The sequence below is a fragment of the Tropicimonas sp. IMCC6043 genome (assembly GCF_004146235.1).
Taxonomy (GTDB): domain Bacteria; phylum Pseudomonadota; class Alphaproteobacteria; order Rhodobacterales; family Rhodobacteraceae; genus Tropicimonas.
Map to the genome: position 1 here is coordinate 1 of NZ_SELO01000030.1, position 46532 is coordinate 46532.

Here is a 46532-nt window from a genome sequence, read left to right on the forward strand (position 1 = left end):
CGCTGTATTGCTGCTCGGATGGCGTGCGTGGTCGTGGCGCTGCCGTGACGTACCTGTCCCATAGGGCTTCCTTCCATTCCAGCGAATGGATCGCACCATCAAACCGTGGGATCAAACACCTAGGGCCGGTCCAAGGCAGCGACGCCAAGGCGGTGGTTCCGGGCGCCAACGTCTCCTGGGCCGTTCTTGCCGCGTGAACCTTTTCTGCAGCCGCGAAGGCCGATGTCCAGGTGAGCGTCTGCTAAACGCAGGAAGCCGCAACAGCCACATGACAGGACCAATACCCGACCGCCCAGCCATGTGTCCGGTGCGGCCGAACCCAGTCGAGCGGTGGCGCTGATAGCCTCACCGGGTGGCGATTGGCGGAGCGAGAGAGGGCGGACTGACGCAGCCGGATTTGACCGCGCACAAAACCAGCACTTTTGCACGCGCGAACTCGGCAGTGACTTAGGCGATGGCTAGACTGCGTCGGAATGTCAGCCTGCTCCGGTCCCGGTTATCACTCGCTGGCGCCCTGCACGAGGTCGAGCGTCGCGCTGAGGTCGCCGCGGTGGTCGGGATCGACGTTGGCGAGGCCGGCGCGCGGGTTCGGCTGCTGCGATGCATGCTGGCCCTGATTCCAGCTCGGGTCTTCGTTGGCGGCCTTGGTGAGTTCGCCGAGGCTGCCACCCTCTCGCTGTCCGGGCGGGGTCTTTCCGCTGCCACTTTGCGCGAAGGCCGGCGCAGCGATGAGCGGCAGCACAAGAGCGAGTGCGATAATGCGGTTCATGATGGGTCCTCCCTTTCCGTGCACTTTTCCTAACGTAAGTTTCCGTCGCATTGTTACGCTACGTCAAGCAATTCCCATCCCGCGACTGCAGGGCGTGCTGGAGCTATATAAGCCAAGGCACACTTTCCACGACCCTCCGCCCGGCACCAGCGGTCTCGTCACTGCCAATCGCCGCGCCGACCTTGAATGGCGGCTTCCGAAAAAGGAGCTTTATGCTGCAGGTGCAAAGGGCTCACACAGCACGAGCGGAGGTATTGCGCAATGAGCGACCGCGCTGGCGTGTCCGGTCCAAGAGCCAACGCTTCGTGCCACCGAAGGGGGAGTATGCCGACCTTGCGGACATCCGATGGGAAGACTCGGATGTCGCCTTTCGATCCTATCGCTTACAGGTGCTGTTCGCCGGAGCGATGTGAAGGAACTTTCGTGAGCGAACCGAGATTGAGCCATTTCGTGAACGCTCGGCGCGCCCAACCGTCGCCAATGACCTCCAACCTGTTCTTTGCCATTGCCCCAGATGGCGATATGTCCCCACGTACGATGTAGATAGCGTCCGGTAGCGTGCAGTTGATGTAGAGGTTCACGTCTCCACCTGGGTCGTCGACGCATAATTGGCACCGTCCCTGGCGGTTCAGGAACCACCAGAACCGTTTTGCGTCCACCTGGTCGGTCAGTTCCAGTCGGATCAGGCAGGGTCGTGGGCCGAAGGCGTTTGGATTGGCGGAGCTTTCCAGGCTCCAGACGAGCAATCCGAGGTCGATTTCATGGTCCTGCAATTCACGCCGAGTCCAGCGCTGCCCCCAGATGCCCAGAGCCTCGACCAGCGGCACGAATTCGCGCCCAGACTCCGTCAACGCGTAGCCGGAGCGGTCTCCGCTTACATCGGCACTTTCCACGATTCCTTCTTTGATGAGCCACTTCAACCGAGACGACAACAGCGATGGCGACATCAGGGGCACACCGCGTTTCAGCTCCGAAAATCGGCGCGGTCCGGTCGCGAGATCCCGAATGATCAGCGCATTCCATCGCTCGCAAAACAGCTCGGCTGCCTTGGCGACGGGGCAGAACTGACCGTAGGATTTCATCGGCTGCGCCTTTCTACCTGCTACAGATTTAGAACTATATCGCGCCGCCTTCGGTGTGTCGCTCTTGGCCCGGACACCCAGAAATCGCAGGTAGCATCATGAATACCCAAGCTGTAATCACAGGGCAGGTCTCCAATTCTGCCGCCGAAATCTATGACGAATTCTTCGTGCCGGCGCTCTTCGGAGCTTGGGCGGAGCCGCTGTGCGAGGCGGCCGGCCTCAAGCCGGGACAGGCGGTGCTCGATGTCGCCTGTGGAACTGGTGTGACAACCCGGGCAGCCGCCGAACGGATTGGGCCAAAGGGGCGCATCGTCGGCCTCGACAGAAACGCGGGAATGCTGGAGGTCGCGAGAAGGCGTGGGAGTGGAATCGAATGGAGCCAGGGCCTTGCCGAAGACCTCCCCTTTGCCGAAGGTAGCTTCGATTCCGTGCTCTGCCAGTTCGGGCTGATGTTTTTTGATGACAAGGTGCAGGCGATCAGGGAAATGCGACGCATGCTTCGCCCCGGCGGTCGCATTGCTCTCACCGCGTGGGACGATGAAGAAAATTCTCCCGGATATGCCAGGATGATCGAATTGATCGATGAGATGTTCGGATCTGACGCTGCAAATGCTCTCCGCGCTCCGTTCAATCTTGGGCAAACCGAACGATTCCGAAGCCTGTTGGTAGAGAGCGGGCTGTCGGACGCAACAACTGTCACGGTTTCTGGCAGCGCGCGGTTTGCCTCGATCCGGGAGTGGGTCCGGATGGATGTGCGCGGTTGGACCTTGGCCGAGTTTATCGACGACGCTGGCTTCGAGGCGCTCGTCGAAAAGGCCGAGAAGCGGCTGGTCCAGTTCGTTGGCACTGACGGCACTGTCGAGTTTCCAGCGCCTGCGCATATCGCGGTCTGGGAATGCCGCTAGACGGCGCGACAAGGCAAAGAGGAATTTCGTAGCTAAATCAGCAAAGCTGACATTGCGAATCTGTCCCCCAGGGTTCGAAATGCGCAGTGAGCCGACCTGATAGACAAGAAAGCGCCCGGTCTCGCCCGGCGTGGCTACCAATGGCAAGTTCACCGACCAACCGGACCTTAGCCGCAGGCGCGAAACCTCGACCGATGCGCGCGCAGGATTCGCAAGACGGGCGGTTTGCCGACCTTCGCGGCGCCTTGTTCCAATGTCTCCTGCGGGTCGGTTTTGTGTGGCGAGACCAGTTTGACTCAGGTGCATTTGCACCGGGCCAAAGGCCTGCAGGGTGACCCCGGACCGTGATATGATCACCCATGGTTCAGGACGACAAGATCCGAGCGGGGAGAGAGGCCTACTCCGCGATGCGATGGGCCGAGGCCTATTCCCTTTTCTCCGATGACGAGAGTTTTTCACGACTCGCGGCGTTGGATATCGAGAGGCTTGGCGACGCGGCTTATCTTTTGGCGAAGGATAACGAGGCCGTGCAGTACTGGACACGGGCCCACAATGTACATGTGGACAATGATGAGGTCGGGCGCGCTGCACGCGTGGGATTTGTTCTGAGCCTGACATCGCTTCTGAGTGGGGACCTGTCGCGCAGCAATGGCTGGCTTGCACGCATTCAGCGCCTGCTCGAGGAATATCCCGATTGCCGGCCAGAGCGCGAACTCTCGCGGCTTCTCATGGCGATCAGGCAAATGTTCGGGGGTGATCCGGCAGGGGCGCTTCCGAGCTTCGACACTGCGGTGGGCACCGGAACCGAGGAACGTGACGCTGACTTGCTCGCGCTTGCGCTTCTGGGCCGGGGACAGGCCTCGATTGCGCTCGGTCGGGTAGAGGCGGGTGCGGCTAGTCTCGATGAGGCGATGATCTCGGTCACCGGCGGTCAGGTGTCGCCGATCCTCAGCGGGATCATCTATTGCGCGGTCATCCTCACCTGCCAGAGCGTCTTCGATTGCGAACGTGCCCGCGAGTGGACCGCCGCCTTCGACGGCTGGTGCCGCACGCAGCCTGATCTGGTGCCCTACCGCGGGCAATGCCTGATCCACCGGTCCGAGATACTCCAAATGGGTGGAGATTGGCCTGGGGCCATGACAGCCGCCGACCGGGCCTGCGAATGGTTGGCCGGGAGGTCTGAAGCAACTGTGGGTCGGGCCCACTACCAGAGGGGCGAAATGCACCGGCTGCTCGGCCATGATGCCGCTGCCGACCAGTGTTACGACAGCGCCCTGAGGCAGGGCGTGGACCCCCAGCCTGGCCGCGCGCTTCTTTGGCTGGGCAAGGGCCGGGCCGAGCAGGCGGCAGCCGCCATCCGTGCGGCCTGCGGGTCGCAAAACGGTGCGCCCGTTAGATGGGCCGACCCGGAGCGGCTGAAGTTGCTCGGTCCCTCGGTCGAGATCTGCCTGACAGCAGGCGAAATCGACACGGCTGCGTCGGCAGCCGAGGAACTGTCAAGGTGGACGTCGGAATTCGATGTCCCTCTCCTTCAGGCAACGTACGCGCAGGCCAGAGGTACACTGCTTTCCGCTACGGGAGACCGCGAAGAGGCGCTGGCGTGGCTTTCGGACGCGCTCGCGCTCTGGCAACGTCTTTCGATGCCCTATGAAGCCGCCCGCGCCCGAGCACGGCTCGTGCGGGTCTACAGGGATCTTGGGGACGAAAGTTCCGCCGAAGTTCATCGGCTCGCCGCGGAGGCCACCTTCGACGATCTCGGCGCTGTTCGCGACCTGTCCCAGTTGGTCACTCCAGCCAGGGGCATGGCTTCCCCCGTGGCGGGACTGACAGGGCGGCAGATCGCCGTGTTGCGCTTGCTGGCCAGCGGCCAGACCAACCGCGAGATCGCCGCCGAACTCGGCGTCAGCAAACACACGGTCGCCCGCCACATAAGCAATATCTTCGACAAGACCGGCGTGTCTTCGCGCACCGCCGCCGTCGCCTTCGCGCACAGGAAGGGCCTCTTGTCCTGACCGGGACATGGTCAATATTGACCATGCTGCGATCCCGGCCATAGCAAGAACGGGCGAAGAATCCGCCCCCTCCGAGTCCTATCCTAATCCCGTCGCAAAATCGGGAGCACTGGACATGGCACAGACCTACGCATCGACCAATTACGGGGGCGACGCTCCCGGGAACTACCAGAAATTCTTTGTCCCAAGCATCGGAGGGCCGGTGGCTGAGGATCTCATTGCACTTGCCGGCCTGAAGGCGGGCGAACATGTCCTCGACGTCGCCTGCGGTACCGGCGTGGTCACCCGAATGGCTGCCCGGCAGGTCATGCCCGGTGGGAAGGTCACGGGACTGGACCTGAACCCCGGGATGCTGGCCACTGCGCGGGCCAATACCGATCCGGACCTCGGCACCGACTGGGTCGAGGCCGACGCAGCGGCGATCCCGCTCAACGATGGAAACTTCGACGTCGTCCTCTGCCAAATGAGCCTGCAGTTCATCCCCAACAAACTGGCCGCGCTGCGCGAGATGCATCGGGTACTGAAACCCTCGGGTCGCATTTTGCTCAGTGTCCCCGGGCCGAAACCGCCGCTCTTCGCCGCGATGCACGATGGCATCGCCCGCCACCTGTCGCATGAAGGCGCGTTGTTTCTCGATCTCGTCTTCGCAATGCACGACCCGAGAGAGCTGCGCGACCTGTTCGACAACGCGGGATTCCATAACGTGCAGGTGCATTCGGCACCAAAGGCCCTGACGGTCCCGCGACCGGAGGAGTTTCTGTGGCAATATGTTCACAGCACACCGCTGGCCTCGGAGGCGGTGAACGCCACACCATCGGCCCGTCAGGCGCTTGAGGAGACGGTCTGTCCGAAGTGGTCCGACTACGTCGTCGGAGGAAAAACCCGGTTCGAGGTTGGGATCACCACTGTTCAGGCTTGGGCCTGAGTTCAAGGGAGAAAGCACCATGACTATTCAGGCCCAAGAGATCGAGCGCGTAATCGCCGAAATCGACACCCCAGGGCAGGGCCGTGGCAATGCCATAAGTCTGATCAGGCATGCCCGAAAAGTAACATCCCCAGCGGCCGACCGTTACCGTGGTGGCGAAAGCAAAGACGAAAACAAGCCCGGTCGATCCGCGGATGCCACGATTGAGTTTGTAAAGCTCGACCGTCAAAATGGCTCCGGCCAATGCGCCGACGATGCTACGCCCGACTCCCGGCAGACCAGAAAGCAAGAGACTGAGCGTGCCAAAACCGTAGCCACCGAGCGCGGCACCGATCAACACCGCCGCGACATAGCCCGGACCTGCCTTGCCAACGGTCCTGTCCACGACCGGGCGAAGCCGCCAGGCGTAGACCAGAACAGTCAGCAGAGCCGCCGAAAGCGAGGCCGCGAGGTCGAAGACCAAGTGAATGCCGGTTTGTGTGAACAACGCAGGTTTTGCCCTCCCTTCACGGGGCGCGAAAAGCCCGGATCGGTGGCATGCCCCCGGCTTTGATGCTGCAACCGGCCCCCGCGGAACCGATGAGTCGTCAGAAATGACCCAAAGCGAGTTCTGGTCTTGGTTCGTGTTCCAATGTTCGGTCCCGGTGCCTAATCAAGAGCCGAGTTTGCCGCTGGACGCGCCAGAACGTACAATCCGGTCGATCTCTTCTCCATAGAGAATTTCAGAGTCGTCCTTGGGTTCATAGCCAAGCTGTCGGCGCGCCGAGTCCAGCGACCAGAAGGCGCGCGTGTTGTCGGAGATTCCGTAGACCACCAGCCAGGGCACGCCGTCGCGCCCCTCGATTTCGGGGGCTTCGGCGGCCGCGCGAAAGAGCTCGGCACAGTCGCCTGGGCTGAGATAGGTCGCGAGGGCACGCTTGAACCCTGCCACGCCACCCGGTTTCGGCAAGGACAACTCGGGCGATGCGCCACCGTCGAGAAACTTTCCGGCGTCGATCGGATAGGGCGCTCCGATGCGCAGGCTCACCACTTCCAGCCGGCGGCCGAAAGTGCCGCATGCATAAGGAAAGCCGAGCAGTTCGTAGGACGCCTTGGCCCAGCCATAGAAATTGTCCGACAACGGGTAGTCGTCCGGCGTGATCATTTCCCGCCGGCGGGCGTGGATCTGGCTGTGCTCGTACCAGTCGGCGGCATGGTTCGACGACACCATGACGACACGGCGGACACCGGCCTCGTAGGCGTGGCGGTAGACCCGTTGCGCGATGCGGATATTGTCCAGTTCCGTCTCGAAACGGTCGATCTGCGGCGGCTCCGCTCCATAGACATCGCCCTGCTTCGAGGAATGGAGATAGGCACTGTGAATGACCGTTTCGACGCCCTTGAAGAGGGCCGAAAAGGACGCGTCGTCGGCATTCAGCAGATCGCTGGCGGTAAAGGTGGCGCCCGCTGGCGGCGACGGTGGGGAGACGATGTCGGTGAGCCGGAGTTCGTGGCGTTTGGCAATTTCGCTCAGCCCCATCCGTGCGACGTGGCCGGAGGCGCCGGTGACGAGGATCTTCATGACGGGTCCTCCGTGGAGAGTGCGCCGGCGATCCAGTCGAGCCGGTCGAGTGGCATCATGGCGTAATGGTAGAAGGCGAGGCTGCTGGCGCCCGAGGCACGCGCGGCCTGCGCCTTGGCGCGCAGATTTCCCGGGTTCGGGCAATCGATCGCGAGCGGACGCAGTGCCACGCCCATCCTTGTCGCGGCGCCGAGTTTGTCGCGGTAGCGGCGCAACTGGGACATCAGCGCCTCGGCGGATCCGGTATACCCGAGAACTAGGTATTCGTCGGCGGCTTCCGCCACGGCTGCGGGATCGGTGCCGAGAAGGTCGCGGGCGACGTCGATCACGTCGTCCTCGGCCGTCACGCCCGGCAGGACATGCGCCATCGCACCCGCGTGGTCGATGAAGCAGAGAGCGACGCCGGCCGGTTCGAGCACGGATTTCACCTCTGCTACCAACGACGTCACGATCTTGCAGCGCTGCTGGCGAAACGTCTCGAGCTCGTGCAGCCACTCGTCGCTCAGCGTGGAGCGGTCCGGTACCGGCTGGCCTTGCCAGACTGGGTCCAGGGCACCCTGTATCGCGTCCGCCAACGCCTCCATGTCGACGCCGGCAGCCGTGCCCGCGGCGCGGCAATGCGGACAGAAGCAGAGCGACATCAATCCGCGCGCCCAGCCCGGCAGGGCGATCAGGTAGCGCTCGTGGTGCTCGCCATGTTCCAGGGTGCGATAGTGCAATGCCTCGGCCAGCAGCCGTTTCACCGGGTAGCGCGCGATGTCACTGGCAAGTCCGCGGCAATAGGCGCGCACCTCGGGGTTGGCGGGGCAGAGATCCGACAGGTAGGCGTCGCCATAGACGTTCCGTGTTGCGCAATCCGGGCGGGCGGTTGCGAGGCGGGAATTGTGCAGGAAGATGGTCCAGGCGCTGACGCTCATTCCGCGGTTCTCCGCTGACGCGCAGAGGTCCGCCAGCATGTCCTCGCCATCCGCCGCTTCGGCGAGCTTGGGCACGAAGCCGTCCGGATAGAGCGTGCCTCGGGAGCGGAACCAGGCGATGTCACCCTCGTGGCGGTAGACATGGTATCGCGGGTTGTGGGGGAAGACGTCCCGGGCGTCGTGGTAGGTGGCTGAGAACGCCACGTCGGTCGCCCCGGCCCGGGTCCGAAGAGCGTCGAGCACCGCTTCCGTCCCTTCGTGTTTCAGGTCGGTTCCAAACACAAAGACCGAGTTCTGCATCACCGGAATCCTCTTTCCACGGACGTGCCGGTCGTCAATACCAAAGCGACTTGTCCACGAGGTTGGTCAGGGCCTCGCCAGCGGCGAAACGGCGGGCATTCTCGCACAGGACGGCCAGCCTGCGTTCGGGGATATAGGGACCGACGACGGCAACATGTGGCGTGAGAATCGTTTTCGGCTCGCGCCAGAGCGGATGGGTCGATGGCAGCGGTTCCTCTTCGAAGACGTCGAGCGCTGCGCCCCCTAGCCGCCCCTGTTGCAGCGCCTCGGTCAGCGGTCCGAGCTGCACCGTCGCGCCGCGGCCGATATTCACGAGAAGGGCGGAAGGCTTCATCAACGCCAGACGCTCCGCACCGAACATCCCCTCGCTTTCGGGCGTGTGGGGCAGCGTCAGGACGACCACGTCGGCCTGCGGCAGCAGGCGGTCGAGTTGCGCTGGCGGATGTATCTCCGTTATTCCCTCGGGACAGTCGCTGCGGCGCGGATCGATGCCGATCACACGCGCGCCGAAAGCGGCGACCATCCGGCCGATTTCGGTGCCGATGCCGCCGACTCCGATCACCAGGACCGTGCTTTCCGGAAGGTGCAGGATGTCCGCGTCGGCCAGATGGCGGTCCCAGGTGCCGGTCGGTTGCTGGCGCATGTAGACAGGCAGGTTTCGTGCGAGGCCGAGCAGCATGGCGACGGCATGCGTGGCAACATGGTCGTTGTAGACGCCTCGGAAATTCGTGACTTCGACCGGGTGTGCCACCAGTTCGGGGAAGAAGAAGCCGGCCGGTGGCGCTGCCATTGGCGCCTGCAGCCATCGCAGATTGCCGGACTGGGACAGCAGTTCGGGATCGAGGCTCCCGTAGGCGGCGACCGCCTCCGGCAGAAGCCGCAGCGCCGTCTCGCGGTCCGTCGCGACCTCCACGTCCAGGGATGGCGCGGCTTCGGCCACGGCGCTCGCCCAGGTTTCCGTGAGCTGGTCTGACGGCGGAAGCATGACGAAACGGTTCACTTTTGTCCCCTTGGAATGTCTCTGCCCAGCCTGTTTACCCAATTGTTCCCACCGGCAATGTAGGCCGCAAGGTTGCGCTCGAAGAGCACTCCCCATCGGCGTCCGAAGGCCGGGCTGGCGCCAGCGTTATGCGCCGTTACGACGACCTTCGGATCGCGCCACAGTGGCGAGTCCGCGGGCAAGGGTTCGGTGGCAGTGACGTCGAGACCGGCTCCGCGCAATGCGCCGCTCTTGAGTGCCGTGATCAGTGCAGGTTCGTCGATCAGGCTGCCGCGGCCGATGTTCACGATCCAGCCATCGGCCAACGCCGCTAGCTCCGCGGCGCCGATCACCGGCCTCCCATCGGCGCGCGCCGGCTGGGCCAGAACGACGATATCCGCCCAGGCGCATAGAGAAACCAGCGCGTCGGTTCCACGGACATCCGCAACCGGTCCGTCATAGGTCGCCGGGTTGCGCTTGATCCCGGCGACCTCCATGCCCCAACTCTGCGCGCGTCGGGCGATGGCGTCTCCGATCCGACCGAGGCCGACGACGAGCATCCTGCGTCCGACAATTTCGTCGCCGATCAGCGGCTGCCACCGCGCCTGTTCCATGTTGCGCGCGGCCTCGCCGATCCGGCGGGTGAGAGAGAGCAGCAGCGCAAAGGCGTGTTCTGCCACACTGTCGGTATGCACGCCGGCGGCGGTGGTCAGGACGATGCCTTGCGCCTCGAATTCGTCGAGCGGGTATTGCTCGAATCCTGCGCCGGTGCCGGCAATCCAGCGGAGCGACGGCGTCAGGAAAGGCGCGCGCCATGTGTGGGTGACGAGGACCTCCGCGCCTCCCGCGAGCGCCGCTGCGACGCCCGCGTCATCCCTAGGGCAGCGCGTTTCGATGTCCGGACAGGCCGTGAGAAACGCATGCACGCCGGGCGGAAGGTCGTGATGCAGGACGACGATTGGCTTGGTCATGGAAGGAACGGTTCCTGCGGCTATCTGATGGTGTCGGGGCTCTTGCCGGTGCTCGTATGGCTCGGGTCCAGAACGTCCCGTATCGCGTCTCCGAGCACGTTGAAGGCCAGCATCAACAGCACCAGCGCGACGGTTGGCCAGATCACCAGCCAGGGAGCGATGGTAATGAAGTCCCGCCCCTTGGACAGCATGCTGCCCCAGTCGGCCTGTGGTGGGCTGACGCCGAGTCCGAGGAAGCTGAGCGATGCGTAGGCCAGCTGCGCTGTCGACATGCTGAGCGCGGCCAGAACGATCACCGGCGGCAGCGCGTTCGGCAGGACGTGGCGAACCAGGATGACCGGCGTGCTGACCCCGGCTAGCCGCGCCGCATCGAGATATTCGCTGGTCTTGATGCTCAGCGTGCTCGCCCGCGCCATCCGGGCGAACCGCGGGGAATAGACAATGGCGATGGCCAGCGAGGCGTTGAAGAGCCCCGGCCCGAGAACTGCCACCAGGATGATGGCCAGGAGCAGCGTGGGAAAAGCGAAGAGCACGTCCTGGCTGCGGTTCAGCACCGCATCGACAAGTCCGCCGAAAAAGCCCGCTACGACACCGATCACCACCCCGACGGCCATCGCGATCGACACCGAGAGAAAAGCGACCGCCACCGCGATGCGCGAGCCGTCGATCACCCGGCTTAACGTGTCGCGCCCGAGTTCATCCGTTCCGAACCAGTGCGTGGCCGAGGGCGGAGCGAGAAGGCTCATGTAGTCATTGGCGTTGGGATCATAGGGTGAAAGCAGGCGCCCGAAGACGGCGAGGATGACGAAGAACACCATGATCGCGAGGCCAAATGCGCCGCCGCCATGGCCCAGGAGTTTGGCCAGCGGAAGCGGCAGACGGAGGCCAGTGGGCGCGGGGCCTGAAGACGCGGTCATGGTCATCTGCCTCTCTGGCGGGGATCGAGCAGCGGATAGAGCATGTCGACCAGCGCGTTGATGAAGACGAAGGCGGCGGCAAAGACCAGCGTCGTGGCCGTCACCATCGGGTAGTCCCGGGTATTGATCGCCTCGAGCATTCCGCGTCCGAGCCCGGGCAGGCTGAAGATCTGTTCAATCACGATCAGGCCACCGAGCAGGATGCCAAGCTGAAAGCCAATGAAAGTCACGATCGGCGGCAGGGCATTCCGAAGCGCGTGCAGATACTGGATGCGTTTCTCGCGCACGCCGACCGCCCGGGCGGTGACGATGTAGGGGTTGTGCAGCACCTCGAGTACCGAACTGCGCGTCATCTGCATTGTCATCGCGGTGATCGGGAACGCGATGGTCAGGAGCGGCATCGCCATCGAGCGGATGTGCATTACCGGATCGTCGACCCAGCGGGTGTAGGAGACGCGGAAGAGATCAGGCGCCCAGCGGGACCCAACCAGCAGGAGCAGGATTCCGATGACAAAGATCGGGACCGAGAAAGTGAAAAGGAGGGACATACGGATCAGGACGTCGAGCCGCTTGTTGGCATGCACCGCCGCCACCACGCCGGCCGGCAACCCGATGAGCGTAGAGACGACGAGCGTCAGCAGCGCAAGTTCCAGCGAAACCGGGATCTGCTGGAGCAGGTCTGCGGTCACCGTCCGCCCGGTGATGGGAGAGGTTCCGAAATCGCCTTGGAGCACATTCAGAAGCCAATAGAAATATTGCAGGAACAGTGGCTTGTCGAGTCCGAGCTTGCGGCGGACTTCTGCAAACTGCTCTTCTGTCGCTCCTTCCTGACCGACGATCACACTGGTAAGGTCGCCGGGTATCAGGGCCCCGAGCGCAAAGACAAGCGCCGACACGGCCAGCAGAACGAGGATCATGCCCAGAAGGCGCATTCCGATCATTCTCAGCATCAAACGACCTCTTCCGACATTTCCAGCGGACGGGTGGTGTCCCCGGCGTAGTGGCAAGCGACGAGATGACCGGAGCCGGCGTCGCGCAGCGCGGGTTTCTGTTGCAGGCACAGGTCCTTGGCGAGCGGGCAGCGGGTGTGGAACCGGCATCCGCTGGGCGGATTGATCGGGCTGGGAACGTCACCCCGCAGCAGCGTGTCGCCGCGACCGCGTTCATGCACCGGGTCGGGCAGCAGCGTGGCGCTGCGCAGGGCCAGGGAATAGGGGTGTAGGGGGCGTTGGGCGAAAGTGGTGGAGTCGGAGGCTTCGACGACCTCGCCCAGATACATGACGACGACCCGATGGCTGATCGCCTGCACCGCCGCGAGATCGTGGCTGATGAAGATGTAGGATGTTCCGAGATCCTTCTGCAGATCGAGCAGAAGGTTCAGGATCTGCGCCTGCAGCGAGATGTCGAGCGACGCGATGGACTCGTCATGAACCACGATCGCGGGATCCGCGATCAGCGCCCGTGCGATCGAGGCCCGCTGCTGCTGGCCGCCCGAGAGCTGGTGCGGTTTGCGCGAGGCCATCGACGGGTCGAGGCCGACCAGTTCCAGCATCCGTTCCACAGCTTCGGAGGCGTTGGGCACGCCTTTTGCCGTCAGCGGCTCGGCCACGCTGGCGCCGACGGTGCGGCGCGGGTTCATCGAGCCTGCGGGATTCTGGAACACCATCTGAAACTTTCGCCGACGGTCGCGTCCGGCGGCACCCGGCGTCCAGATGTCCTGTCCGTCGATCAGAATGCGCCCCTCCGTCGGCTTGAGAAGCCCAACGATCAGCCGGGCGAGAGTGGACTTGCCACAGCCGGACTCGCCGACGACGCCGAGCGATTCGCCGGCCTCGAGGTGCAACGACACGCCATCCACCGCGCGCAGCAGCTGGCTTTCGCGGCTGCCGCGCTGGCGCACCTGAAACTGGCGCTTCAGGTTCTCGACCTGCAACAGCGGAGCGGTGCGGTCATCCGGCATCGAGCGTTTCCGTCATTCTGTCCGTTTCGGTCAACGGCTCACCGGCCTGCGTCTTCCAGCAGCGTGCCTTGTGACGCGCACCTACCGTCAGGAGATCGGGGCGCGCGCCGCAGCGCGCGTCGGCGAAGACGCAGCGGGGGCGGAAGCGGCAGCCCGCAGGGAGCTGCGCCATGTTCGGCGGTGCACCGGGCAGGGTGGGGGTTTTCTCGCGCGGCCGGTCCGGGTTGGGGATCGAGCGCAGGAGGCCACGGGTATAAGGGTGGCGCGAATTGGCGAAGAGTTCGTCGACCGGCGCTTCCTCGACGATCTCGCCAGCATACATCACCGCCACCCGGTCGCACATATTGGCCACCACGCCCATGTTGTGCGTGATCAGCAGCAGCGCGGTGCCGTGATCGCGGGTGAGCCGCTTCATCAGGTTGAGCACCTGGGCCTGGATGGTGACGTCGAGCGCGGTTGTCGGCTCGTCAGCAATCAGCAATTGCGGGTCATTGATCATGCCCATGGCGATCACCACGCGCTGCCGCATTCCGCCCGACATCTGGTGGGGGAAGGAGGCCGCCTGTCGGTCGGGGTCCGGCATCCCGACATCGGCCAGGGCGCGGTGGATACGGGCATCGACATCGCCGCTGGCGCCGTGGGCGGTGATCGCCTCGCGCATCTGCCAGCCGACCGAAAAGGACGGGTTCAGCGCGGTCATGGGGTTCTGGAACACCATGCCGCATTCGGTGCCGCGGCGACGCCGCAACTCCTCGGGCGATAGCTTGAGGAGCGAGGTCCCGTTCAGTTCGATGGTCCCGTCGACGATCCTGCCGGGTTTGGGAACGAGGCCGAGCACCGACATGGCCGTCACGCTCTTGCCGGAGCCGGATTCCCCGACCAGCCCGAGGGTCTCGCCCGGAGCGACCTCGAAGGACACGCTATCCACCGCGGTCACGGCGCCGTGGTCCGTCTCGAAACGGGTGGTCAGGTTCTCGACCCTGAGGACAGGACGGTCGGTCACGTATCGGTTCCGGTCTTTTCTTGTTTGTTGAGGGTTCCGGGCCCGCCAGCCACTCGCGGACGGGCCCGGACCGTGGTCACTTCAGGGCGACGTCGGCAAGGAAGGTACGCGAGATCGTCGCGTCGGGATCGGCCGAGACCACGTTGCCGGTATAGGCGACCCAGGCGTTGCGCGAGGCAACGGTGATGTCGGGGAAGACGAGGTCATCCTGCATCACAGCGATCTCGGCCAGGGCGGCGGGATAGTCGGCCGCCGGGCCGCTCTTGGCGGCGTCGATCAGGTCGACCATTTCCGGCGGTGTCGGGCCCTGGCGGCCGGGGCGCGGCATCAGATAGAACAGCGGATCCGCCTGGAAGGCGTATTCATTGGTCATGATCTCGTAGTTCGCCGTGTTCTGCTTATCCAGCCAGACGGCGGTCTGGTTGGCCTCGATGGTCACGCGGATGCCCGCTTCGGCCATCTGGCCTTTCAGGATTTCCGCGAAACGGTCGAGATAGCTGGCGTAGCCCGCGAGGTGGTTCAGGGTGATGTCGATCCCATCCGGATAGCCGGCCTTCGCGAGCAACTCCTTCGCCTGCTCGATGTCCTGTTTCTGATATTTCAGGTCGGCGAGGTTGGGCCCCCAGGCATAGGCCGGCGGGATCTGCGCACTGGGACTGGCTTCGCCGAGGAACGCCCCGGCGACGATCTCGTCGCGGTTGAGCGAGAGCGACATCGCGCGCCGGAAATCCGGGTCGCTGAAGGGTTCCAGATTGGTGTTGATGTTCAGCCGCACCGTGTTGGTCGAAGCCACGGCGACGGTGGTCACCTCCGGCACCCGCTGAAGCTGAAGCATGCTTTCGGCGGAAGGGAACATGAGGTCGATCTGGCCCGAGAGCATCGCGGCGATCTGGGCCGACTGCTCCGGCATGTAGCGAATTTTCAGCGCCTCGACTTTCGCCGCGCCCTCGGGATCCCAGTAGTTCTCGTTTCGCTCCAGCACCAGTTCGCTGTTGGGAGCATAGGAGACGAGCGCAAAGGGGCCGGTGCCGAGCATTTCCTGCTTCGGGTCGTGGCTGGCCACCCAGTCGGCCTTCATGATGGCCGATCCCACCACGAAGGGGCTGCCAAGGTTCAGCATGAAGCCCGCATCCGGACCGCTGAGAGTGAACCGGACGGTGCTGTCATCGACCTTCTCGACCGACGCCAGAGACTTGAACCGGTCCTGCGCATAAGGCAGGCCGTCGGCCTTGAGCCGCTCGAAGGAGAAGACCACGTCCTCGGGCGTGACGGGGCTGCCGTCGGAGAACGAGACGCCTTCCCGAAGGGTGAAGTCATAGACGGTGCCGCTCTCGTCGATCGTCCAGCTGCTGGCGAGGACCGGCGTCAGGCTGCCGTCCAGTTCCGCGCGTACCAGCCCTTCATAGACCAGTTGCCACACATACCAGGTGCGGATCTGGGAGGACTGGATCGGGTCGAAAGTCTGCGGAACGACGTCTTCGGCCACGATCAGCGTCGCGGCGCGGTCCTGTGCCGACACCTGGGTGCCGGCTGCGATGGCCAGAGCGCTGGCCGTTGCCAGGCTGGCCAACATCCGAAATGAAAGTGCCATGTGTTTTCCTCTCCCGTTGTTGCGGCGGCGCTTTGAACGAACCGGTCACCGCAGACTCCGTCATGCAGTTTCAGGTTTGTTTCGTATTGGCGGCTCGCATCGGGCCGGCGCCTGCCGTAGTGTTGTTGGCTCAATGGCAAGCAGGCCAATGCCGTTTTCGAATTTGTCTATTCTCGGAGGGCATCGGCAAATCGGGTTTCGGGTATGCCGCCCCCCGGTCGGCGGGTCATGACAAATTGACATCGCTTGATCCGGATACGGCATTTGCGGCGGGCCGGAGAATGGGCTTCGTTGAGCCAAAGCGGCACGCAGCCGGCCGGTGGAAGGCTGGCAAGTCCGGAGTCGCGGATCGGACCCAGGACAACAGGATGAACCAGCATGTATGATCTGCTCCTCAAAGGCGGCCGGGTGGTTGATCCGTCGCAGGACATGGACGGGACGTTCGACGTCGCCTTTGCCGGCGGCAAGGTCGCGGCAGTCGAGGCCGGGATCGACGCCGCCCGGGCGACGGATGTGCGTGACGTCACGGGAAAGATCGTGAGCCCCGGCCTTATCGACCTGCACACCCATGTCTACTGGGGCGGAACTTCTCTGGGGGTTGACGCGGAGACGGTTGCGCGCCGCAGCGGCACCACCACATTCGTCGATGCGGGAAGCGCCGGACCCGGAAACCTCGCCGGCTTCCGGAAGCACGTGATCGAGCCCTCCGCGCCCCGCATCCTGGCCTATCTCAACATTTCCTTCGCCGGGATCTTCGGGTTTTCCAAAACCGTGATGGTCGGCGAATGTGAAAACCTGCGGCTGCTCGACGCGCGCGAATGCCTGCGCGTTGCGCGCGAGAACCTCGATATCCTCGTGGGAATGAAGGCCCGCGTCGGCGCCCGGGCCGGGGGAAACTCCGGCATGGCGCCCCTGTCGCTTGCCATCGAGGTCGCCGACGCGCTCGGCCTGCCGGTGATGGCCCATATCGACAACCCGCCGCCGACCCGCGAAGAGGTCCTGGCGGCGTTGCGCCCCGGCGACATCCTCACCCATTGCTTCCGACCGTTCCCCAACGCACCGATCCACGGTGACCGCACGATCCGGCAGGAGATCCTGGACGCGCGCGAACGCGGCATCATCTTCGACATCGGCCATGGTTATGGCGGGTTCAGCTTCGAATCCGGGGTGGTGATGCTGGAAGAGGGGATCAAGCCCGACGTGCTCAGCAGCGACATCCACGTGCTCTGCGTCGATGGACCCGCCTACGATGTGCTGGCAGTGATGTCCAAGTTCATGGCGCTCGGGATGAGCCTGACCGAGGTGATTGCGGCGACCACGGTCAATCCGGCAAAAGCGGTGCGGCGCGACGATATCGGGACGCTCAAGGTCGGGTCGGCCGGCGACGCGACCATCATCGAGGAGGTCGGCGGCCGCTTCACCCATACCGATGCCGTCGGCGAGACCGTCACCACGGACAGGCAGCTGGAACATCGCGGGATCGTCATCGGCGGCGCCTGGTGGCAGGACGCCGTTTCAGCCTGAACGCCACAAGCTGACCCAATCCAATCCGGTCCATGCATTTCTTTGGAGCCTTCTTATGACGCAATGCCCCGCTGCCCGCATCGGTGACACGCTGGACGACATCGACACGCCGGCGCTGGTTGTCGATCTCGACGCGCTCGAATCCAATATCGAGCACATGGCCGCCTTTACGGCCGCGAACGGCATCCGTCTGCGGCCACATGCCAAGACTCACAAGTGTTCGGCGGTTGCTCGGCTCCAGATCGCGGCCGGCGCAGTGGGAATCTGCTGCCAGAAGGTAAGCGAGGCCGAGGCCATGGCAAATGCCGGGATTACTGACATTCTGGTCAGCAACGAGGTGGTCGGTTCGCGGAAGCTGGAGAGGCTGGCGGCCCTGTCAAAGCGCGTCACCGTCGCGGTTTGCGCCGACAATGCAGAGAACGTCGATGCGATCGACGCGGCGGCCGCCGAATACGACACGACGCTGACCGTTCTGGTCGAGGTCGATGTCGGCGGCGGGCGCTGCGGCGTACGGCCCGGCGAGGAAGCCCGCGACCTCGCCCTGCACATTGCCGCCGCACCGAACCTGCGCTTCGGCGGGATCCAAGCCTATCACGGGCCGGCCCAGCATGTTCGAGACCATGCCGAGCGCGGGCAGAAGATCGCCGCCGCGACCGAAGCGTTGCGCGCCTCGCTGGACCTGCTGACGGCCGAGGGACTGGAATGCGACATCATCGGCGGGGCGGGCACGGGAAGCTACGTCTTCGAAACTTCGAGCGGGTTGTGGAACGAGCTTCAGGTCGGGTCCTATGTCTTCATGGACCATGACTACGCGCTCAATTTCGGGGAGACCGGCGGCCCGGTCGACACCTTTCGCCACAGCCTGACGATCCGCACAACGGTGATGAGCGCGCCCACGCCGACCATGGTCGCGACGGATGCGGGACTGAAGGCCTACACAACCGATTGTGGGCTTCCGGCCCTGGTAAATTTGCCGGAAGGCAAGGTCTTCAAGGCCGCGGACGAGCACACGATGATCTCGTTCGAAACGCCCGAGGCCCGGCCGGCCATGGGCGCGGTGCTCTCGCTGATACCGGGGCATTGCGATCCGACCGTCAACCTTCACGACTGGATCGTCGGCGTGCGGAACGGGCGGGTGGAGTGCTTATGGCCGGTGGATGCGCGCGGCGCGGTGTTCTGAGCCGAAACGGCGTTGCCGGCGGAAACTCCTGCGGGTGCGGTGGAGCGCTCTCTGCCGACGAGAGATGCGCGAGTTGCGGACCGCTCTGGTTCGGAAGTTAATGGATTTGGGGAGGGAACCAGCATGATCTTTGACGAAATCGACACGCCTGGCGTCCTGGTCGACCTGGACAAGGCGGAAGCCAATATCCGGGCGTTTCAATCCTATGCCGACAGTCACGGGCTGAAAGTCCGCCCGCATATCAAGACCCACAAGCTGCCGATGATCGCGGCCTATCAGGTGGCCGAGGGAGCGGTGGGGATCACCTGCCAGAAGGTCTCAGAGGCAGAGGCGATGATTGCGGGTGGCGGCGTGTCTGACGTGATGCTCACCTACAACATCATCGGTGAGCGGAAACTCCGCCGGCTTCGAACTCTTTCGGAGACTGTCCGGCTCTCGGTGGTTGCCGACAATGCAGACGTGGCGCGCGGCCTGAGCGCGGCTTTCGAAGACGCCGCTCGACCGCTCGACGTTCTCGTGGAGTGCAATACCGGGGCGGATCGCTGCGGCGTCGGCACGCCGGAGGCCGCGACGGAACTGGCGAGGGAGATCGAGACCCTTCCGGGCATCCGCTTTGCCGGCCTCATGACTTACCCGCCCTCCGGCAAGCCGCAGGCGGTCGCGGCATGGCTCGGTCGCGCGAAGGAGTTGATCGAAGCGGCGGGCATCGCCGTTCCGGTCATCTCGTCCGGTGGTTCGCCCGACATGTGGAACGCACACGAGATGCCTCTGGCGACCGAATACCGGATCGGGACCTATGCCTATAACGACGGCTTCCTGGTCGGGCAGGGAACCTGCACCTGGGACGACTGCGCCCTGACGGTGCTCGCCACCGTTGTCTCCGTTCCCGCCGGGAACCGCGCCGTGATCGACGCCGGCTCCAAGGTCCTGACTTCCGACCTGCTTGGTCTCACCGGGCACGGCCATGTGCTCGGGCGCCCCGACCTCATGATCGACCGGCTCAGCGAGGAACATGGCCGGATCGTTTCGGAGGGGCCGATCGGATTGTCGGTCGGCGAGCGGGTGCGGATCGTGCCAAACCACGCCTGCGTGGTCTCGAACATGCTCGACCAGGTCGAACTCGTCCGCGGCGAGGAATATCTGGGGCCCACGCCAGTGGTCGCTCGCGGAAAGGTCTGGTGAGACGTCGCGCGCCCGGCGCGCCGCCGCCGCTCAGTCGCCGGTCGCTCCCGGCTTCGCGAACCACTTTCCGCCGATGACACAGCCCTCTGCGAAGATCCTCTGATCGCTCGTCGTCACTTCGCCCAGAACGTCTTCGAGATCGAAACTCCCGCTTCGCAGCGACAGCACGGAGGCGTCGCCTTCGGACCCGGGCCGCAGCGACCCGAGTTGCGGCCGGCGAAGGGCTTGGGCCGGCGCCTCGGTCGCGGCGCGGACGATTTCGGGGAGATCCATTCCGAGCGGCAGGAATTTCGACATGGTCGTCACTAGGTCATAGGCGGGACCGTCGATGCAGAGGGCGTGGACGTCCGACGAGATGACGTCGGGCGGGAACCCTGCCGCCATCATCCCGCGTGCGGTCTTCCAGCCGAAGGAGCCCATCCCATGGCCGATATCGAAGATCACGCCGCGCTCGCGCGCAGCGATGACCGCCGACTTGACCATCCCGTCGCGTGAGAGCGGCGCGTTGGGGAAGGGCCGGAAACAGTGAGTCAGGATGTCCCCCGGTCGGAGCATGTCCACCACCGCCTCATAGCTCGGCGGCGGCTCGTCGATGTGGCACATGAGCGGCAGGCCGGTCTCGTCGGCAACCTGCAGCGCGATGATCAGCGGGTCGATGCCCGAGGGACCGGAGGCATGGTGGCCGACGCGGACCTTGATGCCGATGATGTTCTCGGGGTCCGAGGCCGCGACCTCGACAGCCTCTCGTGCCGCCATAAGCCGCATGTCGTGGCTTTCACCGACCATGACACTGCGCGAGAAGCCGAAGATGCCCGCGAAGGACACATGCAGATAGGCGAGGATGCGCGATCCGGCCTGCTCAATGACATGCCTCCGGAAGCCCGGGTAGTTGCCCGGCCCGGCACTGCCGGTGTCGACCGCCGTGGTGACGGCCGACGTCCGGGCGAATGCCTCGGCGTCGATCCCGAGCGAGGTGCCGCCCCAGTAGACATGGGTGTGCAGGTCGATCAGGCCCGGCGTGACGATCCGCCCGCTGAGATCGGAGATCTCTCGTGCGTCGTTCCCCAGCCCCTCGCCGACCGCGGCGACCTTGCCGTCCTGGAAGGCGACGTCCTGGACCCCGTCGATACCCTGCGACGGGTCGATCACGCGAGCGTTGCGGAGAAGGAGGTCGAACGTCATTGGCGGAGTCCTTGCAAGGGTTTCTCAGGTGCGGTTCGGTCGGTCGCGCGAGGCCGCTCAGGCAGGCTTGTAGGCGACGGCCTCGATCTCGACCGCAATGTCGATCATCAGCCGCGATTCCGCGGTAGACCGCGCCGGCGGCTCGGACGGGAAAGACTCGGCATAAGCCTCGTTGAACGCGGCAAAGTCATCGCGGTCGCGCAGCCAGACCGTCGTCTTGACCACATCGGCAAGCGTGCAACCGGCGAGCGCAAGACAGGCTTCGATATTCTTCAGGACCTGCCGCGTTTCGGCCTGAACGCCGCCCGGGACGACTTTGCCGTCCGCACCGACAGGCACCTGTCCCGAAACGAAAACGAAATCGCCGCAGCGAACCGCCGGCGAAAGCGGCACATGCGAGCTGCCGAAACATTCCTTGGTCATGGGTATCTCCTTGTTGAGTCAGATTGGTTGAGGCGGTTGCTCGGGCGCGCGGTGAAGAATCGGCCCGATGCCGCCGTCATACGAATGGACAATCCCGCGTCGTTCTGGCGCGCCGGACGCCGGGGAGCAATCGCTATCGGCATCTCGTCAGGCATGGTGGCAAGCGACCTTGCGTCCGTCGCCGGCATCGGTGAGTTCCGGCCGGGTGCTTCGGCAGAGATCGCTCGCCATCGGACAGCGGTCGTGGAAGGCGCAGCCCGTGACATCGGAGAACCGGCTCGGCGGCTCGCCCTTTTCGATCCCGCCGGCAATCCGCTTGACCGGATCGATGCGGGGAACCGAGGCGATGAGGAGCTGAGTGTAGGGATGTCGCGGCGCGGCGAAGAGCTCGGGGCCATCGGCCAGTTCGACGAGGTTGCCCATATACATCACGGCGACCCGGTCGCTGATCTGGGCCACCACGCCGAGGTCGTGAGAGATGAACATGAGCGTCAGGCCCATCTCCTCCTTCAGATCGGCCAGCAGGTTGAGCACCTGCGCCTGGATCGAGACGTCGAGGGCCGATACCGGCTCGTCCGCAATGATGAGTTCCGGCGTCGGCAACAGCGCGCGGGCGATGCCGACCCGCTGCCGCTGGCCTCCGCTGAGTTGGTGCGGGAAGCGGGCGGCAAAACTCGGATCGAGTCCGACCTGGGTCAGCGTTTTCGCGATGCGATCGTCCCGGTCCTGGCGGTTTTTGAAGACGCCGTGGATGTCACCGGTCTCGGCGACGGAATCGCCGATGGACCGCCGCGGGTTGAGCGATGCGTAGGGATCCTGGAAAACCATGCGGACCTTGAGACGCAGCTCCCGCATCCGCCTGGAATCGGTCGTGAAGATATCCTTGCCGTCGAGTTCCGCGCTTCCGCCGTCGGCCTGGGTCAGCCGGATGATCGTCCGCCCGATCGTCGTCTTGCCACATCCGGTTTCGCCGACGATGCCAAGGGTCTCGCCACGGCGGATGTCGAGAGACACGTCGTTGACCGCACGCACAGCATAGGTCTTTCCCTTGCGTCGCGCCGTGAAGGTCTTCTGCAGCCGTTTCAGTGAGAGAATGGTGTCCTGCTGAGTCATTATGCCCCCCGCGAGATTGGGAAGTGGCACTCCGCGAAATGTCGTGCGCCCTCTGTCACGCGCGTCGGCGCGTCGTCCGAGCAGATCGCCTGCGCATGGCTGCATCGCGGGGCGAACCGGCAGCCGTGGGTGATCTCGCCCGGCTTCGGCGCCTGGCCGGGGATGGTCTGGAAACGCCGGTGACCGGCGGACGGGTCCGGCACGCAGCCCATTAGCCCGGCCGTGTAGGGATGAAGCGGGGTGTTAAAGAGGCGTTCGACGGGGCCGGTCTCGACGATCTTTCCGCCATACATCACCGCGACGCTGTCGGCGAGTTCGGAGACCACACCGAGATCGTGGGTGATGAAGAGGACGCCCATGTCGAACGTATCGCAGAGCTCGCGGATCAGGCTGAGCACCTGAAGCTGCACGGTCACGTCCAGCGCCGTCGTCGGCTCGTCCGCGATCAGCGCCTGCGGGCGGCAGGCAAGGGCGATCGCGATCATCACCCGCTGCCGCATGCCACCCGACAACTCGTGCGGATAGGCGTTGAGTTGCAGCCGCGCGTCAGGGATGCGGACCATGTCGAGCAGTTCCTGCGCGCGGTTGCGCGCAGTGACGCCGGTGGAGCCGTCATGCACCCGCACCGCCTCGACGATCTGTTCGCCGATCGGCAGGACCGGGTTGAGCGACGTCATCGGCTCCTGGAAGATCATCGCCACGCCGCCATGGCCACGCTCGACCCGGAGATAAGGTGGCTCCTCGGTGATGTCGGCGCCGTCGAGTTCGATCGAGCCGCCGCGCACCCAGAGCTGCGGGTGCGGCAGCAGCCCCATCACGGCAAGCGAGGTTATGCTCTTGCCACTGCCGGATTCCCCGACAAGGCCCAGCACCTTGCCGCGTTCGATCTCGAAGGAGACATCGGAGACGATGTCGATCTGGGCGGAGCCCTTGCCACCCGACACCACCAGATTGCGCACGCTCAGCATCTCTATCGTCCCTTGTTGCCGAGCATCTCGCGGAAGCGCGGGTCCATCCGGTCGCGCAGGGCGTCGCCGACGAGGTTGAGGGAAAAGGCGGTCAGCACGATCATCAGGCCGGGATAGAACAGCAGCCATGGTGCGCGCGTGATGTAGATACGCGATTCCGCGAGCATGTTGCCCCAGCTCGGGATCTCCGGCGGTGCGCCGAGCCCGAGGAAATCCAGCGAGGCGGCGCCGAGCTGGGCGAAGGCGAAGACGAAGCTCGCCTGCACCAGCAAGGGCGAGATCATGTTGGGCAGCATGTGCTTGCGGATCACCCAGAGGGTGCTGGCGCCCATAGAACTCGCTGCCTCGACATAGGTCTCCTCCCGGAGCCGCAGCGACACCCCGTAAGTGATACGGGCGGTGGTGGTCAGGTAGACCATGCCGATCGCCAGGATCGCGTTGACCACGCTCTGGCCGAGGATGACGATCAGCCCGAGCGCCATCAGCAGCGAGGGGAAGGCCATCATCACGTCGACCATTCGCATGAGCACCCGCCCGAGGCGCGGGAAGAGCGCCGAGAGGATGCCGATGGGCACGCCGGTCGCGAGCGCGAAGCTGACCACGCCGACGCCGATCAGCAGCGCGAGGCGGGAGCCATAGATCACCCGGCTGAAAGTGTCGCGCCCGAAATGGTCGGTGCCGAACCAGTGCTCCCAACTCGGCGGGCTGAGCCGGTTGACCGGTTCGATCTGTTCCGGCGGATAGGGCACGAGGGCGTTCGCACCGAGCGCCGCGACGATGATGACGACGAGGTAGACGAGGCCGATCAGGGCGACAGGCCGCGACGCGAAAAAATCGAAGAAGGGGCGGAGCGAGCGGGTCATTCGAGCTCCACCCTCGGGTCGAGGAACCTGTAGGAGATGTCCACCAGCAGGTTGATGACGAGATAGAGGCAGACGATGACGAGGATTACGCCCTGGATCACCGGGTAGTCGCGGCGCAGGATGGACTGCACCACCATCCGGCCGATCCCCGGGAGGGCGAAGACCGTTTCCGTTACGACCGCTTCGGAGATCAGCGCGGCGAAGGTGAAGCCGAAGGCCGAGACCACCGCGAGCAGGGCGTTGCGGAGGATGTGGCGGGTCACGACGCGCCGCGGGCGGATGCCCTTGGAGCGCGCGGTGCGCACGTAGTCTTCCTTGGCGACGTCGAGCATGCTGGCGCGGGTCAGCCGTAGGATCAGCGCCGCGTTCGGCGCGGCGAGCGTCAGGCTCGGCAGCAGCAGGTAACGCAGGTTGGAGATCCCGCCTTCCTCGAAGACCGAGGGATAGCCGGAACTCGGCAGCCAGCCGAGGGTCGCGGCGAAGATCAGGATGAGATAGAGGCCAACCCAGAAGGTCGGGATCGAGGCGAGCAGCATCGCGACGCCCGACAGCCCCTGGTCGATCCAGGTGCCGTGGCGCGTGGCGGCAAGAACGCCCACAGGAACGCCAAGGAGGACGATCCAGACCATGGTCACGGTAGCGAGCAGCAGGCTCGTCTCGGCGCCGTCGAGGATGATCCGTGTGACCGGCTCCTGGAAGAAGATCGAGGTGCCGAGGTCGCCCTGAAGGACGTTGCCCACCCAGTAGAAATACTGGACCGGCAGGGACCGGTCGAGCCCGAGACGGGTTCGCAGGGCCTCGACCTGTTCCGGTGTCGCCTCGTCCCCGAGCATTACGTAGATTGGATCGCCGGGAATGAGGTGAATGAAGATGAAGATGACGACCGACGCGGCGGCAAGCGTGGCCAGCGCCGCGCCGGTGCGTCTCAGGATGTAGATCAGCATCGGTGCCGGGATCTGCTCATGGGAGTCACTTCGAGACGCCCCAGAAATGCGGCCAGATCAGCGTCGTCTCGCCCATGCCTTCGAGCTTCGGCGAAGCGATGTCGTAGGAATAGACGTCTCCGACCTTCATCGTCGGAACCTGCTCGTAGATCAGTGCCTGCAAACCGGCCCATGCCTCGCGCCGCACATCGAGATCCGAGGTACCGGTGAATTTCTTGTCGAGAACCGCCTTTTCCTCGGTCGCCCACCATCCGGGATAGTTGTTGTTGAGCGCGGTCAGAAGCACCGGGTCGGGGATGTTGCCGTGATGGGTGACGAACATGTCCCACTGGTCCGGCTGCGCCCGCTTCTTGAGCAGCGTCGCCCAGTCGACCACCACCATCTCGATGTTGATGCCGGCATCGGCGAGCTGGCGGGTGAAGACGGTCGCCTGGTCGAAATGGGTCTTGTAGTTGGTCGAGACCAGGAGCTTGATCGGCGTGCCGTCATAGCCCGCGGCCTCCGCCATCTCCTTGGCCTTGGCCGGGTCGCCCTGCGAATAGGCTTCGGTTCCGGCATCGGTGTACCAGATGTTGCCCTCCGGGAAGAACGAGCCGTTGGCGCTCCAGAGTGCTTCCTCGCCGACCGAGACGCGCAGCGCCTCCTCCATGTTGAGCGCGGCCAGGACCGCCCGCCGCAGCGGGAAATTGTCGGCAAGCGGACCGTTCTTCGAGTTCATGAACACCAGACCGAAAATCGGCGCGCCGCTGAGGTGGATCTTCAGCGCGGGATCGTCTTTCAGGATGCCGTAGAGGTCGCCGGAGATGAACTCGGCATAATCGTAGTCGCCGGCCTGAACGCCGCTCACGCGTGTGCCGACATCCGGCACCGGGATGAAGCGGATCGCGTCGAGCTCGGCCACGCGGGCGCCGGAATATCCGTTGGCCGGCGTGTCGAGGCCGGTGTAGTCGTCGAACTTCACCAACTCGACATGGCGGTTGTTGCGCCACTCGTTGAACTTGAACGGCCCCGTGCCGATGTAGTTCTCCGGCGCGATGGGCTCGCCGCCGGCGGCGGTCACGATGTCGGCGGGGTAGATGACCGGCCCGCCATTCGGGAAGGCCAGCATGGATTTCCACGCGCCGTTGGGCTGGTTGAGCTTTATGGTGACCTCGTAGGGACCGGTTGCCTCGATCGAGGCCACGTCATCGACGAGAAGCTTGCCGCGGGCGCCGTACTCGCCCCAACGCTTGAGAGAAGCGACCACGTCGTCGGCGGTCATTTCCTGGCCGTTGTGGAACTTCACGCCTTCGCGCAGCCCGATGGTGATCGTCAACCCGTCATCGGAGATCGTCTCGCCAGTGGCGAGAAACGGCTGCGGCTCGAAAGTCGAGTCGAAGGCGTAGAGCATCTCGAACATGTGCTGGCCGATGGTCGTGGCCAGCGTCGCCGTGCCCATCTGGAGATCGAGGCTCGGGGGCTCGCCAATGGTCGCATACCGAAGGGTCTCAGCGGATGCGGCGTTTACCGTCATCGTCGCGGTCAGCGCCAGCACGCTGCCGCGTATCAGGTTACCCAATTTCCGTCGCATTTGTCGTCACCTCTCTCCTGTTGGGTCTTGTCTTTTTCGTAGGTCGTCTTTCGTGCCTTGCCGTGTTTCCGCGGCTCACCAGCAGGTGTAGCCGCCGTCGATGACCAGCGCGGCGCCGGTCATGTATTTTGCGCTGTCGCTCGCGAGATAGACCGCCAGCGGTCCGATATCCTCGGGGTCTCCCAGCGTTCCCGCGGGGATGTTCTCCAGAAGGCCCTCGATCACCTCCGGGTGGCTTTTCGACCAGGCGCGGTTGGGCTCGGTCAGGAAAATGCCGGGGCAAATGGCGTTGACGGTGATCCTGTGCGCCGCCCAGTCCACCGCAAGGCTGCGCGTGAGTTGCAGCACGCCCGCCTTGGCGGTTTCATAGTGGCGCCCGGCAATCCCGCGCCCCGGGACCATCGCGTTGATCGAGGCGATGTTGATGATGCGCCCGCCGGCGCCGCGTTCGATCATCGCCCCGCCGATCACCTTAGCGCAGAGGAAGGTGCTGGTGAGGTTGAGATCGATCAGCGAGAGCCACTGGTCAAGCTCCATCTGCTCGGTCGGGACATTGACCCTTCGGCCGCCGACATTGCTGATCAGGATGTCGAACGGCCCGCAGGTCTCCAACGCCCGGTGGCAAGCCGCCTCGCAGGCCTCCGGATCGCCGATATCGGCCTCGATGGTCCAGGCCTCGCGCCCCAAGGCGCGGATGTCCTCCGCGGTTGCCTCTAGGCTCTCGGAGGGGCGGGCCACGAGGGCGACGTCGGCGCCGGCATCGGCAATCGCGAGGGCCATCTCACGCCCGAGCCCGCGACTCCCGCCGGTGATGAAAAGGCGTTTGCCATCCAGCCGAAAGCAGTCGGGAAATCTCATGGTGTGGGTTCTCGTAGTGGGGTGTGTCTGTAAGGCAGCGGACGACCCCCACGGTGCCGCCCTGCCGTATCGAAAGCCTAGGCGAAGGCTTCGATCGCCGTGAAATGCCTATGTCCGATTGTGTGATGCAAAACTTGCATGGTTTGCCGGCTCAGACATCGGCAGGTGGCAAGGGCTCCCGCCCGAGGGAGAAATCCGCAGCCCGTTCGCCGATCATCAACGCGGGAACGTTGGTGTTCGCGGCAGGCATCTCGGGAATGATCGAGGTATCGGCGACGCGCAGCCCGGTGAGGCCGTGAACCTGAAGGCGATGGTCCACCACGCTGGCGTGATCGTCGGCCGGCCCCATGCGACAGGTTCCCATTACGTGATAGGTCGTGTTGCCGTTCTGCCGGGCATGGTCGAGCAGGTCGCCATCGCTGGCCGCCGCCGCTCCGGGCCAGTCCTCCTTGGCAACGTATTGCGCGAACGGCGCGCTCGCGGCGATGGACCGCGCAAGGCGCATGGCCGCGACGATCGCGCGCTGGTCGGCCTCCGCGACGAGGTAGTTCGGCTGGACCTCGGGGCTGGCGAACGGGTCGGACGACAGCGCCCGCACATGCCCCCGGCTCTCGGGGCGTTGCTGCCAGCAGGCCATCGTCGCCCCCGGAAAGCGGTCGAGCCCCGACCAGACGCCGCCGGGATAGCTGGCCGGCGTGAACGAGACCTGGATGTCGCCGCGCGGCAGGGCAGGATCGGATTTCGCGAAGCAATAGAGGAGGGTGGGCGTCAGGGTCAGCGCCCCTTTCCGTCTGAAGACATAGTCAGCAACCTCCCGCAGGAGTGGCAGGCCGCGGACGCGTTCGTTGACTGTCCGCGCGCCTTTGATCCGGAGAACGATCCGGGCTGCAAAGTGGTCCTGGAGGTTGCCGCCAACACCCGGCAGCGGATGTTTCACGTCGATGCCCGCCTGTTTAAGGCCGTCGGGTGCGCCAATGCCGGAGAGCTGCAGGATGTGCGGCGACCCGATGGCTCCGGCCGAGAGGATCACCTCGCGCCGTGCATGGACGGTGTGTTCCCGCCCGTCCCGGAGATAGGTCACACCGGTCACCCGTTTGCCATCGAGGTGGAGTCTCGTGACACGGGCATTGAGGCGCAGGTCCACCGCGCCGCGCCGAACGGCGGGCAGCACGAACGCCCGCGCCGGGCTTACCCTGCGGCCGTTGCGAATCGAGCGCTGGACATAGGCGATGCCCTCCTGAACGGCGCCGTTGTAGTCCTGCGCGCGGGAGATCCCGTTCCCGGCGGCTGCGTCCATGAAGGCTTCGCAGAGCGGGTCCGGGGCGTCGATATCGGTGATCGTGAAGGGGCCGCTCCGGCCGCGATAGGTGTCCTCACCCGACCCGATGCGAGACTCGCTTCGCTTGAAGTAGGGAAGCACCTCGGCATAGCTCCACCCGGGGTTGCCGAGGGCAGCCCATCCATCGAAATCGGTCCGGTGACCACGAGTGCAGATATGCCCGTTGATCGCGCCGGAGCCGCCGAAGACCTTGCCGCGGCTTTGCAGGATCGACCGCCCGGCAATGCCCGGTCCGGGGGCGGTCCGAAACATCCAGTCCAGCCGCGGATTGCCGAGCGCGTAGACGACCGCCGCCGGCACGTGGATCGCCGGGTGCCAGTCGCGCCCGCCGGCCTCGATCACACAGACCGTGCCGTTTCCCGCCTCGGCAAGCCGTCCGGCGACCACCGATCCGGCGCTGCCTGCACCGACCACGACATAGTCGAAGCTGTCCCCTGTCATCAGAGCCGGATGCCGACATTCTTGGTCTGAACGTATCCCAGCAGCGCTTCCTGGCCCTTCTCCCGGCCGTAGCCGGAGCGCTTCATTCCGCCGAAGGGTGTCTCAACGCCGCCTGCCCACCACTGGTTCACATAGACCTGCCCGGCAACGAGCCGGTCGGCAACCCGGTGGGCGAGGCCGAGATCGCGCGTGTAGAGCCCCGCAGCAAGGCCGTAATCCGTGCCATTCGCGATCTCGATCGCCTCTTCCGTGTCGTCGAAGGGAATCACCACGACGACCGGGCCGAAGAACTCCTCCTGGGCAATGCGCATGTCGGGCCGGACATCGGTGAAGACGGTCGGAGACATGAAGAATCCCTCGAGGCCCGCGACGCGGTCGCCGCCGGTGGCCAGCGTGGCGCCTTCTTCCACTCCAGTCCGGCAGAGCGCGACGATCCGCTCGAGCTGGTGTGCGGAGATCACCGGGCCCATTTCATGATCCTCGATCCCAGGACCGACGCCGAGGCTTTCGGCTCGGGCGACGAGGCGGGCCACCACCTCGTCATAGACCGACCGGTGCACAATCAGGCGCGAGCCGGCCGAGCAGATCTGGCCGGCATGCTTGAATATCCCGGCGGCGGCGCTTTCGGCGACCTGGTCGAGATCGGCATCGGGAAAGACGATGCCACCGGACTTTCCGCCGAGTTCCATGATGCAGGGGATCACCCGCTCGGCGGCGGCGCGCAGAACGCTCTTGCCGGTCTCGACCGAGCCGGTGAAGACGATGTGATCGATGTCGGGATGCGCAACCAACGCCGCGCCGGCCTCGGCCCCGATGCCACAGACGATGTTCACGGCGCCTGCGGGCACCCCCGCCCGCTCGCAGGCTTCGGCGAAGAGGTAAAGGCTGAGCGGCGAGTCCTCTGGCGACTTGAGCACCACGGTATTGCCGGTGACCAGTGCGCAGGCGATGGAGCGCGCGCCGACCGGAAGCGGGCCGTTCCAGGGAACGATCTGCGCCGAGACACCGAAGGGCGCGTGGATGGTATAGTCGAGCATCCCGCTGCCTAGCGGGATCTGGCGTCCCTCGAGCTTGTCCGCCATGCCGCCGTAGTAGCGCAGATATCTCTGGGTCAGCGGGATCTCGGCCCTGCCCTTCTCTAGTGTCTTGCCGTTGTCGTGGCATTCCACGAGAGCGATCTCGTCCGCCGCCTCTTCGAGTTCATCGGCGATTCGGAACATCAAGGCACCGCGCTCGTGCGGCGGCATATCCAGCAGGACGCGGGAATTGAAACAGGTGCGGGCAGCGGCCACCGCCGCATCGATGTCCTCGCCCGTGCCGCGCGCGACTTCGCAGATCTGTTCTCCCGTGGCCGGGTCGATGACCGGCAGGCGGCCGCCGTCGGACGCATCGACCCAGGAGCCGCCAATAAAGTTCTTCCAGTATGGCCGGATCGCTGCACTCATTCTTCCCTCCGAATGACATTTCGTCCTGTCCCGTGCGGCAGGGACGCAGAGACTAAATACCTGCGTCCGAGCAAACGCGAATGCTGAATTCGGATGCGGCAATGCCGAGGGCGCATATCGCGTGCATACCCTTTTAACCGCGGCTGCGTCTGATAGGGTGAACTCGCGCCGGAGTACCCGGGGCATGGCGATCCTGAGGCATTGCTATGGAAGTCAAATGGCTCCTGGACTTTCTGTCCCTCGTCGACACTCGAAACTTCTCGCGATCCGCCGATGAGCGAGCGACGACGCAGCCCGCGTTCAGCCGCCGGATCAAGGCGCTGGAAGAGTGGCTCGGCGCGTCGATGTTTGATCGGAGCAAGCAACCGATCGAGCTGACCTATGCCGGCCGGCAGTTCAAGCCAGTCGCCGAGGAAGTGCTGCGTCGGCTGCTGCAAAGCCGGGAGGAGATCAAGCAGATCGGTCAGCGGACCGAAAGCACGGTAACCTTCGCGGCGACTCACAGCCTGTCACTGGTCTTTTTCCCCAACTGGATTCGCGGAATAGAAAAGGAAGTCGGCGTGCTCCGGACGCGCCTTGATTCCAATCAGATCGCGAACTGCATTCAGTCGCTCTCTCGCGGCGAATGCAATTTCATGCTGCTGCCAACGCACTCCAGCGTCGACATCGAACTACCCGAGGAGGGTTTCACTTCGATCGCAGTCGGCGTCGACAGGTTGGTGCCGGTCTCCGCGCCCGACGAGACCAACGCACCGCGCTACGTCCTTCCGGGCAGCAAGAAGCAACCGCTCGATTACCTCGCCTATGTCGGATCAGCCGCGAGCGGCCGCGCAGTGGACGTCCTGTTGCGGGAACGCGGTCGCGAGGTGCATCTGCGGCGCGTGTTCGATTCCCACCTCGCGGGGGTACTTAAGTCGATGGCGGTCGAAGGCAGGGGGCTCGCCTGGTTGCCGCAGAGCGAGATCGTGAGCGAGCTGGAGGCCGGAAGCCTGGTGTTTGCGGGAGAAGATTCCTGGAACATCCTGTCCGAGATTCGTCTCTTCCGGAGTCGTGATCCGCTGCCGAAAAAGGCAGAAGAGTTCTGGGCGCACGTGAATGATGCAGGTTCGGCATCGGCATAGGCCAAGCTTGCATTGGAGGTCGCCCGAGGCCCCGCCTAAGTTCGGACAAAACGTTTCAGGGGTCCGAACATGTCCGAATCTCAGCCGCGCAAGGTTGCCCTTCTTGGCTTGATGCTTGAAAGCAACAGCTTCGCTCCGGTGATTACGGAAGAGGACTACGTCAATCGCGTCTACCTCGCGGGGCACGAGATCCTGCGGGACCTCGCCAGTATCGATCCGATGCTGCCGACGGAAATGCGCGGGTTCTGCAACGAGATGGACGGCCTGAGCGCCTGGCAAGCGGCACCCATTCTGGTTGGGCTGGTCGAGGCCGGCGGGCCCCTGGATCACGGGTTCTTCGAGACGACGGTCGCGGAAATGCGCCGTCGCCTTGAGGCCGCGATGCCTCTGGATGCGGTTTACATCTGCAATCACGGTGCGATGATTACGACCGAGATTCTCGATCCGGATGGCGAGATCTTCGCCATGGTGCGTGAGGTGGTGGGGCCCGACACGCCGATCGTCGCCACGTTGGACCTGCATGGAAACGTCTCTTCGCGCATGGTGCAGAGCGTGGATGTGATCGTGTCTTACCAGACCAATCCGCATGTCGACATGTTCGAGCGCGGAAAGGAAGCCGCCTTGATCCTGCAGGAACTCTTTGCCGGAATGAAACCGGAGGTGGCTTTCCTACGACTGCCGATCGTGCCGCCGACGGTGACGCTCCTGACCGAGGAAGGCCCCTATGCCGAGTTGATCGACTATGGCCAGACCCTGGAGGGCAAGGAGATTGTCAACGTGTCCATCCTGGGCGGCTTCGCCTATTCCGACACGCCCAAGAACGGGCTGGCGATCATCGTGACAGCACGTGTGAGGGGCGGCGTGGCGGAGCGCGCGGCGAAAGACATCGCCGAGCGCGCCTGGAAGGAGCACAAGCGCTTCACGCCCATCCTGACACCTCTGGAAACCGCCGTCGAACGGGTTCTGGAAGCCTCGCGAAACCCGGAGTTGTCCCCGGTCATCCTCGCGGATGTCGCGGACAATCCCGGCGGCGGCGGCAATGGCAACACGATGTGGATCGTCGAAGCGTTGCACGAGGCCGGGGCCGAGGGCGTGATCGCCGGTGTGATCAACGATCCCGCCCTGGCGGCCGAGGCGACCGGACTTGGCGAAGGTGCGACCTTCACTGCCGTTTTCAACCGCGACGAACCAGACCAATTCTCCCGCCGTTTCGAAGTGGAGGCGCGGGTGGTAGCCCTGCGCGACGGAGACTGCGTGGGCCGAAAGGGCTTCTACGCCGGACGACGGATGAATCTCGGCCGCACCGCGCTCCTCGACATTGGCGGAATCCAGGTCGTCGTGATCTCGATCCGCACGCAATGTGCGGACCCGGTCTTCCTCGAAATGATGGGGCTCGACATCGGTGCCGCGCGGGCGGTGGTGGTGAAGTCGCGGGGCCATTTCCGTGCCGGCTTCAGCGAATTCTTCGGCCCGGATCAGGTGATCGAAGTGGACGCGCCCGGTCTGACCTCGCCGATCCTGTCGCGGTTCGATTTCAGGAACATGCGGCGTCCGGTCTTTCCGGTCGACCGCAAGGTGGAGTGGTCCGTGCCCGCCTGAAAAGGCGGAACACGTCGGTTTCCGAGGGAGGAGAGCCGCGCCTTGTGAGGAGGCAGCGGACGAATATGTGCGCCTCCATCAGATGCAAGAAAATCCCGCATAACATAATAGAATATTGGCATTTTATGGATGCATTCGGGTTCATTACCCTGCGTCTGAGATCAATGGATGGATCAGGGAAAAGGGGATAGCCAGCCATGTTCAGTGACGTCAGGTTCAAGGTAGCGGCAGCAATGACTGCGGTCGTGATCGCCGCACAGCCGGTGTCGGCGGAAGTGATAAAGTTCGGGATGAACGCGCCGCAGGGCGACAACCCGGAATGGAACGCGCTCGAGGCGTTCAAGAATCATGTCGAATACAAGACCGAAGGCGCGATCGAGGTGAAGCTCTTCCCGAGCGCGCAGCTCGGGGCGGAGCGGGCCTGCGCCGAACAGGTCCAGCAGGGAACGGTCGAGGTCTGCCTCGTCGACACCGGGGCGCTGGCCGGCTTTTACAATAATATCCAGGTCCTGTCGGTGCCGTATCTCTTCAAGTCTTCGGCCCATGCCTGGAAGGTCTTCGACAGCCCGTTCTTCGCCAAGCTGGCCGAAGACATGCGCGCGACCACCGGAATCCGGGTGATGGCCTGGGGCGAAAACGGCTTCCGCGATTTCACCAACAACGTGCGGCCGATCCGGTCGCCCGAGGATCTCGATGGTCTCAAGATGCGGGTGATGGAAAGCCCGGTCTTCATCCGCTTCGTCGAGTCCTTCGGGGCGGCCGCGACCCCCATGCCGGGGTCCGAGATCATCATGGCCGCCAAGCAGGGCGTGATCGACGGGCAGGAGAACCCGGCGCAGGTGAACTATGACTACAACCTTATGGATGTGCAGAAATACATGTCGACCGACGAGCACATCCTCGGCGTCCACGCCTACATCATCTCCGACAGCTTCTTCGAGAAGCTGAGCGACGAGAACAAGGCGGTTGTGCTGGAGGCGGCGCTGCTCGCCTCGCGGATCGAAAACACCCAGAAACTGGCCGGGGCGAAGAAATACATCGACCTGATCAAGGAAAAGGGTGTCGAGGTCCACATGACGACGATGGCCGAGAAGGAAGCCTTCGCGGAAGTGTCCCAGGAACCGGTGCTCGAATATCTACGCGAGCAGGTCGGTGCGGACCTCGTGGAAGAACTCCTGACCACGGCCAAGGACGCAGAGCCCGCGCTTTACGGTAACTAAGCCGCGGCGCGCATGAAAAACTTAGGCAGGGAGCGCCATGTCAGGCGTTCCCTGCCGCTGTCCGGAACGACCGGATGATGGCGGAGTGAGAAGAGTGATGTCTGCAACCGTGCCGCGATACCTGAGCCGCCTCACCGGCTGGACCGAAGCGTTGACCGCGCTCCTCCTCGTCGCAGTCGTCCTGCTCAACCTCGCACAGGTCTTTTTCCGCTACGTGCTGATCGACCCGATCTCCTGGTCCGAAGAGGCGATGCGCTACACCACGACCTGGATGGTTATGCTCGCGGCGGCCCCGGCCCTCCTGCGGCAGGAGCACATGGCCGTCGACATCCTCCAATACGAGACCCCGCCGCGGCTCCGGCGCGTCGTCCGTCTCATCTCGCAGGCCTGCGTGGCCGCCTTCTGCATCCTGCTCATCTGGAAGGGCCTTCCGGCGGCAATCGACAACATGCGTCAGGTCTCGCCGGCCATCCGGGTGCCGATGACGCTGCCCTATCTCGCGGTGCCGGTCGGCGCCATGCTCATCCTGATCAACACGATCGCGCTGATGCTCCTTCCCGACGGCACCTTCGACGAGACGCCATCCACAATGCCGGAGCAGGCGCGATGATTGCAATGGCGATCGTCTTCGTGGTGACGCTGCTTCTGGGCGTGCCCATCGTCTTTTCGCTCGGTCTTGCGGGGGCAGTCGGGCTCTGGGCGCTCGACCTGGACCTGATCACGGTGCCGACGCGCCTCTTCACGGGAATGGACAATTTCGTGCTGCTCGCGGCGCCGTTCTACATACTGGCCGGCGAAATCATGAATCGCGGCGGGATCACCGACCGTCTGATTCGCCTCGCAGGTCTGATAACGCGCGGCGCGCCGGGCGGTACCGCCTATGCCAACGTCTCGTCATCGGTGCTATTCGCGGGGATATCCGGCGCGGCGGTGGCCGATACCGCCGCACTCGGCCAGGTCTTCATCAACGGCATGCCGAAGGAAGGCTACGACAAGAACTATGCCGCCGCGGTGACCATCGCTTCCTCGATCATCGGTCCGATCATCCCGCCATCGGTCATCATGATCATCTACGCCTCGGTGACGCGCCTGTCGGTGATCGACCTGTTCCTCGCCGGAATCATTCCCGGCTTCCTGCTCGCTGCCGCGATGTGGGCGGTGATCTTCGTTCAGGCGCGGGGCGGCCGGCTTCCGCGGTCTCAGACCCGCGTCGAGCGCCATGAAGTGCTCGGGATGGTGCGGGACGGCGCGCTTGTTCTCGGTCTGCCGGCGATCATCGTCGGCGGGACGATGTTCGGCGTGTTCACTGCAACCGAGGCCGGGGGCGTCGCGGTGCTCTATGCGCTCCTCGTTTCCGCCTTCGTATTCCGGACCATCGACCTGCGGGAATTCTGGGATGCGTTGAAGCGGGCGGCCCGGATGACCGCGACGATCTACCTGATCATCGCTGCCGCGACCATCGTCTCCTACGTTCTGACCATCGGCGGCATCGGCATGGCCGTGCAGCAATTCGCGTCCCAGTTCGCCGGAAGCCCGGTCCTGTTCCTGATCGTGCTTGCGGCGGTCCTGCTGGTCGTCGGGACCTTCCTCGAGCCCGGTGCGGCGATTGTCCTGATCGTGCCGGTGCTGATGCCGGTCACCAACGGCATGGGCATCGACCCGATGCAGCTTGGCATGGTCATCATCCTGACACTGACCCTGGGCCTCATCACCCCGCCGGTCGGCGTCTGCCTCTTCGTCGCCTGCCGGATCGCCAACAGCCCCGTGCTGCGGATCTTCCGTGCCGTGCTGCCGTTCCTGATCGTCGAGTTGCTGGTGGTCCTGATGCTGATCCTCGTTCCGCAATTCTCGACCGCCCTGCCGGCGATGCTGCGCTAACCACTCACTCTCATAGCCGAAGGAAGCCCAAATGATTGTCATCCCGGAAGCCCTCGCCCGCGAGCTCGTGACTCTGGCCGACGCGATCGAGGCCGTCGAGCGCTGCTTCGTCGGTATGGCACGCGGCACGGCGCGGAACTACCCGGTGGTCCGCGAGAGCCTCGGCCTTCACGACGCGGTCTTCGGGGTGAAGACCGGTTGCGACATCGGGCAGGAGGTGCTCGGGCTCAAGGCCGGCGGCTACTGGCCGCACAATGCCGCGCGCGGAGAGGGCAACCACCAGTCCTCGACCCTCCTCTTCGACGCCGGCACCGGCCGCGCCTCGGCGCTGGTCTCCGCCAACTACCTCACCGGCGTCCGGACCGGCGCCTCCAGCGCGATCGCGACGAAGTATCTTTCCCGACCGGACGCGCGGGTGCTCGGGATGATCGGCACAGGGGGGCAGTCGGAATACCAGTTGCGCGCCACGATGGAGGTTCGCGGGATCGAGGCGGTTCACGCCTGGGACCCCAACCCGTCGAACCTGGAGCGGTTCGGCGAGACGGTCCGCGGGCTCGGGCTGGAATATTCCGGCCACTCGGAGCCACGCGGGGCGGTCTCGGCTGCCGACATCATCGTTACGGTCACCCCGTCGCAGGCCGCCATCGTCGAGAAAGGCTGGGTGCGACCCGGCACGCATGTTTCGGCGATGGGAGCCGACACCAAAGGCAAGCAAGAGCTCGATCCGCATCTCGTGGCGAGCGCGTCGCTGTTCTACGACGAACTGGAGCAGGTTCAGGCCATCGGCGAGTTCCAGCACGCCTTTGCGCTCGGCCTGATCGGCGTCGACGACCTGAAGGCGAGCATCGGCGAAGTCGCGGGGGGGGGCCGTCCCGGGCGGAGCGCTGAGGACGAGATCACCATCTATGACGGAACCGGCGTCGCGCTTCAGGACCTCGTTGTCGCGGACCTTGCGGTCCGGAAGGCGCGGGACGCCGGGCGTGGTCAGCAGGTCGAGTATTGACTTGCCCCGGATCGCCGGGCCGGCGGCTACCAGCCGCTGATCCGGCTCCATTCCTCCACCACCTCGACGCCGTCGCTCTCCTCGCTGTCGACGACGAAATACCCTGGATACATCGACGCCGTCATGCAGACATGGTTGGGATAAACCCGCAGTCGACGGCCGATGGGAAAATCCTCCAGCCGGTGCGGCTCTGTGACGGGGACCAGCCCGTGTTCCTGATAAACCCGCGCGATCGTCAGCTGGGGGGCGAATACCTCGCCGGAGAGATCGGCCATGAGGCCGAAGCCGACGTCGTTCTCGACGTTTTCCGTGCTGCGGTCTTTTGACATCGCCAGGCCGCCGGCGTCGATCGTCATGTGACCCAGGTCCGCGCGATGGCCGGTGACTTCCGTGAGGACGGAGACGGCGAGATCGTCGAGGGTGCAGGTCAGGATCTGCGCCTGAAAGACATCCCCGAACATGAACACACCGGCGCGGGTCTCGGTGACGCCCGTCAGGTGGCGGGCGTGCAGGGCCGTCGGCGAGGAGCCGACGCTGACAGTCGGGCAGGCCATGCCGGCGGCCCGGATCCGCTCCGCCGCGGTGACAACGGCCAGTCGTTCCGCCTCGGCCACCGCCTCGATCTCGGCAAGCGAGCGGCAGGTGTAGGAATGCCCCGCGTGGGTCATCACGCCATCCAGAACGACGTTGTTGGCGTCAGCGAGGGTGCGTGCAAGGTCGAGCAACTCGGGCGCGCTCGGATCGAGCCCGGAGCGCCGTTCACCACAGTCGATCTCGATCAGGACGTGAAAGACGGTGCCGGTCTCGTCCGTGTATCGGCAGATCTCGCGAGCCGTCCCCAGGTTGTCGGTGACAAGTGTGACGCGGGCACCGATCTGTTGGATCCGTGCTGCCCGGTCGAGCTTATCTGGCGTGATGCCGACGGCATACTGAATGTCCTGGAACCCGTTCTGGGCGAAATACTCCGCTTCCAGCAGGGTGGAGACGGCGATGCCCGAGACGTTCGGCCCGGTGAGAAGGTTCGCCACCGGGATCGACTTTGCCGTCTTGAGATGCGGCCTGAGCGTGACGCCGTTCCGGGCGCAGGCAACGGTCATCCGGGCGATGTTGCGACGCAGCTTCGCCCGGTCCAGCACAAGGCAGGGGGTCGGCAGGGTGTGGAGGGTTTTCGCTTTGGACACGATCAACTCTTTCATCGGTCTAGACGGTGTGCGGGTCAGTCCTTCGATTCGAGGATGAACTCGTCGATCATCACGTTCATGCCGGCAAGGAGCCCGCCGTCGACCGGCAGCATCGCTCCGGTGACGTAGCTCGCGTTGTCGGAGACAAGGAACGACACCGCCTTGGCGATGTCTTCCGGCTCGGCCACCCGGCCGAGCGGGTACCAGCGTGCGAGCTTATTGAAGACCTCGGGGTCCTTCTGGATGCGGATCTCCCAGGACGGGTTGTTCGTGCGCACCGAACCGGGAAGGATCGCGTTGCAGCGAATGCCGTATTTGCCGAACTCGGAGGCAGTCGACTGGGTGAGATTGATGATCCCCGCCTTGGCGGCGCTATAAGCGGGGTTCCCGAAATACCGCACGCCGTTGACCGAGGCGATGTTGACGATCACTCCGCTCCGCCGGTCGATCATACCGGGAAGGACCGCCCGGATGCAGTGATACGGACCGTGGAGATTGACGTCGATCTCCCGGTGCCAGTCGTCGAGGGCGATCTTCTCGATATCCCCCGCGTCCGTGAAACCGGCGTTGTTCACCAGCAGCCCGACCGGACCAAGCGTCGCCTCGGCATCGGCCACGGCAGCTTCCACCGCTGTGAAATCGGTGATGTCGGCATGGCGGAAGATCGCCGTTCCGCCCCGTTCGACGATCCGCGCCGCGGTTTCCTCGGCGCGCTCGGTGTCGATGTCCAGAATGCAGACCGCGTTGCCGTCGCGTATCAGGCGTTCGGTGATCGCTTCGCCGATGCCCTGGCTGCCGCCGGTAACAATGGCCACGCGTTTCCTGGAATCTGCCATTGGGGGCCCTTTCCTGTCAGGATGCGGTCAGCGCAGCCGCGATCCACTCCAGGGATTCCAGGCGCATGTGACCGTAGTTGTAGAAGGAGATGGAGGTCGGCCGGAGCGCCCGGAGGCGCTCGACAGCCTCGGCGACATCTGCGGCGCCGGTGAGGTTGGGATAGGTCGGGCGCAGGATGAACCCGATGGCGGCATCGTCCCCGACCCTGTCGCGCACCCGGGATGCGTCGGCGACGAGGTCTGCAACGCCGTTCTGGTAGGCAGGGACTTCGAGCCGATCCGCCGCACGTGCGAGGCCCGCCGGATCGCTGCCCTCGATCCAGCAGAGATCGTTCGGGGATTGGGTGGTGGGGATGATCGCCAGCGAAACGTCTGCCGGCATCTCCTCCCGGATCTCTGCGGCAAGCCCGGTCACCGTGTCGGCACGGAGCCGGTGGTACGCCTGCCAGTCCGGATCCGCCGGATCCGCGACCTGCGCCGCTCCCGACCCAAAGAACCCGTCGAGATCCGACCGCGCTGCTTGCCTGAGTCCGACGCCATCGATTCCCGCTGTTTTGGCGCGTGCGAGGCAGGCGTCGCAGAAACAGGTTCCGAGCATGAAATGAACGGACTCGGGAAGGTCGACGAGCTCGAATTCATGATGGTGGCCGTGCCGGAACGCCTGCCAGCCCGGTGCTTCCAGAGCGACTTCCCTCACGCCCGGCTGTGCGGCGGCGTCGGCGCAGAGCGCCTTCGCGAAATGGCGCACCTCGGGCTGCGACGGGCAGAGCGAGTTGATCAACCGGTCGCCGAACGCCGTCTCGACCGCGAACTCGGGATGCGCCGCGCCAAGGCGGGAATTGTGCAGGCCGACAGTCCAGGCGACGACGCCGAGATCGGGCGCGTGCCGGGCAAGTTCGCCAAATTCGTCGAACTCCTCGGCCATCCTTGCCTGCCGAGGCTTCAGGACACCGTAGCGCTCGGCCTGTGGCCTGAAATACACGGTGCCGTCCTCGGGAAAATAGACCTTCCCAGTCGGGCCGTGCGGGCGCAGGAACTTGCCGGCGTGATAGCTCGACGCCACCGAGACCGCGCCGATCCCCGCGGCACGCAACCGCGCCGCGATCTCCGCCACGCCTTCGTCCCGCAAATCCCACGGATAAACATACATCGAATGAGTCGGCATCAGGCGGTCTCCGTCACCGGTCGGGGCACATCGGAGAACCTATGGGAAGCGCCACAGGTGCACCAATGCCGAGAGGACATCGAGCAATTCGCAATTGGCATTCGGAGTCCCCGCCGGTCAGTCGTAGATTGACGGCGACCAGTCCGGCCCCTGCGCCCATGAGCGGGCCGGGCGAATGACAGGAGGGTTCCCATGAAAAACGTGGTTGTCACAGGCGGAAGCGGAAAGGCCGGGCGGGCGGTATGCCGGCACCTTGTCGATGAAGGCTACAACGTCCTGAATATCGACATCGTGCCGTCGCCGGATCCAGTCTGCCCCTTCTACCGGGTCGACCTCACCGACCGCGGCCAGGTCATCGACGCCCTGCAATGGACCGGCGGCAAGGATCACCCCTTCCGCAGCTTCCAGACGCCAGACGCCATCGTGCACCTGGCGGCGATCCCGGCGCCGGACCTCCAGCCCGAAGAGGTGACCTTCCGCAACAACATCGTCTCGACCTATGTCGTGTTCGACGCGGCGCTCCGGGTCGGGATCAAGCGAATCGTCTGGGCGTCGAGCGAGACAACGCTCGGCCTGCCGTTCAGCCCGGACAACCCGCCTGCCTATGCGCCGGTCGACGAGGACCATCCGATGCGGCCCGAAAGCGCCTACTCGCTCTCCAAGGATCTGGGAGAGGAGATGGCGCGCCAGATGCAGCGCTGGAACCCCGACACGACCTTCATCGGGCTGCGGCTCTCGAACGTCATGGAGCCGCAGGATTACGAGCGCTTCCCGGGTTGGCAGGAGACGCCGCGATTCCGGGAATGGAACCTCTGGGGCTATATCGACGCCCGCGACTGCGCGCAGGCAGTGCGCAAATCCCTGCATGTCGATTTCGTCGGTGCCGATCATTTCATCATCGCCAATGCCGACACGGTGATGGAGCGGAGCAGCGCGGAGCTGATGGCCGAGGTCTTCCCGGATGTTCCCGTGCGCGGAGAACTTGGGCAGCACGAAACGCTCCTGTCGATCGAGAAGGCCCGAAAGGTCCTCGGATACGAGCCAGAGTTCTCCTGGCGGTCCCTCTAGACGGCGTCCGGACGCTTCGTGGAGACCTGCACCTGCCGGCGATTTCGTCGGCGGGCGCTGTTGCGTTCGCAGATCGCGGGCGGCGATGCCGGAGCAACATGGAAGAATGCCATAATTCTATTTTTACCAAAGCCGAAAAGGCCGCAGACTTCTCTTCGTCAAACCGCACATCGCGGGACTTGCCCGGCGACGACACGCCGACAGAAAAACGTTCGACAGAGGAGAAGAAACATGATCCGCGCAAAGAGACCCGCTCTCGCGGTATCGCTGCTGGCGCTCGCCGCGCTGGCCGGACCGGCAATGGCAGAGACGACGGTGGACTTCACCGTCGCCGAATACAGCTCCAAGACGGGGCCGTTCTTCGAGGAGGTGGCCGCCGCCTTTGAAGCCGAGAACCCCGACATCAAGATCAACATCGAAGTCGTGCCGTGGGACACGCTGCTCCAGCGCCTCACCACCGACATCGCCGGCGGCACAGCCCCCGACATCTCGATCATCGGCACCCGCTGGCTGCTCGACTTTGCCGAGCAGGGCATCGCCGAACCGGTCGATGACTATCTGACGCCGGAATTCAAGGATACCTTCATCGACACGTTCATGGCGCCTTCGGTGATCGACGGCAAGATCATGGGCCTGCCGGTTGCGGCCTCCGCCCGCGCAATGATCGTGAACCAGGACCTGTTCGAGAAGGCCGGCGCCACGCCGCCCGAGAACTGGGACCAGCTCTACGAGGCCGCGCAGAAGATCTCTGCCCTTCCGGACACCTACGCCTTCGGTCTTCAGGGCAAGGAAATCGAGACTGACGCTTATTTCTACTATGCTCTCTGGACCTTCGGCGGCGACATCCTCACCGCCGACGGGATGTCCGGTCTGGATTCGCCCGAGGCGATCGAGGCTGCGACCTTCTACAAGAAGATGCTCGACGAGGGCCTGACCCAGCCGTCGCCGACCAACTATAGCCGCGAGGACGTGTTCAACCTGTTCAAGCAGGGCACGCTCGGGATGATCTTCACCTTCCCGATGCTGATCCCTCAGCTTCAGGCCGAAGCGCCCGACATGAACTACAAGGTCTTGCCCTTCCCGGAGAAGGCGGCAAAGGCGACCTATGGCGTGACTGACACGCTGATGCTCTTCGCCGATTCCGACGTGAAGGACGAGGCGTGGAAATTCATCGAGTTCGCCTATGGCGACGAGTGGCGCTCCAAGTTCGACCACGGCGAAGGTTTTCTTCCGGTGACCAAAAATGTGGCTGCCGAGGAATACTACACCACGGACAAGGACATTGCCGGCTTCGCCGCTGGTCTTCCCTATGCGAAATTCGCGCCCACAATTGCCAACTGGGAAGAGATTGCCGACACCACGGTTCGGGCCCTTCAGCAGATCTATCTCGGGCAGGCGACGCCAGAAGCGGCACTGACCGAAGCGGCTGGAACGATCAACCAGATCCGCGGCAAGTAAGGTTTTTCACAAGATGCGGAGGGGCGGCGCGCTGCCCCTTCGCCCGTGCCGGACTTGCGGCGCATAACGACCACGGCGGGTAATACATGACTTCCTTCAGCGGCCTGAGACCCCTTGCGATGATCCTGCCGGGACTGTTCCTCGCCATGTTCATCATCGGTTACCCGGTCGTCGATCTCGCCTACACGTCGCTTCAGGAGGTGAGCCGCTTCGGAAAGCTTCAGGGCTACGCTGGGTTCGCCAATTTCGCCGAGGTCTTCGCCGACCCGCTTTTCTGGTCGTCGCTCACCCGGACGGCGATCTGGACCGTCTGCGTCGTCGGCGGAACGATGCTGATCTCGCTGCCGATCGCGATCATCCTCAACGACGACTTCTATGGTCGCGGGCTCGCGCGCGTCATCATCATGCTTCCATGGGCGATCTCGCTCACGATGACCGCCGTGGTCTGGCGCTGGACTCTGAACGGGCGCTCCGGCCTGCTGAACGCCACGCTGATGGATATCGGCGTCCTGGCCGAGCCGATCGAGTGGCTGGCCGAAGCGCAGCTGGCCTTCACGGTCGAGATCCTGGTCGGGATCCTGGTCTCGATCCCCTTCACTACGACGATCTTCCTCGGTGGCCTGTCGTCGCTGCCACAGGAATCATACGAAGCGTCCATGGTCGACGGCGCGACACGCTGGGACCAGTTCGTCCATATCACGCTGCCGTTGATGAAGCCGTTCATCAACATCGCCATCGTCCTGAACGTGATCTACGTGTTCAATTCGCTGCCGATCATCTGGGTGATGACCGAGGGCGGGCCGGCGAACGGGACCGACATCCTCGTGACCTACCTTTACAAGCTGGCCTTCCGGTTCGGCCAGCTCGGCAAGGCCGCGGCAATCTCGCTGATCATGTTCGGCGTCCTCCTGGTCTTCACGATTCTCTACGTGACGCTGGTGACGCGCGGCGACCGGCAACCGCAAGAAGTGGCGGACGAGTGACATGCAGTCAAAACTTGTGAAATCGCTGGTCTACTGGCTCCTGCTCTCGCCCCTTATGGTGGTGATCCTGTTCCCCTTCGCGGTGATGTTCGTGACGGCAGTGCGGCCGCGCGACGAGCTCTTCGTCTTCCCGCCGACCTGGTGGTTCAGCGAGTTCCGCTGGGAGAATTTCGCAGAGATGTGGGTCAAGACCAATTTCGGTCAGGCACTCTTCAACAGCGTCTATGTCAGCGTCCTTTCGACACTGCTCGCGCTCGTGCTCAGCATTCCGGCGGCCTACGCGCTCTCGCGATACCGCTTCCCGGGCAAGGGCGCCTATCGCACCTTCCTGCTGATGACCCAGATGATGTCGCCGATCGTTCTGGTGCTGGGACTCTTCCGGCTTATGGTGGCGCTCGGCATGGTCAACAACCTCAATTCGCTGGTGCTGACCTATGCCGCCTTCAACATGGCCTTCACGATCTGGATGCTGCAAAGCTACTTCAACACCATCCCGCGAGACCTCGAGGAAGCCGCCTGGATCGACGGGGCGACGCATTTCGCGAGCCTCAGGCGCATCTTCCTGCCGCTTGCGGTGCCGGCGATGGCGGTGACCGGGATCTTCAGCTTCATCAATGCCTGGAACGAGTTCGTGCTGGCCCTGACGATGATCCGCTCGTCGGAGGACTTCACCCTGCCGGTGCAGATCTATTCGCAGGTCGCGGGCCGCTACCAGGTGGAATGGCACCACGTCATGGCAGGCACGGTGCTGGCAACGGTGCCGGTCGCGATCGTCTTCTCGTGGCTGCAGAAATACCTCATCCGCGGCATGGCGCTCGGCGCCGTGAAATGAACCGGGACGAGAAAAGGAAAGTTGGGCAATGGCGTCTGTGACAATCCGCAATGTCGAGAAGGTCTTCGGCTCGACGAAGGTCATCCACGGGGTCGACATCGAGGTGGCGGAGCACGAATTCGTCGTGCTGGTGGGGCCCTCGGGCTGCGGCAAGTCCACCTTGCTGCGGATGATCGCCGGTCTCGAAACCGTCAGCAAGGGCGAAGTCATCATTGGCGACCGCGTCGTCAACAAGGTGCCGCCGCGCGACAGAGACATCGCAATGGTGTTCCAGAACTACGCGCTCTACCCGCATATGAGCATCTTCGACAACATGGGTTTCAGTCTGAAGCTCCGCAAACAGCCCAAGCCGGAAATCGAGAAGCGCGTGCTTGAGGCGGCCGATATTCTCAATCTCCGGCCCTATCTGGAGCGCTCGCCCTCGCAGCTGTCCGGCGGCCAGCGACAGCGCGTCGCCATGGGCCGTGCCCTGGTGCGCGACGCCCAGGTGTTCCTGTTCGACGAACCGCTGTCGAACCTGGACGCCAAGTTACGGGTGACGATGCGGACGGAGATAAAGGCGCTACACCAACGCCTCAAGACGACGTCCGTATACGTCACCCACGACCAGATTGAAGCGATGACGATGGCGGACCGAATCGTCGTCATGCATGACGGGCGGGTCGAGCAGATCGGCGCCCCGCTGGATCTCTACGACCGGCCCGGCAATCTCTTCGTCGCGGATTTCCTTGGCTCACCCTCGATGAATTTCATCGACGGGACGGTCCGTCGCGCCGACGGAGCTGCGACGCTCGTCACCTCCGACGGCACCGAACTGCCGCTGTTCGAGGCTCCCAGCGTCGCCGACGGCCAGCCGGTCGTCCTCGGACTGCGCCCAGAACATCTCTCCCTGTCCGACACCGGCCAGGGCGTTCCTGCCAGCGTGAAGGTCGTGGAGCCAACCGGTGCCAACGTGGAGGTCTTCTTCGAACTGGCCGGGCAGGACATCTGCGCCGTCTTCAACGAACGCTACCCGCTCTCCCCGGGAGACCAAGCGGCTCTCTCGTGGTCACCCGACAAGATCCATCTGTTCGACAGGGAAAGCGGCAATCGCGTTTGACGCGATTCCCTTTCACGATGATTGTCGGGGGCCCTTTGGGCGGGTTCCATAGCCGTCCGCATACGACGTCAGCACCCTCCGTCTTCAATCCAGTCGGTCAATCACGGCCTGAGTAGCTTCGTCTGTCGAAGCGTTGCCACCAAGATCCCGGGGCAAGCAGTCTCC

Annotated in this window: 42 protein-coding genes and 1 pseudogene; 18 read left to right on the forward strand and 25 right to left on the reverse strand. The window is 64.3% G+C overall.

Features of this window, described 5'->3' with window-relative positions; all coding sequences use genetic code 11:
• A pseudogene (locus tag EU800_RS27275) lies at positions 1 to 197 on the forward strand (hypothetical protein); the annotation flags it as partial.
• Positions 198 to 499: 302 nt separating this feature from the next.
• Here the strand turns inward: EU800_RS27275 and EU800_RS19710 are convergent.
• Both EU800_RS19710 and EU800_RS19715 read right to left on the reverse strand, forming a co-directional pair.
• A complete protein-coding gene (locus EU800_RS19710; RefSeq protein WP_129634943.1) occupies positions 500 to 769 on the reverse strand; it encodes a hypothetical protein in 270 nt (89 codons plus the stop codon).
• Between the two features lie 383 nt (positions 770 to 1152).
• Positions 1153 to 1851, reverse strand: a complete 699-nt coding sequence (locus EU800_RS19715; RefSeq protein ID WP_129634945.1) for a helix-turn-helix domain-containing protein — start codon at positions 1849 to 1851, stop codon at positions 1153 to 1155.
• Positions 1852 to 2018: 167 nt separating this feature from the next.
• Between EU800_RS19715 and EU800_RS19720 the strand changes: the two genes are divergently transcribed.
• From EU800_RS19720 to EU800_RS19730, 3 genes are all read left to right on the forward strand, one after another.
• Positions 2019 to 2756 carry a methyltransferase domain-containing protein gene (locus EU800_RS19720; protein WP_165354752.1) on the forward strand — a complete coding sequence of 246 codons (738 nt, stop codon included), beginning with the start codon at positions 2019 to 2021 and terminating at the stop codon, positions 2754 to 2756.
• A 359-nt stretch (positions 2757 to 3115) separates the two neighbouring features.
• The gene (locus tag EU800_RS19725) at positions 3116 to 4768 is read left to right on the forward strand and encodes a response regulator transcription factor (RefSeq protein WP_129634949.1); all 1653 of its coding nucleotides are present in this window, start codon (positions 3116 to 3118) and stop codon (positions 4766 to 4768) included.
• Positions 4769 to 4883: 115 nt separating this feature from the next.
• Positions 4884 to 5693, forward strand: a complete 810-nt coding sequence (locus tag EU800_RS19730; protein WP_165354753.1) for a class I SAM-dependent methyltransferase — start codon at positions 4884 to 4886, stop codon at positions 5691 to 5693.
• On the opposite strand, the gene EU800_RS19735 is transcribed toward EU800_RS19730, so the two are convergent.
• The 10 genes from EU800_RS19735 to EU800_RS19780 form a co-directional block, all read right to left on the reverse strand.
• On the reverse strand, positions 5668 to 6180 hold the full coding sequence (locus tag EU800_RS19735) for a hypothetical protein (RefSeq protein WP_129634953.1): 513 nt from the start codon (positions 6178 to 6180) through the stop codon (positions 5668 to 5670). The genes EU800_RS19730 and EU800_RS19735 overlap by 26 nt on opposite strands.
• A 165-nt stretch (positions 6181 to 6345) precedes the next feature.
• On the reverse strand, positions 6346 to 7254 hold the full coding sequence (locus EU800_RS19740; protein ID WP_129634955.1) for an NAD(P)-dependent oxidoreductase: 909 nt from the start codon (positions 7252 to 7254) through the stop codon (positions 6346 to 6348).
• Entirely contained in the window at positions 7251 to 8471 is a 1221-nt protein-coding gene (locus tag EU800_RS19745; protein WP_129634957.1) for a hypothetical protein, read from the reverse strand. Before EU800_RS19745 ends, EU800_RS19740 begins: the two co-directional genes overlap by 4 nt.
• 34 nt (positions 8472 to 8505) lie before the next feature.
• A complete protein-coding gene (locus EU800_RS19750) occupies positions 8506 to 9471 on the reverse strand; it encodes a D-2-hydroxyacid dehydrogenase (RefSeq protein WP_165354754.1) in 966 nt (321 codons plus the stop codon).
• On the reverse strand, positions 9468 to 10421 hold the full coding sequence (locus EU800_RS19755) for a D-2-hydroxyacid dehydrogenase (protein WP_129634961.1): 954 nt from the start codon (positions 10419 to 10421) through the stop codon (positions 9468 to 9470). The genes EU800_RS19750 and EU800_RS19755 overlap by 4 nt, the downstream gene beginning before the upstream one ends.
• Before the next feature lie 20 nt (positions 10422 to 10441).
• Positions 10442 to 11338 carry an ABC transporter permease gene (locus EU800_RS19760; protein ID WP_165354755.1) on the reverse strand — a complete coding sequence of 299 codons (897 nt, stop codon included), beginning with the start codon at positions 11336 to 11338 and terminating at the stop codon, positions 10442 to 10444.
• A 2-nt stretch (positions 11339 to 11340) separates the two neighbouring features.
• Positions 11341 to 12288 (reverse strand): ABC transporter permease, encoded by a 948-nt coding sequence (locus tag EU800_RS19765; protein WP_165354756.1) that lies wholly within the window; start codon positions 12286 to 12288, stop codon positions 11341 to 11343.
• Positions 12288 to 13298: an ABC transporter ATP-binding protein gene (locus EU800_RS19770; protein ID WP_129634967.1), complete on the reverse strand. Its 1011-nt coding sequence runs from the start codon at positions 13296 to 13298 to the stop codon at positions 12288 to 12290. Before EU800_RS19770 ends, EU800_RS19765 begins: the two co-directional genes overlap by 1 nt.
• Positions 13288 to 14301 (reverse strand): ABC transporter ATP-binding protein, encoded by a 1014-nt coding sequence (locus EU800_RS19775; protein WP_129634969.1) that lies wholly within the window; start codon positions 14299 to 14301, stop codon positions 13288 to 13290. Before EU800_RS19775 ends, EU800_RS19770 begins: the two co-directional genes overlap by 11 nt.
• Before the next feature lie 76 nt (positions 14302 to 14377).
• On the reverse strand, positions 14378 to 15892 hold the full coding sequence (locus EU800_RS19780; protein WP_129634971.1) for an ABC transporter substrate-binding protein: 1515 nt from the start codon (positions 15890 to 15892) through the stop codon (positions 14378 to 14380).
• A gap of 378 nt (positions 15893 to 16270) precedes the next feature.
• Here EU800_RS19780 and EU800_RS19785 point away from each other — a divergent pair, with 378 nt between their 5' ends.
• From EU800_RS19785 to EU800_RS19795, 3 genes are all read left to right on the forward strand, one after another.
• Complete coding sequence (locus EU800_RS19785) at positions 16271 to 17416, forward strand: amidohydrolase/deacetylase family metallohydrolase (RefSeq protein ID WP_129634973.1); 1146 nt, start codon at positions 16271 to 16273, stop codon at positions 17414 to 17416.
• Between the two features lie 55 nt (positions 17417 to 17471).
• Positions 17472 to 18596, forward strand: coding sequence for a DSD1 family PLP-dependent enzyme (locus EU800_RS19790; RefSeq protein WP_129634975.1), 1125 nt, complete (start codon positions 17472 to 17474; stop codon positions 18594 to 18596).
• 123 nt (positions 18597 to 18719) lie between these two features.
• Entirely contained in the window at positions 18720 to 19778 is a 1059-nt protein-coding gene (locus EU800_RS19795; protein ID WP_165354757.1) for a D-TA family PLP-dependent enzyme, read from the forward strand.
• A gap of 30 nt (positions 19779 to 19808) precedes the next feature.
• Here EU800_RS19795 and EU800_RS19800 read toward each other — a convergent pair whose 3' ends face one another.
• From EU800_RS19800 to EU800_RS19845, 10 genes are all read right to left on the reverse strand, one after another.
• Positions 19809 to 20960, reverse strand: a complete 1152-nt coding sequence (locus EU800_RS19800; protein ID WP_129634977.1) for an amidohydrolase/deacetylase family metallohydrolase — start codon at positions 20958 to 20960, stop codon at positions 19809 to 19811.
• 57 nt (positions 20961 to 21017) lie between these two features.
• Positions 21018 to 21383, reverse strand: a complete 366-nt coding sequence (locus tag EU800_RS19805) for a RidA family protein (RefSeq protein ID WP_129634979.1) — start codon at positions 21381 to 21383, stop codon at positions 21018 to 21020.
• A 147-nt stretch (positions 21384 to 21530) separates the two neighbouring features.
• A complete protein-coding gene (locus EU800_RS19810; RefSeq protein ID WP_129634981.1) occupies positions 21531 to 22496 on the reverse strand; it encodes an ABC transporter ATP-binding protein in 966 nt (321 codons plus the stop codon).
• Positions 22496 to 23464: an ABC transporter ATP-binding protein gene (locus tag EU800_RS19815; protein WP_129634983.1), complete on the reverse strand. Its 969-nt coding sequence runs from the start codon at positions 23462 to 23464 to the stop codon at positions 22496 to 22498. Before EU800_RS19815 ends, EU800_RS19810 begins: the two co-directional genes overlap by 1 nt.
• Before the next feature lie 2 nt (positions 23465 to 23466).
• Complete coding sequence (locus tag EU800_RS19820) at positions 23467 to 24327, reverse strand: ABC transporter permease (protein WP_129634985.1); 861 nt, start codon at positions 24325 to 24327, stop codon at positions 23467 to 23469.
• Positions 24324 to 25271 carry an ABC transporter permease gene (locus EU800_RS19825; protein WP_129634987.1) on the reverse strand — a complete coding sequence of 316 codons (948 nt, stop codon included), beginning with the start codon at positions 25269 to 25271 and terminating at the stop codon, positions 24324 to 24326. Before EU800_RS19825 ends, EU800_RS19820 begins: the two co-directional genes overlap by 4 nt.
• A 25-nt stretch (positions 25272 to 25296) precedes the next feature.
• Positions 25297 to 26841, reverse strand: a complete 1545-nt coding sequence (locus tag EU800_RS19830) for an ABC transporter substrate-binding protein (RefSeq protein ID WP_129634989.1) — start codon at positions 26839 to 26841, stop codon at positions 25297 to 25299.
• 75 nt (positions 26842 to 26916) lie between these two features.
• Positions 26917 to 27699, reverse strand: a complete 783-nt coding sequence (locus EU800_RS19835) for an SDR family NAD(P)-dependent oxidoreductase (RefSeq protein ID WP_129634991.1) — start codon at positions 27697 to 27699, stop codon at positions 26917 to 26919.
• 151 nt (positions 27700 to 27850) lie between these two features.
• Positions 27851 to 29479, reverse strand: coding sequence for a GMC family oxidoreductase (locus EU800_RS19840; RefSeq protein ID WP_129634993.1), 1629 nt, complete (start codon positions 29477 to 29479; stop codon positions 27851 to 27853).
• Positions 29479 to 30924: an aldehyde dehydrogenase family protein gene (locus EU800_RS19845; protein WP_129634995.1), complete on the reverse strand. Its 1446-nt coding sequence runs from the start codon at positions 30922 to 30924 to the stop codon at positions 29479 to 29481. The genes EU800_RS19840 and EU800_RS19845 overlap by 1 nt, the downstream gene beginning before the upstream one ends.
• A gap of 206 nt (positions 30925 to 31130) precedes the next feature.
• Between EU800_RS19845 and EU800_RS19850 the strand changes: the two genes are divergently transcribed.
• From EU800_RS19850 to EU800_RS19875, 6 genes are all read left to right on the forward strand, one after another.
• Entirely contained in the window at positions 31131 to 32045 is a 915-nt protein-coding gene (locus EU800_RS19850; RefSeq protein ID WP_129634997.1) for a LysR family transcriptional regulator, read from the forward strand.
• 69 nt (positions 32046 to 32114) lie between these two features.
• Positions 32115 to 33644 (forward strand): M81 family metallopeptidase, encoded by a 1530-nt coding sequence (locus tag EU800_RS19855; RefSeq protein WP_129634999.1) that lies wholly within the window; start codon positions 32115 to 32117, stop codon positions 33642 to 33644.
• A gap of 197 nt (positions 33645 to 33841) precedes the next feature.
• The gene (locus EU800_RS19860; RefSeq protein WP_129635001.1) at positions 33842 to 34864 is read left to right on the forward strand and encodes a DctP family TRAP transporter solute-binding subunit; all 1023 of its coding nucleotides are present in this window, start codon (positions 33842 to 33844) and stop codon (positions 34862 to 34864) included.
• 97 nt (positions 34865 to 34961) lie between these two features.
• On the forward strand, positions 34962 to 35474 hold the full coding sequence (locus tag EU800_RS19865) for a TRAP transporter small permease (protein ID WP_165354758.1): 513 nt from the start codon (positions 34962 to 34964) through the stop codon (positions 35472 to 35474).
• The gene (locus tag EU800_RS19870) at positions 35471 to 36742 is read left to right on the forward strand and encodes a TRAP transporter large permease (protein ID WP_129635005.1); all 1272 of its coding nucleotides are present in this window, start codon (positions 35471 to 35473) and stop codon (positions 36740 to 36742) included. The genes EU800_RS19865 and EU800_RS19870 overlap by 4 nt, the downstream gene beginning before the upstream one ends.
• Positions 36743 to 36773: 31 nt before the next feature.
• On the forward strand, positions 36774 to 37745 hold the full coding sequence (locus EU800_RS19875; RefSeq protein WP_129635007.1) for an ornithine cyclodeaminase family protein: 972 nt from the start codon (positions 36774 to 36776) through the stop codon (positions 37743 to 37745).
• Positions 37746 to 37771: 26 nt separating this feature from the next.
• Here the strand turns inward: EU800_RS19875 and EU800_RS19880 are convergent, their stop codons facing one another.
• From EU800_RS19880 to EU800_RS19890, 3 genes are read right to left on the reverse strand one after another with little or no spacing between them, the layout of a single operon-like run.
• Positions 37772 to 38926 carry an alanine racemase gene (locus EU800_RS19880; RefSeq protein WP_165354759.1) on the reverse strand — a complete coding sequence of 385 codons (1155 nt, stop codon included), beginning with the start codon at positions 38924 to 38926 and terminating at the stop codon, positions 37772 to 37774.
• A 35-nt stretch (positions 38927 to 38961) separates the two neighbouring features.
• Positions 38962 to 39762: an SDR family NAD(P)-dependent oxidoreductase gene (locus EU800_RS19885; protein WP_129635011.1), complete on the reverse strand. Its 801-nt coding sequence runs from the start codon at positions 39760 to 39762 to the stop codon at positions 38962 to 38964.
• A 16-nt stretch (positions 39763 to 39778) separates the two neighbouring features.
• Complete coding sequence (locus tag EU800_RS19890; protein WP_129635013.1) at positions 39779 to 40927, reverse strand: hypothetical protein; 1149 nt, start codon at positions 40925 to 40927, stop codon at positions 39779 to 39781.
• 192 nt (positions 40928 to 41119) lie between these two features.
• Between EU800_RS19890 and EU800_RS19895 the strand changes: the two genes are divergently transcribed.
• The 5 genes from EU800_RS19895 to EU800_RS19915 all read left to right on the forward strand — a co-directional run bounded on the left by EU800_RS19895 (position 41120) and on the right by EU800_RS19915 (position 46367).
• Positions 41120 to 41995, forward strand: coding sequence for an NAD(P)-dependent oxidoreductase (locus EU800_RS19895; RefSeq protein WP_129635015.1), 876 nt, complete (start codon positions 41120 to 41122; stop codon positions 41993 to 41995).
• Between the two features lie 231 nt (positions 41996 to 42226).
• Positions 42227 to 43453 carry a sugar ABC transporter substrate-binding protein gene (locus EU800_RS19900; protein WP_129635017.1) on the forward strand — a complete coding sequence of 409 codons (1227 nt, stop codon included), beginning with the start codon at positions 42227 to 42229 and terminating at the stop codon, positions 43451 to 43453.
• A gap of 86 nt (positions 43454 to 43539) precedes the next feature.
• Positions 43540 to 44436, forward strand: coding sequence for a carbohydrate ABC transporter permease (locus EU800_RS19905; RefSeq protein WP_129635019.1), 897 nt, complete (start codon positions 43540 to 43542; stop codon positions 44434 to 44436).
• Position 44437: 1 nt separating this feature from the next.
• Positions 44438 to 45268, forward strand: coding sequence for a carbohydrate ABC transporter permease (locus tag EU800_RS19910; RefSeq protein WP_129635021.1), 831 nt, complete (start codon positions 44438 to 44440; stop codon positions 45266 to 45268).
• 28 nt (positions 45269 to 45296) lie between these two features.
• Complete coding sequence (locus EU800_RS19915) at positions 45297 to 46367, forward strand: ABC transporter ATP-binding protein (RefSeq protein WP_129635023.1); 1071 nt, start codon at positions 45297 to 45299, stop codon at positions 46365 to 46367.
• Positions 46368 to 46532: the final 165 nt, after the last annotated feature.

Excerpts from the sequence above, each read along its gene's own strand:
- EU800_RS19820 (WP_129634985.1), bottom strand. The coding sequence starts at position 24,327 with ATGACCCGCTCGCTCCGCCCCTTCTTCGATTTTTTCGCGTCGCGGCCT.
- EU800_RS19790 (WP_129634975.1), top strand. The coding sequence starts at position 17,472 with ATGACGCAATGCCCCGCTGCCCGCATCGGTGACACGCTGGACGACATC.
- EU800_RS19745 (WP_129634957.1), bottom strand. The coding sequence starts at position 8,471 with ATGCAGAACTCGGTCTTTGTGTTTGGAACCGACCTGAAACACGAAGGG.
- EU800_RS19835 (WP_129634991.1), bottom strand. The coding sequence starts at position 27,699 with ATGAGATTTCCCGACTGCTTTCGGCTGGATGGCAAACGCCTTTTCATC.
- EU800_RS19725 (WP_129634949.1), top strand. The coding sequence starts at position 3,116 with ATGGTTCAGGACGACAAGATCCGAGCGGGGAGAGAGGCCTACTCCGCG.
- EU800_RS19910 (WP_129635021.1), top strand. The coding sequence starts at position 44,438 with ATGCAGTCAAAACTTGTGAAATCGCTGGTCTACTGGCTCCTGCTCTCG.
- EU800_RS19850 (WP_129634997.1), top strand. The coding sequence starts at position 31,131 with ATGGAAGTCAAATGGCTCCTGGACTTTCTGTCCCTCGTCGACACTCGA.
- EU800_RS19755 (WP_129634961.1), bottom strand. The coding sequence starts at position 10,421 with ATGACCAAGCCAATCGTCGTCCTGCATCACGACCTTCCGCCCGGCGTG.
- EU800_RS19780 (WP_129634971.1), bottom strand. The coding sequence starts at position 15,892 with ATGGCACTTTCATTTCGGATGTTGGCCAGCCTGGCAACGGCCAGCGCT.
- EU800_RS19915 (WP_129635023.1), top strand. The coding sequence starts at position 45,297 with ATGGCGTCTGTGACAATCCGCAATGTCGAGAAGGTCTTCGGCTCGACG.
- EU800_RS19855 (WP_129634999.1), top strand. The coding sequence starts at position 32,115 with ATGTCCGAATCTCAGCCGCGCAAGGTTGCCCTTCTTGGCTTGATGCTT.
- EU800_RS19870 (WP_129635005.1), top strand. The coding sequence starts at position 35,471 with ATGATTGCAATGGCGATCGTCTTCGTGGTGACGCTGCTTCTGGGCGTG.
- EU800_RS19840 (WP_129634993.1), bottom strand. The coding sequence starts at position 29,479 with ATGACAGGGGACAGCTTCGACTATGTCGTGGTCGGTGCAGGCAGCGCC.
- EU800_RS19760 (WP_165354755.1), bottom strand. The coding sequence starts at position 11,338 with ATGACCGCGTCTTCAGGCCCCGCGCCCACTGGCCTCCGTCTGCCGCTT.
- EU800_RS19765 (WP_165354756.1), bottom strand. The coding sequence starts at position 12,288 with ATGCTGAGAATGATCGGAATGCGCCTTCTGGGCATGATCCTCGTTCTG.
- EU800_RS19860 (WP_129635001.1), top strand. The coding sequence starts at position 33,842 with ATGTTCAGTGACGTCAGGTTCAAGGTAGCGGCAGCAATGACTGCGGTC.
- EU800_RS19825 (WP_129634987.1), bottom strand. The coding sequence starts at position 25,271 with ATGCTGATCTACATCCTGAGACGCACCGGCGCGGCGCTGGCCACGCTT.
- EU800_RS19865 (WP_165354758.1), top strand. The coding sequence starts at position 34,962 with ATGTCTGCAACCGTGCCGCGATACCTGAGCCGCCTCACCGGCTGGACC.
- EU800_RS19875 (WP_129635007.1), top strand. The coding sequence starts at position 36,774 with ATGATTGTCATCCCGGAAGCCCTCGCCCGCGAGCTCGTGACTCTGGCC.
- EU800_RS19800 (WP_129634977.1), bottom strand. The coding sequence starts at position 20,960 with ATGACGTTCGACCTCCTTCTCCGCAACGCTCGCGTGATCGACCCGTCG.
- EU800_RS19905 (WP_129635019.1), top strand. The coding sequence starts at position 43,540 with ATGACTTCCTTCAGCGGCCTGAGACCCCTTGCGATGATCCTGCCGGGA.
- EU800_RS19885 (WP_129635011.1), bottom strand. The coding sequence starts at position 39,762 with ATGGCAGATTCCAGGAAACGCGTGGCCATTGTTACCGGCGGCAGCCAG.
- EU800_RS19715 (WP_129634945.1), bottom strand. The coding sequence starts at position 1,851 with ATGAAATCCTACGGTCAGTTCTGCCCCGTCGCCAAGGCAGCCGAGCTG.
- EU800_RS19895 (WP_129635015.1), top strand. The coding sequence starts at position 41,120 with ATGAAAAACGTGGTTGTCACAGGCGGAAGCGGAAAGGCCGGGCGGGCG.
- EU800_RS19805 (WP_129634979.1), bottom strand. The coding sequence starts at position 21,383 with ATGACCAAGGAATGTTTCGGCAGCTCGCATGTGCCGCTTTCGCCGGCG.
- EU800_RS19795 (WP_165354757.1), top strand. The coding sequence starts at position 18,720 with ATGATCTTTGACGAAATCGACACGCCTGGCGTCCTGGTCGACCTGGAC.
- EU800_RS19740 (WP_129634955.1), bottom strand. The coding sequence starts at position 7,254 with ATGAAGATCCTCGTCACCGGCGCCTCCGGCCACGTCGCACGGATGGGG.
- EU800_RS19830 (WP_129634989.1), bottom strand. The coding sequence starts at position 26,841 with ATGCGACGGAAATTGGGTAACCTGATACGCGGCAGCGTGCTGGCGCTG.
- EU800_RS19815 (WP_129634983.1), bottom strand. The coding sequence starts at position 23,464 with ATGCTGAGCGTGCGCAATCTGGTGGTGTCGGGTGGCAAGGGCTCCGCC.
- EU800_RS19785 (WP_129634973.1), top strand. The coding sequence starts at position 16,271 with ATGTATGATCTGCTCCTCAAAGGCGGCCGGGTGGTTGATCCGTCGCAG.
- EU800_RS19730 (WP_165354753.1), top strand. The coding sequence starts at position 4,884 with ATGGCACAGACCTACGCATCGACCAATTACGGGGGCGACGCTCCCGGG.
- EU800_RS19890 (WP_129635013.1), bottom strand. The coding sequence starts at position 40,927 with ATGCCGACTCATTCGATGTATGTTTATCCGTGGGATTTGCGGGACGAA.
- EU800_RS19770 (WP_129634967.1), bottom strand. The coding sequence starts at position 13,298 with ATGCCGGATGACCGCACCGCTCCGCTGTTGCAGGTCGAGAACCTGAAG.
- EU800_RS19810 (WP_129634981.1), bottom strand. The coding sequence starts at position 22,496 with ATGACTCAGCAGGACACCATTCTCTCACTGAAACGGCTGCAGAAGACC.
- EU800_RS19900 (WP_129635017.1), top strand. The coding sequence starts at position 42,227 with ATGATCCGCGCAAAGAGACCCGCTCTCGCGGTATCGCTGCTGGCGCTC.
- EU800_RS19845 (WP_129634995.1), bottom strand. The coding sequence starts at position 30,924 with ATGAGTGCAGCGATCCGGCCATACTGGAAGAACTTTATTGGCGGCTCC.
- EU800_RS19710 (WP_129634943.1), bottom strand. The coding sequence starts at position 769 with ATGAACCGCATTATCGCACTCGCTCTTGTGCTGCCGCTCATCGCTGCG.